At 40.1% G+C, this 57,671-nt stretch carries 44 protein-coding genes (1 of these 44 running past the window's edge); 22 read left to right on the top strand and 22 right to left on the bottom strand.

Annotation, left to right across the window (positions count from 1 at the left end; genetic code table 11):
• From ACRX5O_RS14080 to ACRX5O_RS14065, 4 genes are all read right to left on the bottom strand, one after another.
• Nucleotides 1-651 carry the 5' portion of an SWIM zinc finger family protein gene (locus ACRX5O_RS14080; RefSeq protein WP_433906531.1) on the bottom strand. Its footprint begins 972 nt before the window's first position, so 651 of the gene's 1,623 nt are visible here — the first part of the coding sequence; its start codon is at nt 649-651; the stop codon falls past the left edge of the window.
• Nucleotides 652-1,353: 702 nt separating this feature from the next.
• Entirely contained in the window at nt 1,354-2,649 is a 1,296-nt protein-coding gene (locus tag ACRX5O_RS14075; RefSeq protein ID WP_433906530.1) for an ABC transporter substrate-binding protein, read from the bottom strand.
• An 87-nt stretch (nt 2,650-2,736) separates the two neighbouring features.
• Nucleotides 2,737-3,564, bottom strand: coding sequence for a carbohydrate ABC transporter permease (locus ACRX5O_RS14070; RefSeq protein WP_433906648.1), 828 nt, complete (start codon nt 3,562-3,564; stop codon nt 2,737-2,739).
• Nucleotides 3,564-4,532 carry a carbohydrate ABC transporter permease gene (locus tag ACRX5O_RS14065; RefSeq protein ID WP_433906529.1) on the bottom strand — a complete coding sequence of 323 codons (969 nt, stop codon included), beginning with the start codon at nt 4,530-4,532 and terminating at the stop codon, nt 3,564-3,566. The genes ACRX5O_RS14070 and ACRX5O_RS14065 overlap by 1 nt, the downstream gene beginning before the upstream one ends.
• Before the next feature lie 175 nt (nt 4,533-4,707).
• On the opposite strand from ACRX5O_RS14065, the gene ACRX5O_RS14060 reads away from it, so the two are divergent.
• The 9 genes from ACRX5O_RS14060 to ACRX5O_RS14020 all read left to right on the top strand — a co-directional run bounded on the left by ACRX5O_RS14060 (nt 4,708) and on the right by ACRX5O_RS14020 (nt 18,629).
• On the top strand, nt 4,708-6,501 hold the full coding sequence (locus tag ACRX5O_RS14060; protein ID WP_433906528.1) for a cache domain-containing sensor histidine kinase: 1,794 nt from the start codon (nt 4,708-4,710) through the stop codon (nt 6,499-6,501).
• Nucleotides 6,502-6,503: 2 nt separating this feature from the next.
• Complete coding sequence (locus tag ACRX5O_RS14055; RefSeq protein WP_433906527.1) at nt 6,504-8,096, top strand: response regulator; 1,593 nt, start codon at nt 6,504-6,506, stop codon at nt 8,094-8,096.
• A 340-nt stretch (nt 8,097-8,436) separates the two neighbouring features.
• Nucleotides 8,437-11,649, top strand: a complete 3,213-nt coding sequence (locus ACRX5O_RS14050) for a glucosaminidase domain-containing protein (RefSeq protein WP_433906647.1) — start codon at nt 8,437-8,439, stop codon at nt 11,647-11,649.
• A 655-nt stretch (nt 11,650-12,304) separates the two neighbouring features.
• Nucleotides 12,305-13,030, top strand: a complete 726-nt coding sequence (locus ACRX5O_RS14045) for a ThuA domain-containing protein (protein ID WP_119710205.1) — start codon at nt 12,305-12,307, stop codon at nt 13,028-13,030.
• 1 nt (nt 13,031) lies between these two features.
• Nucleotides 13,032-14,063 carry a Gfo/Idh/MocA family protein gene (locus tag ACRX5O_RS14040; protein WP_433906526.1) on the top strand — a complete coding sequence of 344 codons (1,032 nt, stop codon included), beginning with the start codon at nt 13,032-13,034 and terminating at the stop codon, nt 14,061-14,063.
• A complete protein-coding gene (locus tag ACRX5O_RS14035; protein ID WP_433906525.1) occupies nt 14,063-15,091 on the top strand; it encodes a Gfo/Idh/MocA family protein in 1,029 nt (342 codons plus the stop codon). Before ACRX5O_RS14040 ends, ACRX5O_RS14035 begins: the two co-directional genes overlap by 1 nt.
• The gene (locus ACRX5O_RS14030; RefSeq protein WP_433906524.1) at nt 15,088-16,056 is read left to right on the top strand and encodes a sugar phosphate isomerase/epimerase family protein; all 969 of its coding nucleotides are present in this window, start codon (nt 15,088-15,090) and stop codon (nt 16,054-16,056) included. Before ACRX5O_RS14035 ends, ACRX5O_RS14030 begins: the two co-directional genes overlap by 4 nt.
• A gap of 20 nt (nt 16,057-16,076) precedes the next feature.
• The gene (locus ACRX5O_RS14025; protein WP_433906523.1) at nt 16,077-17,768 is read left to right on the top strand and encodes a glycoside hydrolase family 13 protein; all 1,692 of its coding nucleotides are present in this window, start codon (nt 16,077-16,079) and stop codon (nt 17,766-17,768) included.
• Nucleotides 17,769-18,044: 276 nt separating this feature from the next.
• Nucleotides 18,045-18,629, top strand: coding sequence for a transposase (locus ACRX5O_RS14020; protein WP_433906522.1), 585 nt, complete (start codon nt 18,045-18,047; stop codon nt 18,627-18,629).
• 238 nt (nt 18,630-18,867) lie between these two features.
• Here the strand turns inward: ACRX5O_RS14020 and celB are convergent, their stop codons facing one another.
• Entirely contained in the window at nt 18,868-20,211 is a 1,344-nt protein-coding gene (gene celB, locus ACRX5O_RS14015) for a PTS cellobiose transporter subunit IIC (protein WP_433906521.1), read from the bottom strand.
• Between the two features lie 699 nt (nt 20,212-20,910).
• On the opposite strand from celB, the gene pulA reads away from it, so the two are divergent.
• Nucleotides 20,911-27,348, top strand: a complete 6,438-nt coding sequence (gene pulA / locus ACRX5O_RS14010) for a type I pullulanase (protein ID WP_433906520.1) — start codon at nt 20,911-20,913, stop codon at nt 27,346-27,348.
• 138 nt (nt 27,349-27,486) lie between these two features.
• On the opposite strand, the gene ACRX5O_RS14005 is transcribed toward pulA, so the two are convergent.
• The 6 genes from ACRX5O_RS14005 to ACRX5O_RS13980 form a co-directional block, all read right to left on the bottom strand.
• Entirely contained in the window at nt 27,487-28,098 is a 612-nt protein-coding gene (locus ACRX5O_RS14005; protein ID WP_433906519.1) for a hypothetical protein, read from the bottom strand.
• A gap of 111 nt (nt 28,099-28,209) precedes the next feature.
• A complete protein-coding gene (locus tag ACRX5O_RS14000; RefSeq protein WP_433906518.1) occupies nt 28,210-29,667 on the bottom strand; it encodes a zf-HC2 domain-containing protein in 1,458 nt (485 codons plus the stop codon).
• 2 nt (nt 29,668-29,669) lie between these two features.
• The gene (locus ACRX5O_RS13995) at nt 29,670-30,152 is read right to left on the bottom strand and encodes an RNA polymerase sigma factor (protein ID WP_433906517.1); all 483 of its coding nucleotides are present in this window, start codon (nt 30,150-30,152) and stop codon (nt 29,670-29,672) included.
• A gap of 182 nt (nt 30,153-30,334) precedes the next feature.
• Entirely contained in the window at nt 30,335-30,949 is a 615-nt protein-coding gene (locus ACRX5O_RS13990) for a PH domain-containing protein (protein ID WP_433906516.1), read from the bottom strand.
• Between the two features lie 120 nt (nt 30,950-31,069).
• Nucleotides 31,070-31,264, bottom strand: coding sequence for a hypothetical protein (locus ACRX5O_RS13985; RefSeq protein WP_433906515.1), 195 nt, complete (start codon nt 31,262-31,264; stop codon nt 31,070-31,072).
• A 676-nt stretch (nt 31,265-31,940) separates the two neighbouring features.
• Nucleotides 31,941-32,093 (bottom strand): hypothetical protein, encoded by a 153-nt coding sequence (locus ACRX5O_RS13980; protein WP_433906514.1) that lies wholly within the window; start codon nt 32,091-32,093, stop codon nt 31,941-31,943.
• Between the two features lie 405 nt (nt 32,094-32,498).
• Here ACRX5O_RS13980 and ACRX5O_RS13975 point away from each other — a divergent pair, with 405 nt between their 5' ends.
• The gene (locus ACRX5O_RS13975; RefSeq protein ID WP_433906513.1) at nt 32,499-32,723 is read left to right on the top strand and encodes a hypothetical protein; all 225 of its coding nucleotides are present in this window, start codon (nt 32,499-32,501) and stop codon (nt 32,721-32,723) included.
• 175 nt (nt 32,724-32,898) lie between these two features.
• Here the strand turns inward: ACRX5O_RS13975 and ACRX5O_RS13970 are convergent, their stop codons facing one another.
• Complete coding sequence (locus tag ACRX5O_RS13970) at nt 32,899-35,109, bottom strand: N-acetylmuramoyl-L-alanine amidase (RefSeq protein ID WP_433906512.1); 2,211 nt, start codon at nt 35,107-35,109, stop codon at nt 32,899-32,901.
• A 443-nt stretch (nt 35,110-35,552) separates the two neighbouring features.
• Here ACRX5O_RS13970 and ACRX5O_RS13965 point away from each other — a divergent pair, with 443 nt between their 5' ends.
• Nucleotides 35,553-36,209 (top strand): 5-bromo-4-chloroindolyl phosphate hydrolysis family protein, encoded by a 657-nt coding sequence (locus tag ACRX5O_RS13965; RefSeq protein WP_433906511.1) that lies wholly within the window; start codon nt 35,553-35,555, stop codon nt 36,207-36,209.
• Nucleotides 36,206-37,405, top strand: a complete 1,200-nt coding sequence (locus ACRX5O_RS13960) for a toxic anion resistance protein (protein WP_433906510.1) — start codon at nt 36,206-36,208, stop codon at nt 37,403-37,405. The genes ACRX5O_RS13965 and ACRX5O_RS13960 overlap by 4 nt, the downstream gene beginning before the upstream one ends.
• Before the next feature lie 173 nt (nt 37,406-37,578).
• On the opposite strand, the gene ACRX5O_RS13955 is transcribed toward ACRX5O_RS13960, so the two are convergent.
• Entirely contained in the window at nt 37,579-38,490 is a 912-nt protein-coding gene (locus tag ACRX5O_RS13955; RefSeq protein WP_433906509.1) for a helix-turn-helix domain-containing protein, read from the bottom strand.
• A gap of 167 nt (nt 38,491-38,657) precedes the next feature.
• On the opposite strand from ACRX5O_RS13955, the gene ACRX5O_RS13950 reads away from it, so the two are divergent.
• The gene (locus ACRX5O_RS13950) at nt 38,658-38,780 is read left to right on the top strand and encodes a hypothetical protein (RefSeq protein WP_433906508.1); all 123 of its coding nucleotides are present in this window, start codon (nt 38,658-38,660) and stop codon (nt 38,778-38,780) included.
• 232 nt (nt 38,781-39,012) lie between these two features.
• On the opposite strand, the gene ACRX5O_RS13945 is transcribed toward ACRX5O_RS13950, so the two are convergent.
• Nucleotides 39,013-40,122 carry a glycoside hydrolase family 25 domain-containing protein gene (locus ACRX5O_RS13945; RefSeq protein ID WP_433906507.1) on the bottom strand — a complete coding sequence of 370 codons (1,110 nt, stop codon included), beginning with the start codon at nt 40,120-40,122 and terminating at the stop codon, nt 39,013-39,015.
• A gap of 24 nt (nt 40,123-40,146) precedes the next feature.
• Nucleotides 40,147-40,974 carry a hypothetical protein gene (locus tag ACRX5O_RS13940; protein ID WP_433906506.1) on the bottom strand — a complete coding sequence of 276 codons (828 nt, stop codon included), beginning with the start codon at nt 40,972-40,974 and terminating at the stop codon, nt 40,147-40,149.
• Between the two features lie 437 nt (nt 40,975-41,411).
• Here ACRX5O_RS13940 and ACRX5O_RS13935 point away from each other — a divergent pair, with 437 nt between their 5' ends.
• Together ACRX5O_RS13935 and ACRX5O_RS13930 are read left to right on the top strand one after the other, a co-directional pair.
• A complete protein-coding gene (locus ACRX5O_RS13935) occupies nt 41,412-42,074 on the top strand; it encodes a hypothetical protein (RefSeq protein WP_433906505.1) in 663 nt (220 codons plus the stop codon).
• A 16-nt stretch (nt 42,075-42,090) separates the two neighbouring features.
• Nucleotides 42,091-43,296 (top strand): efflux RND transporter periplasmic adaptor subunit, encoded by a 1,206-nt coding sequence (locus ACRX5O_RS13930; protein ID WP_433906504.1) that lies wholly within the window; start codon nt 42,091-42,093, stop codon nt 43,294-43,296.
• Between the two features lie 30 nt (nt 43,297-43,326).
• Here the strand turns inward: ACRX5O_RS13930 and ACRX5O_RS13925 are convergent, their stop codons facing one another.
• Nucleotides 43,327-43,971 (bottom strand): class D sortase, encoded by a 645-nt coding sequence (locus tag ACRX5O_RS13925; protein ID WP_433906646.1) that lies wholly within the window; start codon nt 43,969-43,971, stop codon nt 43,327-43,329.
• Entirely contained in the window at nt 43,971-45,137 is a 1,167-nt protein-coding gene (locus tag ACRX5O_RS13920) for a processed acidic surface protein (protein WP_433906503.1), read from the bottom strand. The genes ACRX5O_RS13925 and ACRX5O_RS13920 overlap by 1 nt, the downstream gene beginning before the upstream one ends.
• Before the next feature lie 190 nt (nt 45,138-45,327).
• Between ACRX5O_RS13920 and ACRX5O_RS13915 the strand changes: the two genes are divergently transcribed.
• Nucleotides 45,328-47,331: a penicillin-binding transpeptidase domain-containing protein gene (locus tag ACRX5O_RS13915; RefSeq protein ID WP_433906502.1), complete on the top strand. Its 2,004-nt coding sequence runs from the start codon at nt 45,328-45,330 to the stop codon at nt 47,329-47,331.
• Between the two features lie 52 nt (nt 47,332-47,383).
• Entirely contained in the window at nt 47,384-47,770 is a 387-nt protein-coding gene (gloA2, locus tag ACRX5O_RS13910) for an SMU1112c/YaeR family gloxylase I-like metalloprotein (RefSeq protein WP_433906501.1), read from the top strand.
• 71 nt (nt 47,771-47,841) lie between these two features.
• On the opposite strand, the gene ACRX5O_RS13905 is transcribed toward gloA2, so the two are convergent.
• From ACRX5O_RS13905 to ACRX5O_RS13885, 5 genes are all read right to left on the bottom strand, one after another.
• Nucleotides 47,842-49,941: a S8 family serine peptidase gene (locus ACRX5O_RS13905; RefSeq protein ID WP_433906500.1), complete on the bottom strand. Its 2,100-nt coding sequence runs from the start codon at nt 49,939-49,941 to the stop codon at nt 47,842-47,844.
• A gap of 173 nt (nt 49,942-50,114) precedes the next feature.
• The gene (locus ACRX5O_RS13900; protein ID WP_433906499.1) at nt 50,115-50,438 is read right to left on the bottom strand and encodes an 8-amino-7-oxononanoate synthase; all 324 of its coding nucleotides are present in this window, start codon (nt 50,436-50,438) and stop codon (nt 50,115-50,117) included.
• Nucleotides 50,435-51,352: an HD-GYP domain-containing protein gene (locus ACRX5O_RS13895; RefSeq protein WP_433906498.1), complete on the bottom strand. Its 918-nt coding sequence runs from the start codon at nt 51,350-51,352 to the stop codon at nt 50,435-50,437. Before ACRX5O_RS13895 ends, ACRX5O_RS13900 begins: the two co-directional genes overlap by 4 nt.
• Before the next feature lie 241 nt (nt 51,353-51,593).
• Nucleotides 51,594-52,613, bottom strand: a complete 1,020-nt coding sequence (locus ACRX5O_RS13890; protein ID WP_433906497.1) for a C40 family peptidase — start codon at nt 52,611-52,613, stop codon at nt 51,594-51,596.
• Nucleotides 52,614-53,081: 468 nt separating this feature from the next.
• Entirely contained in the window at nt 53,082-54,287 is a 1,206-nt protein-coding gene (locus ACRX5O_RS13885) for an HD-GYP domain-containing protein (protein WP_433906496.1), read from the bottom strand.
• Between the two features lie 160 nt (nt 54,288-54,447).
• On the opposite strand from ACRX5O_RS13885, the gene ACRX5O_RS13880 reads away from it, so the two are divergent.
• The 4 genes from ACRX5O_RS13880 (at nt 54,448) to ACRX5O_RS13865 (ending at nt 57,559) form a co-directional block, all read left to right on the top strand.
• Entirely contained in the window at nt 54,448-55,047 is a 600-nt protein-coding gene (locus tag ACRX5O_RS13880; protein ID WP_433906495.1) for an N-acyl amino acid synthase FeeM domain-containing protein, read from the top strand.
• On the top strand, nt 55,044-55,802 hold the full coding sequence (locus ACRX5O_RS13875; protein ID WP_433906494.1) for a ThiF family adenylyltransferase: 759 nt from the start codon (nt 55,044-55,046) through the stop codon (nt 55,800-55,802). Before ACRX5O_RS13880 ends, ACRX5O_RS13875 begins: the two co-directional genes overlap by 4 nt.
• Nucleotides 55,803-56,014: 212 nt before the next feature.
• Nucleotides 56,015-56,437: a hypothetical protein gene (locus tag ACRX5O_RS13870; protein ID WP_433906493.1), complete on the top strand. Its 423-nt coding sequence runs from the start codon at nt 56,015-56,017 to the stop codon at nt 56,435-56,437.
• Between the two features lie 111 nt (nt 56,438-56,548).
• A complete protein-coding gene (locus ACRX5O_RS13865; RefSeq protein WP_433906492.1) occupies nt 56,549-57,559 on the top strand; it encodes a diguanylate cyclase domain-containing protein in 1,011 nt (336 codons plus the stop codon).
• Nucleotides 57,560-57,671: the final 112 nt, after the last annotated feature.

The raw sequence follows: 57,671 nt of genomic DNA, 5'->3' as shown, positions 1-57,671 counted from the left end.
GCTATGACCGGATTCCTGGCTTAAATTGAGTAACTGGCGGAACGAAAAGATGTTTCCGATCAGCAGGTAGAGCTGCTTCCATTCTTGTTCAACAGGTGCACTTGCACGGAGGCGTCTCGTATATGCCTGGTACAGTTCTGGGATGAGGTAGGGCTTGGGTGTACCTTGGCCCTTCATGATGGATTGGAAGCTGTTTTGAAAGGTTTGAACCCAATGATCGTAATCGGGTTTGATGGAGCCTGATCCTTTCATTAAATCCTTGGCCTTCATGAGTCCGAGCTGTTGCGCAGTTTTCTTCTCATGAAGAGGGGTGCGCCATTCCTCGACCCAGTCAGCCACACTGCCGACTTGGGAAAAAGCATAAAGAAAGGTAGCGACGATATGACGGCAAATTCCATCAGCTGGGCAGGAACAGGAGCTTGTTTGGAAGAAGTTCAACTCCACCTGAACAAACACCGGTGTAACATCCTGAACCGTTGATGTAACCGAGCCATCCTCGTAGCGGACCTTTGTAACGAGTCCTTGCCTATATATAAGAAGTCCCTTTTGCATCAGCTTTGCATCCGGTTCATAACCTGGACTAAGGAGCTTCGAAACATCTGCAGCAGCCGCTTCAATTAATTCTTTGTATACCTCAGGGATATGTGACATCCGTCCAACCCTCCCGTTATCAAAAATAGTCTATCCTCCATTATACCACCGAATGCGGTGACAGACACCCCTCGCGGACAGAATGTGGGAAAGTGTCTTTTTGAGGTGACAGACACCCCTCGTGGACAGAATGGGGGGAAGTGTCTTTTTGTGGTGTCTGTCACCGGTCGTGGACAAATGTAGGGAAAGTGTCTTTTTGCGGTGACAGACACCCTTCGTGGACAAATGTGGGGAAAGTGTCTTTTTATGGTGTCTGTCACCATTCGTGGACAGAAATGCCTCTTTTGTCCGTCTGGGGTGGACGGTTTTGGCTTTTATGAGTTGTTTTATTTGGTTTATGAGCCTTTATACTAATTGGGGTATTGGATTTCAGAGATATGCTAAGGGTTTCTAGCGATATTTAATATATGGAGGTTAATTTACTTGTTTGGTGGGGGTATACAGCTGGATTTTCTTTCTTTTTTTCCCTCTTTACTGCTTTTATGAGTCTGATCCTAATTTTAAGAGCCTGATTGAGATTATATGAGCCATAGGGTGAATATGAGAGCCAAAAAGCAAATATATGGGTCTAATTACCATAAGGGGTACTCCCGACCAATCAACATACACAACAAAACTCAACAACAAAACAAAAAAACTGACCCAACCAGCCGTGTAATATCCTACGGCTGACTCGAGTCAGTTCTAAAATTCCTCATTTAATTATTTCTTAAGCTTTTTCCAAGTGTCGTCGAAAGCTTTCATTGTTTCTTCTTTTGAAGCTTGGCCGCCCACGTATGCTTGAAGAGCTGCACCGAATTCCTGACCAGCACCATCTGGGTATTTCATGAACTGCCAAGAGTATGTTTTGCCTTCTTTAGAGTACTTTAGAAGGTCAGCACCTAGAGGTCCGATGTCGTCAGCAGAAGCGTCGATTGATTTGAAAGCAGGGATGTACTTGAATTCTTTTGTCATAGCTGTTTTACCAGCGTCAGAAGTAACCATCCAGTTTAAGAAGTCCTTCGCTGCTTCTTTTTCTTCATCTGTAGCACCATTGTGAATAACCCAGTTACTTGGAACGTCAACCATTAGCTTATCCGCTTGAGCGGCATCGTCCGTAAGTGGCATTGGAATGAAGCCAACTTCGATTTCAGGGTTGATCTTGTCTAGCATTGGTTGAATCCAGTTCCCTTGTTGCGTCATAGCCACTTCACCAGTCGCAAATAGAGTAACTTGAGTGTTGTAGTCAGTTGTTAATGGATTTTTGTTACCGTACTTGATTGTTAAGTCAATTAGGTCGAAATACTTGCTCACATATTCGTTTCCTTCAATTTTTCCAGAGCCATCATTTAAGCCGTTAAAGAAAGCCTCTGTGTCTTCTTGGTAAGCAAATGGAACGTTTAATCCGTGGTTTGCTAATACCCACCACTCGCCGTATCCGATAGAGAATGGAGTGATTCCAGCGTCTTGAAGCTTCTTAGCAGCCGCTTCTAATTCAGAGAATGTTGTAGGAAGCTCAGTGATTCCTGCTTTTTCAAATAGTGCCTTGTTGTAGGCGAATCCGTATCCTTCCATGTTTAACGGCATTCCGTATACTTTGCCATCGATCGTCATTCCGTCTAATGTACCTTCGAATGCATCGTCAATCCATGGTTGATCAGATAGATCTTCAAACTTATCCTTCCAAACAAGTGCTGCTGCATCTCCGTCGTTCATGAAGATATCAGGAGCTTTATTGGAAGCAAACTTTGCTTTAAGAGCAGCCGCTCCGTCCGCTCCGCCTCCAACGGTTTCAATATTGAATGTTACATCAGGGTTTTCTTTTGTATATTCATCTGTTAACGCTTTCAATTGATCAGCAATTTCAACCTTACCTTGGAAAACATCAATAACAATCTTATCATCCTTGCTTCCACTTTCCTTGTCGCCTGACGCGCTATCACTTGAACATGCTCCTAAAAGAAGTGAGGCAGACAAGACACCTGCTAATACAGAATACTTTTTCAACTTTAAAGCCATTTTTGTTTTCCCCCTTGGAAAAAGATCTTTAAAATTTTTATATTTGATTCCACAGTCTGAGCTTTTCAGACCGTGGAGGTAAAACCCTTACTTAATGGAACCGCTAGTAATCCCTTTAATGATGTGCTTTTGCATCGAGAAGAAGAAAATCAATAATGGGATAATTCCAAGAACCAATGCAGCTAGTGCTAAATCCCACTGCTTCGTATATTGACCGAAGAAGAAGAAGGTTGCAAGTGGAATCGTTCTTAGTTCCGGATCTTGAAGAACAAGAGACGGCAATAAGAAGTCATTCCAAATCCATAAGCTGTTTAAAATCACAATCGTTACGGTAATCGGTTTTAATAATGGAAAAACAATTCTCCAGAAAACCCCGAATCGTGAGCAGCCATCAATAATCGCTGCTTCTTCCAGTTCAACCGGAATTCCTTTAATAAACCCGTGGTACAAAAAGATCGTCATCCCAGATCCGAAGCCTAAGTACATAATCACAAGGCCCCAAATGCTGTTCAGTAATCCGAAGTTTCCAGCTGTTTTAATCAGCGGAATCATGATCGATTGGAACGGAATGATCATTGCGGCAACAAAGCTCATAAAAATCACGTTACTAATCTTCTTTTTTGTACGAACAAGCATATAAGCAGCCATCGAGCAAAAAATGACTAGGACGATATTACTTGAGACGGTGATAATTAAAGAGTTTGTAAATACATTCAAGTAATCTAGTTTCTCAAACGCTTGTACATAATTCTCAAACTGAAACACTTTCGGTAATGCCGAGGTGTTCGTTAAAATCTCGGCGAAAGGCTTCAATGAGTTTGACACAACATAATAGAAAGGGACTAAGAACACGAGTCCGAGTGCGATGGCAAGGATCTCAACAATAAATGTTCTCCCTGTATACTTGTGACCCATCACGATTCAACCTCCCTTTTCTTAGAAATCGTCACTTGCAGCACAGAAATCGCTGCTACAATAAGGAAGAAAATCAATGCCTTAGCTTCACCGATTCCATAACGGTTGTTAACAAAGGCCTCTGTATAGATATTAAGTGCTAACATTTCTGTTGACTTAAAAGGTCCACCATTAGTTAAAGAAAGGTTCGCATCAAAGATCTTAAATGATGATGCAGTTGTTAAGAATAAACAAATTGTTACAGCTGGTGCAACTAACGGCATCGTGATGTGTCGCAGAATCTGCCATCTGTTCGCTCCATCAATTCGAGCTGCTTCAATTAATTCTTGTGGAACGTTTTGCAGTGCTGCGATATAGATGATCATAATGTAACCAGCACCTTGCCACACACTCACAATCACGATTCCCCAGAACGCCGAGCTTGCATCTCCTAGCCAAGCTAGTTCAAAAAGTGGAATTCCTGTGATCTCGCCGATTGAAGCAAATCCTTTTACAAAAATGAACTGCCAAATGAATCCTAGCAATAGACCGCCTAGTAGATTCGGCATGAAGAAGACCGTTCGTAAAATATTACTTGTTTTCAGCATTTGTGTTACGAGAAGCGCTAATCCAAAACCGATTGCGTTTGTTAGCACGATCGCTACCACTGTGTATTTTGTTGTTAAAATAAATGAAGCGTGAAACTGTTTATCTTCAAAAAGTAAATACTTGAAGTTATCAAGGCCCACCCATTGAACCGAACCGGTAACCCCATTCCAATCTGTAAACGCATAATAAATGCCTGTAAAGAAAGGAATCAAGACAATCAAGGTAAATGCCAAGAAAACAGGTCCTACGAATAAGGTAAACAACCCTGCGTTTTCCAGCTTCTTTTTACTTAGGAAAGGTTTGGATTCAGTCTTGTGCTTGGTTGTCTCGCTTACAATCACTGATCCGTCCACTTCTTTTACATTACTTTGGCTATTCATCCCCAGCACCTCCATAGACCTATTTTCAACTATTTTAAGAAACTATGAAACGGCTTACATTGACCAACTGGGTGGAAAATATTGAACCGTTTCTTTTTTTACACCCACTGTTGAAGTCCGAGAAAATTGTGCTACAATGAGTGGGATTTCTACCAAGGAAGGATGAGGAAAAGCGATGAAATGGGGAATTCGAAAAAAGTTAATCATCTTTTTAATGCTAGCAACCATCCTCCCATTTGGTATGGCGATCGGAATTACGTATTACCAGACGACTAACTCCATTAATGATCAGTTTGTTTCCACGAACCACGATCTCATTGCAAAGGGTGAGCAGGAACTCACGGTATATTTGGAGGATATTGCGCAAATGACCACTGTTCTCTATCGATATGATCCATTAATGAGTGTAATGCGAGAAGGAATCTCTGATGATATAGGAAGTAATCAAGGCGAAATAAGAAGAGCGCTTGCGTATTTATTTAATACCCGACCTGAAATTGAACAAATGCATTTATACATTGATAAGGAAAAAGATTCGTTTATAAACTATCATTCTACAATCAGTGGCCGTGGAGAATATGAGGATATTCTTTCGCATCCTTATTATGCTCAGCTGCCAGACCATGACGATTTTTATTTGATTGAACCGCCACATGAAATAACAAGCTATAACAATATGTCCTTTATACCGAAATCACAGAGTACAAAGGTTCTCAGCTTTCACAGTGTCATTCGCGATGTCCCAGCGGAAGATATCTTAGGTTTTCTTTCGATTGATATTAATTTATCGAGAATCGGTGCGGTAGCGGATCGATTATATACGAAGGACGCCGAAGAGCTTTTTATCGTAAATGACCAAGGAATCGTGGTGTATTCCTCAAATGAAGAGGTAATTGGAGAACCGATGACGGAGAGTTGGTACGAGCCAATCAAGCAGCAACCAGCTTCCACGAAGAGCCTCGAGTGGGACGAAGGGGTGATCGTGTTTGACCAATTTTCAGGGCCTGTGGAAAATTGGTATATTGCGAAGCGAATTCCGTATGATGTGTTGTACCAAATCGCTCGTCAGACAGCCTATACCAACATTCTAATCGGTATTGTGACAATGGTGGTCGTTTTAGTTGCCACGATGTTTGTTTCTTTTAAAATTACAGCCCCCATCAAAGTGCTTATCACCAATATGAAAAAGGTAGAAAAAGGGGAGTTCAAGGCTGATTTTGAGTCATTAGGAAACGACGAAATTGGTATGCTAGGAAAACATTTTAAGAGCATGATTGAAAAAATAAATGAACTAATTGAACGCGAATACCGGTTGGATATTGAAAATAAAGCCTCCCAGCTTCGTGTTTTGCGCTCGCAAATTAATCCGCATTTTTTATATAATTCGCTTCAATCGATTGGCACGTTAGCACTCAAAGCAAACGGGACCAAGGTGTATACGCTGTTAACGTCACTTGCTGGAATTATGCGGTATAGCATGAATATGAGAGAAGATGTTGTCCCATTATCACACGAAATTCGACATGTGAAATCGTACTTGCAGCTGCAAAAACAGCGATTCGATGATCAGTTTCAATTTCAGTTGGTGATTGATAAGGAAGCCGAGGGAATTCTTGTTCCGAAGATGATGTTACAGCCGATTGTTGAAAACTGTTTTAAGCATGGCTTTGATCAGCATACAGACAAACAATTGATTACCATTTCTGCTTCTGTCAAAGAGAACCGGATGCTTCAAATCCGTGTGAAGGACAATGGAACTGGTGTGACCGAGGAGCAATTAAGCCTCATTCGTCAGGAATTATATAGTGAAACGGAGAAGTCTTCTGAATCGATCGGACTGAAAAATATTTATGACCGATTAGTGATTTATTATCGAAATCAAGCCAATTTTATTATTTTTAAAAATGGAGAAGTAGGCTTTGGGGTAAGCATTGATATTCCTGTTGAAATGCCGAAGGAGGGGAAATAGCCGTGATCGTTTTAATTGTTGATGATGAAACGCATGTACGTGAAGGAATCAAACTTTTAGGTGAGTGGGAAAAGCACGGAATCACTACGATCTATGAAGCGAGCAATGGGGAAGAAGCAACGAACCTGATTGAAAAACACCGTCCAGAGATTATTTTTTCCGATATGAAAATGCCAAAAATGGACGGCACGAAGCTACTAGAATGGATTAAAGGGAATCACCCCACAAGCAAGGTGATCGTCGTCACTGGTTACGATGACTATCATTATATGAGAAAAGCCATTCACTTCGGAAGCACGGATTATTTGCTGAAGCCTGTGGATCCGGAAATATTAAATCAAACGCTCGAAACGGCAGTGAACGAATGGAAAAAGGAAGAGCAGGAGCGAAAAAAAGAAGAAACTAGCGGACAGTTGATGAATATGATGAAGCCTGTCTACCGTGACCGAAAGTTCACACAGCTCATGAATAGTGATGAAGGTGTAGACGAGGGTCTGTTCGAGGAATTAGGGTTTCAATCATCACGAAGCTACATGGTGGGGATCATTCGGGTGAACCGCAGAACAATTGAGGCATTTGGTGGGGACCGTGATTTAACCTATTTTACGGTGCTAAATGTCGTAAACGAAATTTTAATAGAAAAAGAATGCGGAATTGGCTTTCGATATTTATCCAATAAGGGTGAGGTAGTGATCATCTTTTGGGATCGGTTTGATGAGGTCGGGGACATTCTTGCTGGTATTTATGAATCCTTGAAAGCGGCTATGAATATCGCTTGTCCAATTGCTTTAGGAAAAATGGTCATGGAAAGCTCACAGCTAAAGGAATCGTACCGAGAAGCGAGGAAGGTACTTGTTGGCAGAAATCTGTTGGAGCCGAAAGCCTGCAAGGTGTATGTAGAATATGTGATGCCAGACAAACCGTTAAAGAGCCTTATGGATTACTCCTCAAGCATAGACCTGGCGATTCAAGCAGGGGAAATAGAAGCATTCGACGAGCTCATCGAGCAGGTGCGGACTGATTTTACTGAACAGGAATACTTATCGGTTAGGCAAGTATTGCATTTTGAAAATGAATACTTGCTGTTGAGCAATCGCTCGTATAAAGCCAATAAGCTTGAGGTGAAGGTGTCTGAAGATGTCGAAGGACGAGTGGATTCGTTTTTTGATGAAGACGGGAACTTCATGCTAGATGAATATGTGGGTGCGAAAAGGCGCGAGATCAGTTTGTTTTTGAGAAAGCTGAAGAAACAGGCCAGTAAGAAAACAAGCAATATCATTGAAGATATTGAAGCGTATTTGCAAGCAAATTTCGATCGTGACGTGAAGCTACAAGAGATTTCTGAGCATTTTTACATTAGCAGAGAGTATATTTCACGAAAGTTCAAGCAGGAATTTAACGTGAATATCTCTGACTACATTGTGAACATCCGCATGAAAAAAGCAAAATCTCTGTTAAAAAATAGTCAGCTGAAGATCTATGAGATTGCGAATATGATTGGCTATCAGGATGATAAGTATTTTCGTAAGGTGTTTAAGAAGGTTGTGGGGATTACGCCGAATGAGTATCGGGCGGGTTTGGATGGGAAGAAATGAATGATTACTAGGGAAGCACTCTACTAAGAGTTGCTTCTTTTTATTGATACAAAAATGAAATAAATACTAGTTACTATGCTACTGAATTATAGTACTAATATCCTATAACTAGGAAGAAAATAAGCCTATTTAATTGTACTTATTTTTGTTATCCTAATAAATGTAATAGGAATTTGTTGAATTTTGTCTATGAGCAATAGGAAAGATGTTGATTGTCTATTCTCATAATTTACTATATAAAATTCTAACTTTATGCTTAATTACTATTATATGATTTTATGATTATATAATATGTGATTGAAAAATATTTTTTAGGAGGTATAAAGAAAAGTTGAAGTTCATGCAAAAAATCTTAATATTGCTGATTAGTACTTTACTAGTGAGTCTCTCTATTCTTTCCAATATAAGTATTGGTTATGCATTAGAAAACTCGAAGACAGACAATTTTAGTGAAGGTTCTAGTTACTATTTCATTCATTATAATGGTGAAGAAAAAAAAGTAATAATTAATGAAGAGGTTACGTTGATACTAACTGGATGGACTGATGAAACCAAATCATCTGTTAACGGAACGATCTATCATTCTACTAATCAAGCAATTGATACCGTTTTAACGGTTAGTGAGGGGTTAGATGAACTCAATATTACAGATGAAGAAAGTATTTTTTATCGGTTCACTGTCTCAGATACATTTAGTGCAGAGAAAGTCACTCCTCTTGAGTTGAACGATGAATGGAATGTTGTTGAAAAAAATGATAATGGGACATCCATTGAAGAGAGAACGACAGTTGATGAATATGGTACTTTGATTAAAAATCATGGACTATTCTATTTTTTAACCGAAGAAAATAATCAAAAAACTGAGATTACCGAAGATGAATATTATTCCCTAAATGCTGTAATTGAAACTCCTACTGAGGATAAGACGACTGAAGAAGCAACTGCTGCTGAAGATTCAACTTCTATTGAAGAATCATCAGAAAGCACAGAAACTACTAGTCAAGAAGTGGTCGAAAGTACTCCAACATCCGAGCAGACTGTGTCCGTTAAAGCCGTCACGAATCCATCTGTTGTTTATTCTACGCATGTGCAAGGTTACGGATGGTTGGATCCAGTTTCAAATGGAAAGATGTCAGGAACTTCTGGAGAAGCAAAACGTTTGGAAGCTATTAAGATTTCATTGGAAAATGCTCCATATTCCGGAGATATCACTTACAAGACCCATGTTCAAAGTTATGGCTGGTTAAATGCTGTATCAAATGGTGCGATTTCTGGCACATCAGGGGAAAGCAAACGATTGGAAGCCATTCAAATAAGCTTAACTGGTGAAATGGCAACACACTACGATGTCTACTACCGTGTTCACGCTCAAAGCTATGGCTGGTTGGACTGGGCGAAAAACGGACAATCTGCTGGTACACTTGCGCTTTCAAAAAGGTTGGAAGCAATAGAAATCGTATTAGTAGCAAAGGGTGGAGCTGCACCTGGTTCTACCAATAAACCTTTTGTCATTAATCCATCTGTTTCTTATTCCACCCATGTCCAAAGTTATGGCTGGTTAACTCCCGTTACTAATGGAGTAACGTCGGGGACATCTGGAGAAGCAAAAAGGTTGGAAGCTATTAAGATTTCTTTACAAAACACTCCTTATTCTGGATCTATCACTTACAAAACCTATGTCCAAAGCTATGGCTGGTTAAGTAATGTGTCCAATGGTGCTTTATCTGGTACATCAGGTGAAGGTAAGCGAATGGAAGCGATCCAAATAAGCTTAACAGGTGAAATGGCGGAACAGTATGATATTTACTATCGTGTTCATGCGCAAAGCTATGGTTGGTTAGACTGGGCCAAAAACGGTCAATCCGCTGGTACTCAAGGTCTTTCTAAGCGCTTAGAAGCTATTCAAATTGTGTTAGTTGTAAAAGGTGGGGCTGCTCCAGGGGCTACCAACAAACCATTGGTAGTTGATCCATCTGTTAGTTATTCAACTCATGTGCAAGGGATTGGTTGGTTAGCGCCAGTTTCTGATGGAAAAACGTCTGGAACGTTAGGGCAATCAAGACGCTTGGAAGCGATTAAGATATCCCTTCAAAATAAACCTTACACCGGAGATATTATTTATAAAACCCAAGTCCAAAGCTATGGCTGGTTAAATTATGTATCTAATGGTGCGATATCTGGTACATCTGGAGAAGGTAAGCGACTAGAAGCCATTCAAATTAACCTAACAGGTGAAATGGCTCAACATTACGATATTTATTATCGTGTTCATGCGCAAACCTATGGTTGGTTGGACTGGGCAAAAAATGGACAATCAGCAGGTACCGAAGCATTATCAAAACGTTTAGAAGCAGTAGAAATTGTTTTAGTGAACAAAGGTGGAGCTGCACCTGGTCCAACAAACAAACCTTTTGTGAAACCTAGCGTGATTACTACCTATAATTACTATGATCTTACATTAAGTGATGCTTTAAACATGCAAATGAAAGTTTCGCCACAGACAGATAAATATAGAACTCTGCCTGCTTATGTTAGCAGTCAGTATCTTCAAATGTCAGCTGGAGGTTCAATAACTGGTACTAGTGTGAATTTAAGAACATTGCCAAATACGACGAGTAGTATCGGTGCAACTGTTGGAAAAGATACACTCTTCATACTGTTAGACGGTAATATTATAGGTGAGAGTGTCTCTGGAAATACAAGATGGTATAAAATTGAATATAAAGGTCAAGTCTTGTATGTTCATAGCAGTCTGGCAAGTAATAATTTGCGGGTTGGTAAAGTAACTTCTACTACTCTAAATATTCGTGCAGAAAAGAATAGTACTAGTCATATTTATGGATCTGTGGGTAATGGTAGTTTGCTATTGGTTACAGTGGAAGATAATACTAGCGGCTGGTACACAGTAAGCATTGGAAATTGGCGCAATGCAACATCTTCTGACGTGCAGCAATATTTAGATCCAACAGGATATATCAATGATGAAAAACAAAGACTCCAATTCATGAACCTTAGTAAGCCTAGTGACGTGTCAGTAGGAACATTAAATACGTACCTTACAGGAAAAGGAATTTTAGCAAATCAAGGGCAAGCATTTATCGATGCTGGCAAGAAATATGGTATTAATGAAGTATATTTAATGGCTCATACCCTACTCGAAACAGGAAACGGGACTTCTACTCTTGCAAAAGGTGTAGAATATAATGGGGAAATTGTTTATAACATGTATGGTATAGGTGCATATGATTCTTGTCCACTAGAGTGTGGAGTGAAAAGGGCCTATGATGAGGGTTGGTTTACTCCGTATACAGCAATTGTAGGTGGTGCAGCCTTTATAAGTGATAAATATCTAGGTGGTAATAACCCATACAATATTGTTCAAAATACTATATATGAGATGCGTTGGAATCCTGAGCTAATGTCTACTAAGCTGGCAGCAGGTAACCAGTATGCTACAGATATTGGATGGGCTTATAAACAAGTAAACACTATGTATGAAGTCTATAAGATCCAACCATACAGTATTTATCTTGAAATTCCTAAATATAAGTAATTTTGAATAGAGACTAAGGAGTACAACCATCTTCGGTTGTACTCTTTTTTTGTGTAGTCATAACAGTCCACTTCAGATACTCTAAACCATTACATTAAAAGAGTGTGACCTAGACCTATTTCCCATGAAGGGAGGAAAACTAGTCAAGCGGAAACTGAAAGAGCAGTTGAGTACCCATGAAGGGAGGAAAACTAGTCAAGCGGAAACTGAAAGGGCAGTTGAGTACCCATGAAGGCAGAAAAACTAGGTTAGCGGAAACTGAAAGGGCAGTTGAGTACCCATGATGGCAGAAAAACTAGGTTAGCGGAAACTGAAAGGGCAGTTAGGTTCCCATGAAGGGAGGAAACCGAGTCTAGCGGAAACTGAAAGAGCAGTTGAGTACCCATGAAGGCAGAAAAACTAGCTTAGCGGTAACCAAAAGAGCAGTTAGGTTCCCATGAAGACAATAAAACTAAACTTGTGGTAACTAAAAGGGTTGCTAAGTGCCCATGAAGCGGAATATTTATATTTGATAGTAATCAAGATTTTAAAAAAAATTAATTCCCGCATCCGGTCAGGTCAATATTTTCCACCCTACTCGTCAATGTAAGCAGTTTCATATAATCTGTGATTCTCTAAAATAGGGAGTAAGATAATGTAAAAGGAGTGGTTTGACGTGGTGAAGGTAACAGTATGGAATGAGAATCGACATGAGCAGAAGAATCCAGTGGTAAGGGATATTTATCCGGAGGGTATTCACGGGGCGATTGCGTCGTTTTTAACTTCAGCAGGTTACGAAGCGAAGACAGCGACTCTTGATGAGCCGGAGCATGGGTTAACAGATGAAGTGTTAGCGAATACGGATGTACTTGTTTGGTGGGGGCATCTTGCTCATAACGAAGTGTCAGACACCGTCGTGCAAAAGGTGCAGCAGCGCGTTCTTGATGGAATGGGCTTAATTGTGCTTCATTCTGGCCATTTTTCGAAAATCTTTAAAACATTAATGGGAACGAGCTGTGATCTGAAGTGGCGTGAAGCAGATGAGAAAGAGCGTCTATGGGTTGTGAGCCCGAGTCACCCGATCGCAGAGGGAATTGGTGAATATATCGAGTTACCACAGGAAGAAATGTACGGCGAGCATTTTGATATTCCACAGCCAGACGAGCTTGTTTTTACCAGCTGGTTTGAGGGTGGCGAAGTGTTCCGTAGCGGCTGTACATATACGCGCGGAAACGGAAAAGTGTTCTACTTCCGACCAGGACATGAAACGTACCCGACTTACCATAACGAACAAATTCAAAAGGTAATCACAAACGCAGTCAAATGGGCACAACCAGTGAAGAGAGAGCGTCCTGTATACGGAAACGCGAAACCATTAGAAACGATCAAAGGGGGAAACTAGCATGAAAAAATTACGAGTAGGTGTGATTGGCTGCGGAAGTATCGCACGCCATCGCCATTTACCAGAATATGCAGCAAATCCGAATGTGGAGCTTGTGGCAGTTTGCGACAATAACGCAGAGAGAGCACTAGAAATCGGAGAAAAGTACGGAGTTCCATCGTACACAAGCTTTGTAGAACTTTTAAGAAACGCGGAAGTGGATGCAGTGAGCGTGTGTACGCCGAACTATCTTCATGCACCGATTTCCAATGCAGCACTGCTAGCAGGTGTTCATGTACTTTGTGAAAAGCCAATGGCGACTTCAGAAGAGGAAGCAAAATCAATGATCGAGACAGCGAAAAATAGCGGCAAAAAGCTGATGATCGCGCACAACCAACGTTTTGTGGCGTCCCATCAAAAAGCGCGTCAACTGATTCAAAGTGGAGAAGTTGGAAAGATATATAGCTTCCGTACCGCTTTCGGACACGGTGGACCAGAGGGCTGGAGCGTGGAAGGCAAGGAAGGCTGGTTTTTCCAAAAAGACAAAGCATTCGTTGGTGCGATGGGCGATTTAGGTGTTCATAAAACAGACCTTCTTAGATATATATTAGGAGAAGAAATCGTTGAAGTGGGTGCATTTGTTGAGACGAGTGCGAAGGAATTTGCTACAGTCGATGACACAGCGGTTTGTGTGTTGAAAACGGAAAGCGGTATCATTGGAACGCTTGCGGCGAGCTGGTCGTATGTGAGCAAGGAAGACAATTCAACGATTATTTATGGAGAGAATGCAATTCTTCGTTTAGAGGACGACCCAACCAATTCGTTAGTTGTTCAATACAAGAATGGTGACGTCGTGAATTACCAGCTTGGAAAAATTCAGTCGAATGACGAGGGTGGCCAGTCGAGCTCGCATGTGATTGATCTGTTTGTGGATGCTGTGCTAAATGATAGAGAAGTGGCTGTGAGCGGGGAAGAGGGAATGAAATCTCTTGGAGTAATCTTGGCAGCTCTTGAGTCCAGTGAAACGAAACAGATTGTGAGAGTAAAAGAATAATGGAAAAGCTACGAATCGGGATTATCGGGGTTGGCGGGATTGCACAGGCCCGCCATATCCCGGCTTTTCTTGCTTTAGGCGATAAATGCAAGATTACGGCTGTTAGTGACGTGAATGGTGATCGCGCTCGTGAGGCAGCGGAAAAGTTTAACATCCCACATGTGTTCCAGGACTATAAAGAACTTTTTCAAGAGGTAGATGCGGTTTGCATTTGTACTCCGAATAAATTCCATGCAGAAATTACGATTGCTGCGTTTGAAGCAGGCGTACATGTGCTTTGCGAAAAACCGATGGCGTTAAGTGCGGCAGAGTGTGAGGCCATGATTGAGGCTTCGAAAAAGGCAAACAAGATACTTGCGATCGCGTATCACTACCGTTTTATGAAGGAAGCAATTGCTGCGAAAAAGTCGATGGAAGATGTCGGGGAGGCACTTGTTGTCCGGGTTCAAGCATTGCGACGTCGAAAGGTTCCTGGCTGGGGTGTTTTTACAAACAAAGATCTTCAAGGTGGCGGAAGCTTAATCGATTTTGGCTGTCATCTTCTTGATTTGGCTCTTTGGCTAATGGGCAATCCGAAGCAAACAAGCGTAACGGGTCGCACGTACAACACATTAAGTAAGGTTCCGGGTCAAGTGAACCAATGGGGAGAATTTGACCATCAGACGTTTGAAGTGGATGATCATGTAACGGCTTACATGACGTTTGAGAACGGAGCATCAATGCTATTCGAAACGTCTTGGGCTGCGAATATAAAGGAAGATGTTGCGAACGTGAGCATTTCTGGCGTTGAAGGTGGAATAAACGTATTCCCATTTGAACTATACACAACGAAAAATGGCATGCTTTTTAACACGCAAGCAGATTGGATTCCAGGGGAAGAGGAACCAGATGTACCACAGGCAAGGAATTTTGTCGCGGCTTGTTTGGGTGAGGCGGAGCTTGTGGTAAAACCAGAGCAAGCGCTGCAAGTATCACAGATTATTGACAAGATATATGAGAGCAGTGAAAGGGAGGAAATGTCACGATGAAACTAGGTGTATTTACAGTACTTTTTGCAGAAAAGTCATTTGAGGAAATGCTTGATACGGTGAAAAATGCAGGCTTACACGCAGTCGAAATAGGTACGGGGTGCTATCCAGGGAATAACCATTGTGACCTGGACGGTCTTTTGGCAAGTGAAGAAGCAAGAGCAGAGTATCTTCGCAAAGTGGAAGAGCGCGGCTTGATTATAAGTGCATTTAGCTGTCACGGCAATCCGATTTCCCCGGATAAGGTATTTGCTGAACAGTCCAATGATACATTGTTGAAGACGATCAAGTTGGCGTCACTTTTAAACGTACCAGTGGTGAATTGTTTCTCGGGAACAGCTGGTGATCACGAGGAAGCGAAACAGCCAAACTGGCCGGTGGCACCATGGCCGAATGAGTATGGCGATGTGCTGAAGTGGCAGTGGGAAGAGAAGTTGATTCCTTATTGGCGTGAGGTTGGGCAATTCGCGGAAGATCATAATGTAAAAATTGGCCTTGAGCTACATGGCGGATTTTTGGTTCACACGCCATATACTTTGTTAAAGCTTCGTGAGGAAACTTGTGACGCGATTGGGGCGAATTTGGATCCAAGCCATTTATGGTGGCAGGGAATTGATCCGGTTGCTGCGATTAAAATTTTAGGAAAAGAAAATGCGATTCATCATTTCCATGCGAAGGATACGTATATTGACCAAGACAATGTCAATATGTATGGATTAACCGATATGCAGCCGTACGGTGAGATCAGAACTCGTGCGTGGAATTTCCGCAGTGTGGGTTGTGGACACAGCTTGAAGGAATGGTCCGATATGATGAGCGCGTTACGAACTTACGGCTACGATTATGTCGTGAGCATTGAGCATGAAGATCCGATAATGTCGATTGAAGAAGGCTTCACTCGCGCGGTTGTGAATTTAAAGTCAGTGTTAATTGAAGAGCCTGTTTCACAAATGTGGTGGGTGTAAGCAGAAATAGAGGTGCGAACGTGAACAAGAAGTGGTGGAAGGAAAGCGTCGCTTATCAGGTGTATCCAAGAAGCTTCATGGATAGCAATGGAGACGGGATTGGCGATTTAAAGGGATTAACCTCGAAGCTAGATTATTTAAAGGATTTGGGCATTGATGTGATTTGGCTTTCGCCGATGTATAAATCGCCGAATGACGATAACGGCTATGATATTTCCGATTATCATGACATCATGGCTGAGTTTGGTACGATGGCTGATTTTGATGAGCTATTGGCTGGCGTTCATGAGCGTGGGATGAGGATTATTTTGGACTTGGTGATCAACCATACGAGCGATGAGCATCCGTGGTTTATTGAGTCTCGTTCGAGCAAGGATAATCCGAAGCGCGATTGGTATATTTGGGCCGACGGGAAGGATGGCAAGGAGCCGAATAACTGGGAGTCCATTTTTAGCGGTCCGGCTTGGAAGTATGACGAGGCGACCGACCAGTATTTCATGCATATCTTCTCGACGCGTCAGCCTGATTTAAACTGGGAAAATCCAGAGGTGCGTGAGTCATTGGAGAATATGGTGAACTGGTGGCTCGATAAGGGGATTGACGGGTTCCGCGTGGATGCCATTTCTCATATTAAAAAGAAGCCAGGTTTCCCGGATATGCCGAATCCAGAAGGGCTCGATGTGGTTCCTTGCTTTCCTTACATGATGAATGTGGAGGGAATCGATGAGTGGCTGGCTGACTTTTCACAAAGGACCTTTAAAAAGTACGATGTGATGACGGTCGGGGAAGCAAACGGGGTTCGGATTGCTGACGCGGATCGCTGGGTTGGAGAAGAGAGCGGCTATTTTAATATGATTTTTCAGTTTGAGTTTTTGGACCTTTGGGATAAGAACTCGGATGATAGTCGTGTGGATGTTCGCGCGTTGAAAAAGGCGCTAACGAAGTGGCAGACGGGATTGGAAGGAAGAGGCTGGAATGCGCTCTTCATCGAAAATCACGACCAGCCGCGCCGTGTGTCGAGCTGGGGAAATGACAAGGAGTACTGGAAGGAAAGCGCGAAAATGCTAGCTGCGCTGTACTTCCTGATGAAAGGAACTCCGTTCATTTACCAAGGCCAAGAAATTGGTATGACAAACGTGCAATTCCCGTCGATTGAGGATTACAACGATGTGGGTATGGTGAATTATTACCGTGTGGAACGTGAGAAGGGACGCTCGCATGAGGAGCTTATGAAGCTCATCTGGAAGCAATGCCGAGACAACTCGCGCACGCCGATGCAATGGAATGCTTCATCAGAAACGGCTGGATTCACGAGCGGAGATTTAACATGGCTTGGGGTGAACCCGAATTATGTGGATATCAATGTCGAGGCACAGCTGGGAGATCCGGATTCGATCTTGAGCTTTTATAAGCAGTTGATCCGGTTGAGAAAGGACCAGCCTGTGTTCGTGTACGGTACGTATGAGTTAATGCTGGCGAATCATCCGAAACTGTTTGCGTATACACGCAAATGGGGGAAAAAGGTGGCGCTTGTGGTGAATAACTTTAGCGAAGTCGTGACGAGATTCAGAGTGCCGGGAAGTTCTGTAGTTAGTGTGGGTGGAAAACTAGGAGACTTTGAGCTTGTGTTGGCAAACTATGAAGTGCTAGATGTGAAGCTCCGCAAAGAATTCACCCTCCAACCATACGAAACAAGAGTCTACTTACGGTGACAGACACCCTCGGTGGACAAATAAGGCCAATCTGTCTTTTTAGGGTGTCTGTCACCCTTCGTGGACAGATTTGGCCTTTTTGTGTTTCTGGGGTGGACAGTGAGGTTACCATGCTTATTATGATTTGTATGAGGTAAACTGCTGACTCTATTTATTCGTGGCTGAGAGAGTAGTATAATACAAGAAACCCCACCTTCCCCGTTTTGCAAAAGCTACAAATCTCTTTCTCAACAAACTCAACACTTCATTAAAATTCTAATTAAAGGAGGCTCACGCATGGCAAGACGTGCACGTACTTGGTTTCCGGGTGCGAAGTATCATCTCACAAGTAGAGGAATCAGGAAGGAACCCTTGTTTTATGATGTTCCAGATCGAAGGAAATACTTAAATATAATGTTAGAAGCGAAGGAAAGATATGAATTCAAAATTCACGCATACTGCCTTATGTCCAATCATATTCATCTTCAGATTGAAACCTCGAAAACCCCGCCTGGTCCTATCATCAAGTACCTTCACAGCAAATATGCCAGATACTTTAACCTCAAATATGACTTCTCCGGGCATGTATTCGAAAAGAGATATTTCCACGACATAATCGATTCCCCTGAACATGAACTAGACCTTAGCCGTTATATTCACAGAAATCCCTTAACTGCAGGACTTGTGAAATCCCTAGAAACCTACCCATGGAGCAGTTACCGCGCTTACATGTTCAATGAACCCAATCCCCTTTTAACAAAAGAACAAATCCTCTCTTATTTTCCCGAACCAAAGCAAGAACACTATCTTCAGTTTTTAATGCAAAAAGAGAATTATGGTTCAAAAGAAATGGAGCGGTTGTATGGCCTCGATTGTTTATAGTTTTGCGTGGCTGGGGATTGATGGGCAGGTGGTTGAGTAAAAATTAGTTAAAGTAAATTAATAATGACATGCAAAAAGGATTGGCTACTTGATAGCCAATCCTTTTTTATTGGAAGTGTCCACTCTACGCGTACAAAATGGGTGAAACTGTCCACAAAGGGTGACAGACACCGCTCGTGGACAAAATAAGCCAATTTGTCTTTTTAGGGTGTCTGTCACCACAACACCCCCCAGCAAACTACATATTCACGGTGTTATCTGTAGATGAAGTATTCGTAGCAGCACCTTTCTCTTCTGCAAGCTTCTGCGTGTCCCACATTTTAAAGAATGGGAAGTAGATGAAGAATGACACAACGATGATAGCCAATTGAAGAATGGCACCTGAGATACTGCCTGTGATGATATAACCGTTTAGGATAGGAGGCATGGTAAATGGAGTTACGACACCGATTGGTTTTGCTACCAATCCTAAATCCATAGAAACAAACGTCATAATAACCGCAGCAACAGGAGCTAAGATAAATGGAATCATCATAATTGGATTCAGAACGATTGGCATACCAAAGGTAACAGGTTCATTAATATTAAAGATTCCTGGCCCAATTCCAAGGCGCCCTAACTGCTTCATCTGCTGGCTTCTGGCGAAAAAGACCATGGCCAGTACTAAAGAGAGAGTTGTACCGGATCCACCGATAAAGACAATATCATTAAACTCGTTTGTAACAATATTTTTTACAGGTTCGCCAGCTTCAAATGACATCGCATTTTCTTGTGTCAAAGTTAACCAAACCGGTAAGATAACTGCGTTAACGATGTTTGCTCCGTGTAAACCTAAGCACCATAACATTTGAATGAGTATAAATACAATAATTGTTCCAACCAAGCTTGTGCCAAGGCTGGTTAGTGGCTGCTGCAAGAGGACGGATACAACATTGTGTATACTGCCAAAGTCACCGATGTTTTCTACAAGCAAGCGTAATCCCCATGCTACAACAACGGCTACAAACGCTGGTATTAATGCAGAGAAGGATCTTGAAACAGCAGGAGGTACTCCATCTGGTAACTTAATGACAATATTCATTTGAGTGATTTTTCGATATATTTCGGTTGATAGGATAGCAATGATCATTCCAACGAATAAGCCTTTACTTGTAAAAAGTCCGGTATTATAAGCATTTTCCAAGATGTCTGCACCAGTATTAGGATCCTGCCCAATCACATAGCTAGTAAAAGGGGATACAACAAAGTAAGCAGCAAGTGAAATGGCCGCCCCAGCTAGGGCATCGAGCTTATAGCTTTCAGATAAACGGTATGCCACTCCAAATGTAGCGACGAGCCCCATGATCTCGAAGGTCCCGCGGTATGGATATAAGAGGCTAGTTTTAATGGTAGGGTGTTCTGCTAGATAGTTAGTCCATGCGGTAATCGGGAAGTTGGCAATGATTAAGAAAAGAGAACCAATAATAATCAGTGGCATGGCTAGGATAATCCCGTCTCGTAGTGCACCAAGATGTCGCTGGGCAGCCAATTTACCTGCTACAGGCATTACTTTTGTTTCTAAGAAGCTATTAAATTTACTCATCCTCTTTCCCCCTATGTTCGTCTTTAACTCACGTCCTAAGATCGATCTAAAAATATTTAATAGGTGAAAACTCTTCTGTTTTTCTGGATGCGAAAAATAATTACCTCATATGTTCGAATTGTATGTCCCCGGATAGCTAAATAACTGAAGATTCAGAAATTCAGGTATGTAGGTGTTGGTGAAAGCTGACAAGTACTTGTAAGCAATATTGTAATCGCTTACACAAAGGCGGTAAATAAACAAAGTATATCTAGAGATTTTTACCATCCGTTGTAATTTATTCCTTCCCCGAAACACTGTGTATTTTTTTGTTTTCCTTGATGAATACCGTAGTTAAGGTGTCAAAATGCACTGTCCACTCCACGCGGACAAAATCACCAAAACTGTCCACGAAGGGTGACAGACACCGCTCGTGGACAAATTGTACGATTTTGTCTTTTTGTGGTGACAGACACCCTAGGGGGGTGATATTATTAGGGTAGTAGTTTGTGAAAGCGCTTGCGCAACTTGTTGCACAGGGATTCAACTAAACTATTTTCTCTTTTTTCACCATTTGTGCAATCGATTGCGCAAATTCCAGCACCCCCAGGCAACAAGAAGCTACATAAAGTACCAAGTTAGTACCACATTTTTCAACAAACATCACCAAGGTTCACAGCTAGTCAGCACCACCCGTAAACAGAATAGGAGGAGAAGCGATTGAGTAGGAAGAACATGAGGGCGTTCTCGATAGTGATGGTTATTGCTCTTCTACTTCAGCTAGTTTCAGGAAGTGGATTGTATACAAGAGCAAATGCCGAAACCACTCCAGCGAGCCCGATCATCCATGAAGACAACAGCGTTACCTTTAACTATGTAAGCAAAGGGGAAACAGCTGCCTATGTCATTGGTACCCACAACAACTGGACGCTAGATACAGCGACCCCAATGACACTCGAAAACGGTGTGTTTACCGCAACACTACCAACCCTAGCGGAAGGAAACTATGAATATAAGTTTCTACTAAACAACAAAAGCTGGGATCAAAGTACAGCGGATCCATTGAACACAAACCCGAAAGCGGGGGATAATTCGACATTCCGTATCGGTCCGCCACCAGCGACAGCAACAAGCCCGGTCATCAACGATGATGGCACGGTCACTTTCCAGTACTTAGGTGAGGCTGACCGCGTGCGTGTGGCAGGCAGCTTTACGAGCTGGGCTGATGGCGCAAAAGAAATGACGAAAAACGCTGAAGGTGTGTGGCAACTCACTACAGAGCTAGCTCCAGGAACATACGAGTACAAATTTATTCTAGGTGAAAGTAACTGGATTACCGACCCAAGCAACCCGACCCAAGCGAACGGAAACTCCGTCGTTCATGCACCAGGCCTAATTATCAACGCTCCAGCCACAACGAAAAAAGGTCAAACGGTCACTCTCTCTGCGAAAGCACTTAACGAAAAGGGAGAACAGTCTGATGTGACTCCACAATGGATCCTGAAGGATGGTAGAGACGGAATCACGTTATCTAACAACAGCTTAACGATCGCTGACACGTACTCCGTTCAACCGAACGACAGCATTACCGTCCAAGCATCACTCGACGGAAAAACGGCAGAAAAAACAATTCAAATCCTAAGCACTACTTATTCTTATACCATCAATTACTACCGTTTTGACGGTGCCCAAAATAATTGGGATATGTGGATTTGGGAGGATGGCAAAGACGGAGCGGCATATCCATTCACCACAACACAAGACGGATTTGCTCAAGCAACATACGAATTCTCCTCAAGCTCCATCAACATCATCACCCGACCAGGAAACTGGACGACACAGGATGTTACCCGAAAAATCGAAATCAAAGAGGGTGACTCTGTTGAAGTTTGGCTCACTCAAGACCAAACCGAAGTGAGCTACACCAAGCCAGACTTAACGGCGGCTGTTCAAGCGGCATTAATGGATGCAAAAAACAGCATCACCGTTTCTGTTAACAAAAAGCTGGCCGACGACACAACGTTCACACTAACAGATGTTGAAGCCAACAAAGAAATTCCAACCACCACAACAAAGCTTAGCGACACAAAAGTGAAGGTAACGATCACAGACCCTTCACAAATTGACGTGCGAAAGCTTTACCAAGTGAACGCAACCGGTTACCAACCAGCAAAAGTAACAATGCGTAACGTCCTTAACGATGACCAATTTTATTATGATGGAAAAGATCTAGGGTACACGTACTCACCATCACAAACAACGTTCAAACTTTGGGCACCAACGGCTCAAAAAGTAAGCGTTGCCATCTACGGTGACCAAGGCACTTACGAAGGGGCGTTCGTCACCGATAACACAAACGGCACCGAAATGGCCATGACTCGTGCTGCAAACGGCGTGTGGTCCCTCACCCTAAACGGTGATCAAAACGGAAAATATTATATGTACAAAGTCGAGTTTGCTGACGGAATGACCAACTATGCGGTTGACCCGTATGCCCGATCCACTTCGCCGAACGGTCAACGGACAGCGATTATCAACTTGGATGATACGAATCCAACCGGTTTTAATCCTGAAGCAAAACCAGCGTTTGTGTCGCCAACCGATGCGATTCTATACGAGCTGCACGTGCGCGATTTTTCCATAGATGAAAATTCAGGTATGACCAATAAAGGGAAGTACAAGGCATTCACCGAGTCGAACACCACGGGGCCAAATGGCGTCAAGACTGGCTTAGACTCACTGAAGGAATTGGGAGTGACTCACGTTCACTTGCTACCGGTCTATGACTTCGGTTCCGTGAACGAACGAACGGTCAATGATCCATCTTCAACTGATCCAAAATTCAACTGGGGTTATGACCCGATCCACTTCAACGTACCAGAAGGATCGTACGCAACCGACCCAGCCGATCCAACTTCACGCGTGACCGAGTTCAAGGAAATGGTTCAAGCGATGCACGACAAAGGCATTCGTGTCGTGATGGACGTGGTGTACAACCACACGTATATTCCTGAAGTGACCCAGCTTTCTGGCGGTTCACCGTTTGATAAAATCGTTCCGGGTTACTACTACCGTACGGACGATGCGGGGAAAATTACAAACGGATCGGGCACAGGAAACGAAGTCGCGTCCGAAAGACCGATGGTTCGTAAGTATATCAAGGACTCCGTGAAGTATTGGGCAACCGAATACGGAGTGGACGGCTTCCGCTTTGACTTGATGGGACTAATCGACCGTCAAACGATGAGCGAGTTAACGAAGGAGCTGAAAGAAGAGGTTGATCCGAGCATTCTGATTTATGGCGAGCCATGGACAGGTGGATCAACAAGCTTAGATGCGTCTCTTCAAAACTTCAAAGGAACGCAAAAAGACCAAGGCTACGCGGTATTTAACGACAATATCCGTGGCGCGATTAAGGGCGGAAGCGATGACGCATCCACTGGTTTCGCAACAGGCGCAACCGGGAAGGAAGCAGACATTGCAAAAGGTGTCATCGGTTCGATCACCGACTTTACGAACCGTCCATCTGAAAGCATCAACTACGTGACGGCTCATGACAATTTGAATCTGTGGGATAAAATGATGAAGGTCGCGCACCAGGATATCACAACGGATCCGCATGCGATCATCACAGAGGACAATGCGCTTCAAAACGAATGGGTCAAACGCAGCCTACTAGCAAACGGCATCGTGCTTACATCACAAGGGATTCCTTTTATCCATGCAGGGGAAGAAATGCTGAGAAGTAAATACGGTAACCACAATAGCTATAAGAGTCCAGACAGCATCAACCAGATTCGTTGGGAGCTGAAGGACCAATACAAGCCAGTGTTCGATTATTACCAAGGCTTGATAGAGCTGCGTAAAGCTCACCCAGCGTTTAAAATGAACACAAAAGCAGCGATTGAGCAAAATCTTCAAGTATACAAAACCGACGACAATATTGTCGCGTTCCAGTTGAAAAACTATGCGAACAATGATTCATGGAAAAACATCGTCGTCATTTACAATGCGAACAATGCAGCGAAGGAAGTTAGCCTCCCATCCAGCGCGTCATGGAATGTGGTAGTCGACGACCAAGCAGCGGGTGTAGAAACGCTTCGCACAATTACAGGTGCTCAAGCAACGGTCGCTCCATTATCAATGATGGTGCTGTACGATGAGGAGGAAGGTGAATACACACCAGCGGTCACAAGCATCGAAACGAGCACAACGAGCTTTGCGATCAACCCAGGTACAACGAAAACAATTACGGCTTACGTGAAGGACCAAAAAGGCCGCATCATGCTCGACCAGAACATCAAATGGACGTCCTCCAATCCAGAAGTAGCAACAGTGGATGGCGGGAAAGTTTCTGCTGTGAAAAATGGGTCAGCAACGATTGTTGCCGCAGTTGGTGATGTGAAGGCGGAAATTGAAGTAACGGTAGCAACGCTCGTACCAAAGACGATCACGATTTCTGGAGATAACTCCGTCTATGAAACGTACACCGCTCAGCTATCTGCACTAGTTCGTGACCAATTCAACCAAGAAATGCTTGGCTCAAAGGTCACATGGACATCATCTGATGAAAGCATTGCGATCGTGGACGGAACGGGCAAAGTATCGGGCTTAAAGCCAGGAACCGCAACGATCAAAGCAAAAGCAGGTGACGCAGAAGCCATACTTGCATTAACCGTAAAGAAAAACGTGAAACGCTATGTTCGCGTGAAATACGTAAGACCAGATAAAGACTTCACGGACTGGAATATCTGGGTATGGAATACAGGCGTGAAGAACGACCAAATCGACTTTACGGAAATCAATGGCGACACAGCGATTGCGAATATTGAAATCGCACCAACAACCGAATCCATAGGCTTCTTAATCCGAAAAGGAACGGACTGGGCAACAGCGAAAATTTCACCGGACAGTGACGACCATGTCGTGAAAATTGACCGCGATGAAGTGATTACAAAGGTAACGGTGGTCACAGGTGTGGCAGGTCAAACCGTTGTACCAGCAGTCAAAGGACCAGTGTTAGAAGATGGAAATGTGACGTTCTACTATCGTGATGAAGAGTTGTATCAAAACGACGCGATGCACACGATTGAGGGCGTGAAGGTAAAGGTGGGAGCTCAAGAATACGCGATGACGTATGACGAGAAGAATGAGTACTTCTACTACACATTACAAAATCTCGACCCAGGCACGTACGAGTACAGTTTCCTTGTCACAAAGGATGGAGAAACAAACGAGGTGACTGACCCGAAAAATACGGTTGATGGCAAATCGGTCATTGTGTATACCGTGCCAAAGGTGACCATAGAAGGTCAAGTGTCGCCAGGGAAAATTACGTATAACGAGAATGCCGTATTAAAGATCCATGTGACAACAGAAGAAGCGGTCAATTTTAAAGAAATGTACGTCGATTTGACGCCACTTGGTGGAAAATCCAAGCTCATGATTGACCCGCAGCTTCAAGCGGTCACAATCGGAGTAAAGGATTCTGTTGCCGCAGGAATCAAGAACCTGACGGTAACAGCAGTGGACGAATTTGGAAACCGACACAATCAAACGATACCGGTGGAAGTTGCACCACGCACGTACCAAGGAGATCTTGACTTTGATTGGGATGAAGCACGAATTTATTTCATGCTCACAGATCGTTTCAAGGATGGAGACACAAGCAACAATCCAATTGGATATGATCCAGGCCACAGTGAAGCGTACCATGGTGGGGACTTCCGAGGAATCATTAATAACCTCGATTACTTGGATAATCTCGGAATCAACACGATTTGGATCTCGCCAATTGTGGATAATATCGACTTTAATAAAGGTGTCGATTTTAATACGAGCCCTGGCTTAGAAGCCAAGCAATACGCGTACCATGGCTACTGGGCGAAGGACTTCACGTCTTTAGATGAAAGCCTTGGAGACATGGAAACGTTCAAAGAGCTTATTGAAAAAGCTCATGACAAAGGCATCAAAATCATGGTCGATGTTGTATTGAACCATGCGGGTTACGGAATGGACGGGATTGAACCGAACTGGCAGGGCGAAGCAGGCATACCAACGGCTGAAGAGCAAGCGGTGTTAAAGGATATGCTTCGTACCGACATGGAAGACCCAACCGTTCGCGGTGAGCTAGACGGACTTCCGGACCTCAGAACCGAAGACCCTGCCGTTCGTGCAAAAATCATTGAATGGCAAACCGCTTGGTTAGAAAAAGCAAGAACGGATAGCGGAGAAACGATTGACTACTTCCGTGTGGATACTGTGAAGCACGTGGAAGAAACGACGTGGATGGCGTTCAAAAACGCACTAACCGAAGTCAGCCCGAGCTTCAAAATGATCGGTGAGTATTGGGGAGCAAACGTCACCAATGACGGTGGCTATCTGCGTTCCGGTCAAATGGACTCGTTGCTTGACTTTGATTTTAAAGAAAAAGCGAAGAACTTTGTGAATGGTGATATTAGCGGGGTGGAGTCATATTTAGTAGAACGCGACGCTCGCATCGATAACACAGCAACGCTCGGACAATTCTTAAGCTCACATGACCAGGATGGATTCTTGTCCGAGTATGTGGGAGGCGATGTTGGTAAGCTGATGGTGGCTGCCGCCCTTCAAATTACGTCCAAAGGTCAGCCAGTGATTTACTACGGAGAAGAGCTAGGCAACTCAGGCAAATCAAGCTGGGAATCTAGCAATGGTGTCGTATCAGCGTTCGGCCAAAACCGTGATTCTATGCCATGGGAAAAGCTTGAAAGCGGAGACGAAACCACAGTGAAGCTACACGACCACTATGCGAAGCTATTAAACATTCGTGGCGATTACTCGAAGATTTTCTCGAAGGGTACACGTATGATGGTGGATGGTGGAAATGAAGAGAAGTACTCCATTACGAAGCGTGAGTACCTTGGAAAGAAAGTGTATGTTGGATTAAACACAGCCACAGAGGCGCAGAAGGTTACGTTTGCGGTGGACTTTGAGCCAGGCTCGGTGCTTGTGGATGAGTATAGTGGTGTGAGCTACACAGTTAATGGTAAGAAGAAGGTGACTGTGAAACTTGCATCTCGCAATAACGGTGGAACGTTTATTTTAGCTAAGTCAACATCGACGGGTAGACCGGAGAATCCTGGGAAACCAGAGAAACCGGGGAAATCTGATAAATAAAATGTAAAATAGGAATCTCTCGTTGAGAGATTCCTATTTTATTAGATAAAAAGTAAAAGGTCAGTCTTTAAAAACATCCAACCTTTTATGTATTTGCTTAAATAGGGTTTAGGTTTATATAAGAAAACAAATTTATTTTTATTTAATTATTACAAAGGAAGTTCCCGTGAAAACAGATCCACCGTTGTAATCAAAGTCAACAGTTTCAATGGCACCGATTTTACCAGAAACTGTAACATTGTAGTAGTCTTTATACGTGGCTCTTGCAAGCTGTAGATATTCATCGAATCCTATCTCAATGTTTTTATCAACCGTTTTATGGTAGGAATAATCTCCAGAGTTAAATGACCATGTAAGATTGATAGATTCATCACCTACAGGAGTTTCAACTGGGTATTCAGCTTTAGTTTTCTTATCATATACCCATTCCACTTTATTTAGAGTTACTGTATTGCTTACCGAAACTGTACCTTTTTTAGTGTCAAAAACAACACTGGATTTTGGAATTATAGCTTGACCATAATAATATTCATCTGTTTGAAAATTGTATTTTTCCAAATATAAAATATATTGGTCCTTGTTTTCATAGTCAGTAGCAAGATTTACGAAGGTGTCGGTTGTCCCATCTCCACCGTAAAACATTGCACCGTTAATTGAAGCCTTTTGTACAGGAGAATTACTTTGAGCCATTGCTGGTACAGCTATTAACATGAATAAAATTGTAAATAGTAAGACTTTAAACTTTTTCAATGAGTGCACCTCCAGATTTTGGAAACCTAAACCTGTATTCAATTGTACTTTATTTGGGACAAGATGTACGTAATAAAGGTTCGACAATTTTCTGCAAAAACTATAGTCATATTAATAGATAGGTAAATAAGGCCTTTCAACAACGCCAGTCTCTGCATTAATATAAATCCAATTTTCTTTCCCTTCAAATACATAGACAAGAACGTAATCGGCAGTTACGGCCGAATATATGATGCCTTTTTCCATCTGTTTTCCTTTTTTACCTGAAATCTGTTCAGCCTTGTTTTCAATATCTTCTTGAGAAAGCTTTTCCTCATAACTCTTTGTGAAAAATTCTTTCGTCAATAAGGATGTCTTTGCTGATAACATGAAAAATTGACCTGTCTCTGCATCAAATTCAATCACAAATGGATTTGATATGGGAAAATACATTTTATATTCTCCTGCAATAGGAGTGAACCAAAATTGGTTATTAGGTGACTGACCGTCATTTACAGGCTTTATATCAAAATTGGAAGTTTCCCCATATATAGACTTAAGCATTTTATTAGCCTTTTCTATTAATTCTTCGGTACTCTTTGGCTTTTGATCAATTAATTGATTTGTGTTATTTGTTGCAAAAGAAATAGCCCCTGAATATCCGTTAATTACTCCACTTATTTCAGTCTTTCCATCCTCTAGGTTAAAATTATAATCACTTTCATTCTCATTTAGATTTCTCTCCAACTTAATTTTGCTATCGTGGGCATTGAATGCTGATGTTATGATCTCCTTTAGTTCTTTCTCATTTAACAGCTCCATCTCAGAAGGAAGCTTGTGGTATTTATTATAAAAATAAGCTAGTTCTTCTATCTGGCTAATTGGGGTAGCAATTCCTTCAACATCCAATATTTCAAAATAGGAACTATAGCCATGGTGAAAATCCGTATATTCCTCTTGGACATGTTCAAAAAGAGTATTTGTATACTTTTGTAAGAGTTCAACTGCACCACGGTCTGTTTCATCCTCTAGTCCCTGGTTTTTTCGCTCCCTAAGGTTTGCGGCCATTTCATCTAACGCCTGAGTATTCACAATAAAATGGTAGGAACTATCCGAAAATCGGATGCGTTCTAACCAACCCAATTCGTTACCTAAATCAATGATATCGTCCATTTGATAAGAAAGAAGCTCTCTGTTCGTGTCGATCTCGTATGGATTTTTAGCGATTATATTTAGTGATTCACTGTATACATACATCCCGTTCATTAATGTAGCTATTTTCTCTCGGTTAGCAGCATACTGGTTAATACCAGTCACAATAATGACCGCTGCAAGAAGACCGGCAACTAATTTCATTCGTCGTAATCGAAAACTTAACCGAATGCGGTCATCCAAATCCTTACTTGGTGTTTCTTCATTTTCTTCGTAGAAAGGAGATAACTCAGAAAACCCCATTCCTTCTTGATACAAGTTATTGCAGTTACTGCAATAACTTAAATGTTCTTCTATTGCACGACGGTTCTCCTGCTTTAACTCATTTACTTCATATAACGGATACAAATCCTCTACAAGACTACAATCAAATTTCATCGTCATTCCTCCTCGCCTTCCAGATAATATTCCTTGAACTTCTTTTTCGCACGATAGATTCCTACCTTGATGTTCCCTTCAGTTTGATTTAAGATATCAGCCATTTCACTTATGAAAAAACCTTGTTCTCTAAGAGCCAATAGAGATCGTTCTTTTTCAGTAAGTCTCTGAAATGTTTGCCTAACGATTATTCCTACGTCCATATTATGAGTTGTACCACTTGCTTGAGGTTCACACTCTGAATAGGGCATCTCATTCTGTCTTGATAATTTCATAGCTTCATTTATATATGTATTTCTAGCAATCTTAAAAAGCCATGTTTTAAGGGAGGACTCACCACGAAACCGTCCATATCCCTTGAAAGCCTTAATGAATGTATCGTGTGTTAGTTCTTCAGCAATGGAGCGACTCCGACACATATTGTGAAGGTAGCGGAAAATGGGTTCTTTGTATGCTTGATACATCTCTTCAAGCGGATCTGTCATGGTTCTCTCTCCTCCCAATGGTAATGACAAACGAAAAAGGAAAAGGTTACAAAAAATTTAATAATCTTTCTTTTATTTCGGATACAATTAGAAATAAGTTAGTTTTAAAAATTTAAATATAAAAAAGAACCACACAAAAGTGTGGTTGCAAGCAATTTGTTACATTGTAATATTACATGATTTTAATTATTAATATACTTCTCAAACACATCACCAAAGTCTTTTTCATGGTACTGCTCACGAATAGACGTTAGCCAGTTGAATCCAAACTCAGTTAGTTCTTTATATTGTTCAGAGAGCTTTAATTCCTCTGTGCGAGAGTTTTGAAGAATAGCAACAGCTTTCTCCAGGCTTTCGTTCGCCAGACTAGTCACAACTGAATTTTCATAAGTAGTCTCAGAGATTCGTAGCAAGGCCTTATACAGATCCTTCAGCTTCTCAATTTGATCCTTTTGAACATCAATATCAAATTGAACATCCCCCAAACGGAATTTAATCTCCACATCCATGTCAAGCTTTCCGGCCGTTTCCAATGTTACATTTGAAATCTTATGCTGTGAATATGGATAACGATACAGAGTACGTTTAGAGGACGCAGCACTTTGTCCATCCACATGAATCAATGCCAAATTCGTAAAGCAATATTCATCTGCCTTTGTTTTAATTAAAAAGTAAATTTTTTCATTGTCTTCATGCATCACATAATCGTCAGCGTCAGTCTTATCAAAGTCTCGTGGTTCAATAATTTTCCCAATATCCGATAACCCTAAAGCATCAGCAGCAATTTTTTTAAACAACTCCATCATCCTCCTGAAAATTATGTACTATTCCATTTTAATTCCAAATGGAGGAATTATGAATACTTTTTAATGAAATTATCAATAGTAAAGCCAGACTCTAAGAGTCTGGCTTAATAATTAATATTTCTTTTTCCCAGCCAGGAACATAAGGCCATGATAGATAAGAGCTAAAGCAAAAATGAGGACAGTTAAAACTCCAATGCCATCGATTAGTGGATTAAGTGGCGATAAGAAACCGCTTACAGGAACGCGTAATAGTCCAAAACCAGCAAGCATAGCAGCTAAGAATAATAAAGGATAACTATTCAACATAAATCCCTCCTTTCAATATTATGTATATTCATGTAGTGGGACATATGTTAAAGAAGTTCACAAAATTTTGCTGAAAAGGTGGAATATATACAGGCTAACTGGCATAGTGGGTCAATCCTAAAGGGTTCATTATTCTGAGGTATGACTTGAAGACATTGCTTGTGACCGAAAGCTAATGGCTTTTAAAATAAAGATCTTGTCTTGAGCAGTGAGCATCTTCCAGCTTTTGACCTTAATCTTCACAAGACCACTCCTTTGTATTTGTCACTTCAACCTAGGTTTCAAGTACTGTTTATTTACCACCCGCGAATTCTAAATAAACAACCAAAACTTCTACAAAGTTTGACAATTGGCAAAAAAACAAGCATCAGTCAGTAAAAGACCGATACTTGTTTAGGCACTATTCACAAATCTCAAATGTCTTCAAAACAGCTTCTCCTAGTTCAGTATCAGTTGCTTTTACGTCTAATCGTATAGATTTGGGGATGGCAGTATATCCACGACCATCCTTGCTCCTAGTTTTTGCTTCAAATTCATACCCATTTTCTTTATTAAAGAAGACCCGTTGAAAGGAATGATTAGTAATAATTTTTCTCACCGGTTACAAGTTCAGTAACGATCACATACATATCTTCAGTTGTATATTGATTGTTCACTGTAATGTTAAAACACTGTCTTAATTTTTCGCCAATAGTGCTGTATCGTAGGGCTCAGTTAACACCACGGGTTTATTAATGTTACAGCGAATCCCATGCTCATTAAAACCATTAGGTACTAAAATATGGGTGTTTTCGTTGATATTTTTGTAGAGCCCCACACTGTAGTCCATATTTTTCCTCCATTATTAATCGATTATACTAAACTAGTATAATATAATTTTTGGTATATTATACCTATAAATGGTATAGAAACTTTGGACTAAGAGGAGGATTTTAATGTCAGTTAATTTTTTTCAGATTCATATTCAGACAAATGAGCTTGAGGAAGTGAAGAATTTTCTACCCAAAATTGGTTAACCAATATTAGTGGTAAAGTAGCACTAGTTGAAGAAAATTCTCAGGGTGAATTTCTATCTTTTTTTAATAGCAAAATTCCCACCTCATTTGCAGTTAGTTCCATACATGAAAACTGGATAACGATATTACATGATTCCTATGAACCTCCTTTAGACTTGTGTAATGAGTTATCAAAAGAATGTAACAGTATGGTCATACAGGCTATGGGACAAAGTACGGTGGATACTTATTATTTGAGTGCCCATAAGGAAGGAAAAATAGTTAGAAAAATTAATTGTGGGGAAGACACTTTAGGAGTAATACAAGAAGGGGTACCATTCCATTTCGAAAAGGAGCTAGATCAAGATTTGTTTGATTACGATGATATGGATGAGTTCTGCATGGGTTTTGGAATTGATTTATTTGAAATAGAAGAAAGGTCAATAATTATAAAGATCCATTAGATTTATTAAGTGATGGAATTGAAAAGCACTTACATGGCGTTTTTTTTGTTGTGCGACGGGGTCATTTTGCAGTAAAACTGCACTAATTGGTTATACAAGCTATCAATGGCTTTGATATATGAAAAAAGACTAGAAACCTTTTGTTTCTAGTCCAGACACATGAATATTTATATACTTAGTATATTCTAAAATACTCAACTACTCCATCAGAGATAGCCTTTGCTAATTTTTGTTGATAAGAACTTGTCACTAATTTTTGACGTTCGTTTGTATTGTTAATGAATCCAAGTTCAATCAACGTGGCTGGCATAGCGGCTTCACGAATAACTGAGAACGCACTGCCATCTGTTCCACGATCATTTGCACCGGTATATTGAATCATATTATCTTGAATCAAATTAGTAAGAGTCACACTCTTTTTAATCCTGTCACTGTTATTATGCATATCCTCATTAATCTTTGAAGGATAATCAGAATTGTATTCATAAAAGTAAGATTCAATACCATTAGCAGTTGTAGTTCCAGATCCAGTAGAGTTTACATGAATACTAATAAATAGATCTGCTTTCAGATCATTTGCCATTTGTGAGCGATCTAATAAAGATACATAAGTATCGTCAGAACGTGACATGTAAACTTTATATCCTTGAGCAACTAGTAAAGCTTTAGCTTTTTTTGCAACAGCTAGATTTATGTCTGCTTCATGATATCCACCAGCTACTGCACCAGGGTCATTGCCACCGTGTCCAGGGTCTAAAAATACCTTCAATGGTTCTTTAAACGCTTGTGTAGTAGATACTGGAACACCTTGACCTTTAGGTACCAATTTAATTTCAATTGCTTCTAATCTTTTTGCAAGACCTTCTGTTCCAGCTTTCATTCCATTTTTAGCCCAGCCTAACCAACCGAAAGTCTGGGAGTGGACACGATAATAAACATCATAATACTTTGCTATATCGCCTGTTAAATTAATCTTAATAGCTTCCAATCGCTTTGCTTGCCCAGAGGTTCCAGAAACTTGACCATTAGACACTTCACTTACCCATCCATAAGATTGTACATGGGTTGAATAAGTAATACCGCCACTGTAAGGGAGATTTTCTAATTTAATTTTTATGGCTTCAAGTCGTTTAGCCTGTCCTGACGTTCCACTCATTGCTCCATCTTTGACAGGTTGTAACCATCCGTATGTTTGAACATGGGTAGTATAAACTACTGAAGTTGGTGTTATATATCGTTTTTCGGAGGTACCAGGTGCTTGCTCTCCCTTTTTAACTAGCACGATTTCTATGGCTTCTAGTCGCTTAGCAAGGCCAGAGGTACCTGATGATTCCCCATTTTTAGCCCAACCTAACCAACCAAAGGTTTGTGCATGAACACGATAATACACATCATAATGGATTGCCATTTCTCCTGTTAATTTTATTTGAATAGCCTCAACCCGTTTGCCTTCTCCAGTTGTGCCACTAATACTACCTGCAGGTACATTAGACATCCAACCATACTTTTGTACATGGGTTCTGTAGGTTAGTCCTCCAGGATAAGGTGTATTTTCTAAGGAAATTCTAATTGCTTCTAACCGTTTTGCTTCGCCTTCAGTACCAGAAAGAGCACCATCTCTTACAGCTTCTTGCCACCCAATTTTTTGTATATGGGTTGAATATTTTATAGATGGTACTTTGTTTGCTACAGCTGTGGAAGTAGTCGAGGTACTAGATGTACTAAATCTTGTAAGTGGCTGAACTTCCTTTATAGTAGTTGTGGTTGAAGTAGCTTCTTCCTCACTAACTGCATTAGATTCTATAGTTGTTGGATCTTTAGCAGCATTTAAAGAATCATATTTTTCCTTTGTAATAACAAGCTTTTCACCACTTTGGCCGGTTGAGTAATAGATAAGACCTTTATTCTCAATGACAGTATCATATTCATCAACCGTTTTAACTTCTTCGATGGAAGTTCCGTTGTTGTTTTGTACGACGGTAGTGGCTGAGTCCGTTAATTCTTTAGCGGTTACTATCTCGGATTTAAATACATCAGCAACAGTTATTCGATAGTTGATAATCTCTGTCTCATTTAAAGCCAACTCATTAAGTTCTTCGTTTACTTTCAGTGTGATGTCTTCTGTGGAATTTGAAGAATCAGCATAGGAAATTTCCCCATTAGCTGTTGTCTTAGAATCATCTGCCCAACCAGTCAATTTCAAGGTAATATTCCCATTTACTAATACTTCTTTTTCTTCTCCATTATATTGAATGAAAAAGTAACTCGAATCCTTTTGATAATTACCTGTATTGGAACTTTCAAGAGCATAAACAAGGGTTCCATTTGTGGAGAATATGAAACCTATTAAAAGTGTCCAAAATAAAAATAAAGCTTTTCCCTTCATATCCATCTCCCCGGCAGAATTTTAACAGTTTAACTATGTTAGTCTAGCATAAAAAGAGAGAAAAAAGACTAATATTTCGCTATATTTATACAAAAAATAACAAATTCCGCAGAATTACATGTCTACTATTGAATAGCTAAGAGAATCCTACAAAGAAGTGTCCACCCCACAAGGACAAAACCCATAGATTTGTCCACGAGCGGTGACAGACACCCTAAAAAGACAAAATACCGAAAAGTGTCCACGGAAGGTGTCTGTCACCCATCCCTCTCAGTCTTGAGACCTAGATGCAAATACAAAGGAAGTCCATTTTGAACCTGGTCAATTTCGGGTATATTGGTTATAAAGAACCTACACCTAGATTCACCTAAACATGAAACCTTTTTAACAATTACTTCGTATTACTTAACATAGAAATCCCGAGAGGTCAGGAGTCGATTACAATGAACTTCTTTATTGCGTTGCTTATCCTATTATTTATTTCTATACCTGCTACCGTGTTAACATGGCTGATTAGCTTTTTTACATTTAACAATGGATTCCTAACAGCTTCTGGAATCTCCATTGCAGCAGGTGTCGTAGCTTATTTGATCGTCAACGGCATCGTAAAGGTGAGAACATTCAAAAAATACAACATCTCCCGTAAAGAGTATGTATACATTCGTAAAAATTTAAAGGAAGCAAAACCAAAGCTTCAGCGGTTAAGAAAGGCCTTTTTCCAAGTGAGGGACGTGGCAGCCTTTAAACAACAGTTAGATACAATCCGTGTAGCTAATAAAATCTATTCCATCACAAAAAAGGAACCAAAGCGTTTCTACCAGGCTGAGTCTTTTTACTATTCACATTTAGATTCAATCGTCGAGCTAGCAGAAAAATACGCATTCTTATCTAGCCAGCCGAAGAAAAATTCAGAATTACTCATATCACTTCAGGACACAAAAGATGCTCTTCGCGACCTTTCTCGCGTCATTGAAGAGGATTTAAACCAAGTGCTATCGAATGATATAGATAAGCTGAACTTCGAGCTTGATGTGGTAAAGAAGATTACCCTCAAACCGAAGAATCTAGACCCGAACGAAGAAAGTAGGAGAATTAAATGACAGATCGTAATACAGAGCCACAATTGCAACGAGCATCATCAAGTAGTGACATGTTAGACGATTTGCTCGTAAATCCATTTGCTGATCCGATATCAGTTCAAGACCAACCAATCCTATCTACTCAACAAACAGATAAGCAAGTTAAATTAATTGATGTGATCCCACCAGAAAATAGGGAAAAGGCATATCAATTGGCACAACAAATCGACCCGAAAAATCACCAAGCCATCATCACGTACGGAACCCAAGCACAATCCAAGCTGATGAATTTTTCGAATTCCATGATTGAGCATGTGAAAAAAGAGGACATTGGGGAAGTAGGGGAGATTCTTTCTGACCTCATGAAAAAATTCAATGAGGTCAATCCAGACGAGCTAAAGCCTGAAAAACGCTCGATGTTCTCTAGAATGTTTGGGAAAATCCAAAACTCGGTCCAGGAAGTCATGTCTAAATATCAAAAAACAGGGGTACAAATTGAGCGAATTAGCGTAAAGCTGGAACGCTCGAAAAATACGCTTATGAGTGATGTGGTCTTCCTTGAAAAGCTGTACGAACATAATAAAGAGTACTTTCATGCGCTAAATGTGTATATTGCAGCAGGGGAGTTAAAGCTCGAGGAACTGAACCAATCGATTATTCCCAAGCTCAAGCAGAAAGCGGAGCAATCTCAAGATCAAATGGCGTTCCAGGAAGTAAACGACATGATGCAGTTTGCCGATCGTTTAGACAAACGTATTTATGACCTGAAGCTGAGCCGTGAAATCACCGTTCAAAGTGCACCACAAATTCGCTTAATTCAAAATACAAACCAAGCTCTAATTGAAAAAATTCAATCTTCTATTATGACAGCTATTCCTCTATGGAAAAACCAAGTGGCAATAGCTCTAACGCTCATCCGTCAACGAAATGCGGTAGAAGCACAAAAACAAGTATCAAAAACAACAAACGAACTGTTACTGAAAAACGCAGAAATGCTAAAAACAAACACGATCGAATCAGCAAAAGAAAACGAGCGAGGTATAGTCGATATTGAGACGCTCAAGAAAACACAAGAAAACCTTATCCAAACACTTGAGGAAACGATTCGCATCCAACAGGAAGGCCGTATGAAACGCCGCCAAGCCGAGCACGAACTCGCTCAAATGGAGGATGAACTAAAACAAAAGCTCCTCGATTGGGGAACCAACCCACGATAATCGGTGACAGACACCCGAAAAAGACAAGACTGCCCAATCTGTCCATGAAGGGTGTCTGTCACCCTCCGTGGACAAAAATATTGTATTTGTCCGTGTGGAGTGGACACTAAGGAGCAAAACACAAATAATACCCAGGGGAAGGTGTCTGACACCTTCCCCTGGGTATTCGACCTTTACTTCCTCACACTCAACCCATCAATCTTCTTCTCTATAAACGTTAAGAATCGTTTATCCCCCTGCAGATCAAAAACCAAGCATGCTTTCTTCATGTAATGCAACGCTTGCTTCAAATCGCCTCCAAGCTCGGCGTTATACCCAAACTGGTAATGCAGTTCCCCAAGTAAGTACAAGCTTGCCTTATCGATACACCAATCAATTCCTTCAGTACAATAATCCTTCGATTGTTCCAACCGACCCATGCAAGTCAATGCACGCGCCACATTATAGTACAACCGAGTCTGAATCGTAATATCATTCAAAGACGGCAGTTGTTTAATATACTTTAATGCCTGCTCATATACAACGAGAGCGTTCTCAAAATTATCCTCTTCAAAATACACGACACCTATGCTCAGCATTAGCTCCAACTCGCGCTCCGAGTAAAACTTCTCAGTGGACTGGGTCAATGCAATAGCCTCCTGCAAAATCGAAATCGCCTTCTCCGAATTCTTGTTCATCGCCTGCTCATAAATTCCTTTATGCCAGAGCAGCAGCTGATAATTCCGCTTGTTTTGAGAAAACAAAGGGTTTTTCACCTCAGTATCAACAATCTGCTTCATCTCCGAATAATTCATTGACCTCCGAGCCTGCTTTAACTGCTTCACCACCTCTAAAACATAGTCTAGCCGGGGTGTACTTCCTATATCAAAAAAGTAATTCACATCGACCCCAAGTCGCTCTGAGATTAAATACAACGTCGATGCGAAAGGATACACATCACCTTTTTCAATCTTACTAATCTGAGCCTGCGTACAAATCCCGTTTGCTAGCTCCCCCTGTGACATACCCACCTGTTTTCTAAGCTCGCGAATTTTCTTCCCCACTGCAGAAAAATCCAACCTGCTCACCTCTATTAAAATATGCATAGAGTTATATTTTTTTGGAAAAATAAGAGAATTCGACTAAATCCTCTTTAAAATCTCTATGTAACCGTCTCTTACCGCGAATCTACCAAATATAAACCTATGTTTTAATAGATTTATCACATTCTATGATTTACTCTACCATAAAAATTCGACAGGAGGGAAATGCAATGAAAAGACGTTTTGTCCTCTTCGTAGTAGCTGCACTTGTGATCGTGGCAAACCTTAGCCCGATTGTGGCAAAAGGTCAAGAGAAGGATGTTGTAGCAACTCAGCTTCCTTCAGAGTACTAAGTCATAGTAGTTTCCAACAACTTAACTGGCCCGTACCCCTCGGACCAATTTATTCTGCAGTTAAGCATCATCCTAATACTCAAACAACACCCAACTTTAAGACACCGACTAGTCATCGGTGTCTCTTTTTTCATACGCCCAAACCATTAATGAACGCCTTAGAAATATAAATAAAAAAGGAGAACCCCACCAAGGGTCCTCCATTTCTTACTTTCTATGCAGATGATATTGGTTACGGAAGTTTCCAAGCTACATTATAGTCATCGTATCCACCATAGTACTGCCAAATTTCTGCTTTTTCGTTTGTCCCAGGGAAATTGAGCCAATCTGGATTGCTTGTTGTCAAATCTGTTGGGATTTCACTTGGGTAATAAGCAACCCAATAAGCCCCTGGAGTGCTTGGTGAAAAGTCACCCATCGTACGTTCCCAGTTTCCTGGTGACGAATAGGTGCCAGGTTTTACACCTTGACCATATTGATTTAAATAGTTCACAAATGCAGTATAAATCGATCGATTATTTGCATAGTCATAGTCTTTCATACCGGTTAAAGCCAATTCCACATCAATAAAGATGACAGGTCTAACTTTCGAACCATATACACTTTTCATAGCTTCATAGGTTTCTAGTGCTAGTTTGGCCTGATGGACTCCCCACTCACTTGGAGAAGTTCCAGTTGGTGCCTTTTGTATACCGGTTAAAAACCAATAACCGTAGACGTAAGTAGCATTCTGTGCTCTCTCACTACTGAAATAAATTCCACTACCGGAGCTTACATCAAATTGTACAGTGTTCCCATAACCTAACTTCCCTAGGTAAAAATCTTCCCCATTCGTGTTCGCTGATGTAGCAGAATCTGATCCGAATAAATATTCCGTTGCAGCATCCGTTGTATTCAATTCTGTCGATGTTGTTTCGGAAAAAATCACTGAGTTTAGAGAAGCATTCGCTTTTGCTGTTTCGCTAGCATGTACACTTCCTTGCGATTTTATCATTCTATCTTCTTTGCTTTGTTGAATCTCATCTTTTCGTTCTACCTTAGTAGGAGCAGGGACCTCCGGCTTTGTTTGACTTGAAGGAGTTCCTTTTACGCTAGCATGTAAACTTCCCTGCGACTTTACTAATTTTTCTTCTTTCTTTTGTTGTATTTCAGCTTTTAATTCTGCATTAGAATGAGTAGGTTCCTCCAGCTCGGGGGAACTTTGTGCTTGAACCATGTTATCAGGTCCCACTTTAGGTCCAGCTGCTGCAGCAAAATGGCCACCTGAAATAACACCAAAAGACAGTACAGTGGTTGCAACAAAAGATTTTACAAGTTTCATTGTTTTAAAGTAATTTTTCATTCAAATTGCTCCTTTTCATTATCGTTAATTATACGTTAAGTAAAAAGGAGCTCCTTTGGGCGGTGGTGAAGGCGGAGCATTGATCCATTGATGACGGTACTTCACTTGGCGGGAAGGATTGATGTGACCAAGGTTCGAATCAAAATATTTATCCCAGTTAAACCAATTTGTAACAAAGCTTAACAGACTGGTCCCCGCACTGAACGGCTCTTTTAATTGCCCTCTAGAAGATTGCGTTCGTGGAGAAGCGTTTTTCACCACTTCAATCTCTCTAGGATTCTTCCTATTGTTAGGCTGAGTCTTGTTTTCTTCCTCTTTATGCAACAAGGTATGAGAACTAATCTCTTTTTTTGATCCTGTGGATTCAGTATCCGGTATAGTTCTTGGACTTAAATTTGGAGAGGGACTACTAGTTTCCTCCTCAGTTTGATGTAAGGAAAGCGACTTAGATACCTCTTGCACCTTATCATTACCTACATTTGTCTTTGTTCGTCCGGATTGTTCTGTATCTTTAACTTTTGCAGTGGGTTCTTCAGACTCCCTAGTATTTTCTCTAGAAGGCAATACTTTTTGCTTTTTATCGTTCTTGTCTGGAGATTTGGAAACAGTTTTCTTTTGTACAGTAGTCTGGGTACTAGGCTCTCCGCCTTGGCTTGAATGTGCATGATCTGGTGTAACGGGGACTGATTTGTCCAAAACTAATGGTTTTTCAGTTTTTACTGAAACGGGAGTATGTACTGTAGAGTTTTGAGTTTTATCTATAGCTCCGTTTTTCTCTGCCAATGTATGATTTGGCAAAAAAGCAGTCGCCCCTGTTACTAGAACCAGTAGAATAACATTCCGGATGTACATTATTTCACCCCCTTTCAAAAAGCAGAGTATCATTACTTTCTCGAACAATATTCGACATGGTTTTTAACTATTTGTCGGTTTTGAGAAAGAAAGAGTGCTTTTAACCTAAGCTGGAACGAAAAGGTAGGTTGAATTTCCTTGATTGTGGTACTATCAATTAAATATATGCCTAGAGTTATATTACTAAAGATAAAGAGAAACGTAAGAAATAAAAGTAATCCCCGTTAAAGACAAAGAAACTTACAAAAAATTATGTTTAAATAATAAATAGTAATTTCACAATGATTATTCATTTGAGCAATGATCAAATCTTCATTTCTAGCCATTTCCACGTCGGAAGTGGTCTTTTTTTGTCGATTCCGTTTCCAAAAAATATCATATCTAGTAAAATATTTTGTAAGATTATCAAAATATGTGCCAAATAATGGAGGATATACATGATCTATCGTGTACAGTTGTTCCGCGGATTAAAAGACCCATACACCATTGGACACCAGTTGACAAAAGCTGAGAAAATCGAAGGAACCTGGAAGTATACGTTGATCCTCACCTTCACAAGCTTCCTACTGTATTCCATTAATGCATATCTAGGAATAGGAAGTGAAATACTATCAAAGCAAATCTATCAGTTAACCACCTCAGAATTTGAAGCAACCAAACTACTCTTTTCTATTGGTCAGATACTAGCAGGAGTGCTAGGAACAATCCTTTTCATCTTTTTTCCGGCACTTATTTTTTGGCTCTTTTCAGACACAGAATATATCAAATTCATAAACATCCAACTGATCATCACGACGATTATCCTCATAGAAAAGGCAGTCACTATACCATTTCATTACTATCTTGGTCTTGATCCAATATCACTACCGTACTCATTAGGAGTCATTGCGCAATACCTAACAGATTACCGATATATCATCCTATTCTTAGCCGAGATTACGTTTTTTCAAATATGGGTTATGGTCCTTCAATATACATATATAAAAAAACTAATCGATCGAAGTAAAAGCATCGTACTTGCCATCGTGATTACAACGAATGTAGTGATCTGGCTCGTACTTGCACTATTCTCATACATCGATTTCGAAAAGATACTGTAAAGGAGCTGCTAGATTAATGAACTGGAAAAAGTGGACAGTTATCCTTGTTGGTACTCTATTCATGGTCGGCAATTTTTATCTTATTTTTAAAAAGGATAGTGAAATAAAGAGAATTAGTTTTGTAGAAAAGTGGGCAGCGATTAAGGAACAAAAGCTAGTAGAATCGAAAACAGATGAAGGGTTAATTACTCCGTTAGAAGAAGAATATATCTACTATGAGGAAAATACAGGTGACTTCCATTCTTTCCTTGTAAAAGAAGGGGACGAAGTGGAAGAGAACACTCCAATTCTTGAACTCTCATCAGTAAATACAGACGCAGCCATTGCTCAAAAAGAGCTTGAGATCTCCAAGCTTGAGGATGAAATCGATGCGTTAGAGGACAATATAGACAGCTTAGATGACCTGTTGAGTGATATTGAAAGGTCGACAACCGAGGAAAATGAGTCAACCAACACCATTATGGCCAACTCTTTAGAAATTGAAATCTATGAAAAGGAACTCCAGCTTAGTAGATTGGAATCAGAGCTTGCTCAGGAGGAAGACCAATTAGATAGCATCAATGATAGCTTATCTAGCTTAACCATTAATAGTACAATCGCTGGGATTGTCAAAGAAGTTCGACAAGATTTAAATAACCCGGTAGTCACGATTGCATCCAATGAACTACAGGTGGAGGCGACGCTCTCAGAAAAGGAAGTCCCCACCCTTGAAGTGGGAATGAAGGTATTTGTCACATCTCACCTTCAAAAAGATGAGATTGAAGGCACTATATCAAGCATCTCAATCCTGCCAAAGACTGAACCAAAGGAAAAAAAGGAAACACAATATACCTACAAGATTCAACTTAACGACCAACCCAATTCCATACCTATTGGTTCACATGTCAATTTAAAAATCATTACGAATGAAGTACAAAACGCTTTAACCGTATCAACCAATGCAATAAAGGAAAAAGGAGCTAAGACTTACATTTATGTCATGATGCCAAACGGTACGATTGAACGTCGCCAAGTAGAAACGGGGCTACATCTTAATCACGTTAAGGAAATCGTATCAAGTGCTATAAAAGATGAGAAGGTCGTCATAAGCTCGAATACTCTAAGAAATAACACAAAATTCTACACATCCCTGCAGCCGAAAAGGCTAGAAAAGAAGGCATTTCAAGAGCTTGGAAAGAAAGAGTCTCTCAAACTAGCCTTAAAAGGTTTTGTAACACAATAAAAGGCAAACCGAATTTGGTTTGCCTTTTTCCTACTCTTTCGAAACAAGTGAAGCCACAAGAATATATCGTTGGGGAGCATCCCCAATATAATCAAATGGGTAACAAGTAGAAACGGTTAAGGTCGCTTTTGGTTTGGGGACAATGACTGTTCGGTCGTCAGCATCGACAATTCGCACTCGATTGACTCGATATGTAAATTCACCTGCTGAGGTAGTGACGACAAGTAAGTCTCCTTTACCGACTTCACCAAGTCTCCGAAATACCGTATCACGATGGCCGGAAAGAACAGAGTTATCCGATTCACCAGGAAGGACACTTCCAGCGAAATGTCCAACCCCTTTTTCCAGCTCATCTTCTGCAGTACCATGAAAAATTGGGAGTGTTGCTTCAATTTTTGGAATAACCAATTCTCCGATATTCTCACCAATTTCCGGTTGCTTAGAGTAAAGGGAACTTTTTTGAACAGAAGAGGCTTCCACCTTTTCCACAGTTGATTCCGTTTTTTTCTCTGCTATTTCTAGCTGACCCACTTTATAAAGTAGGTAACCCTTCAAAAACTTATAGCTATTTGTTCCACTAAAAAAGATACCGAAAGAAATAAGTAAAATAGAAAGGACTAGAAGAAGGGGTGTTTTTCTCTTCTTCTTTCTATTTTTTTCTTTCCTACTGATCATCATCTAACCATTTCCCTTTTTCTATGGCGTAAAAACAGAAATGCACCAACTAATACAAACCCAAATCCTATCAAAGTGTTATCCACATAATTGGAGTCAGTGTTAGGCAGTTTTCCACCTTTAACGGTTTTAGCAACCGTTTTAGCAGCAACTGTTTTATTATTTGTGATGATTTCTTCCGCTTTTTGAATATCTTTTCCTGTCTCAGCAATAACCTCTGATCCCAACATGTCGGCCGTGAATAATACATCTAGTAGGAAATCACCGTTAGTACTATAAATCTCTATTAACAAATCGTATCCCTCTGAAGAGGTCATCTTCATGAGAGACTCCATTGAAATATCCGTTTTTACTCCATCCTTAACGAGGTAGTATTTCGTTTGGATTTGAAAAATGTTTTGTAAATCATTAAAAATATCTAGAAGCTCAGCAATTTGTTCCGCTGTTAGCTCTTCCACATTTTCAAACTCTTCTAATCCAATCATTCTTTCGCTTAGTTCAAGAAGGGCAGCTTCGTCAAAATCGATCGCTTCAATGTGAAGGAAGAGCTTTTCGATTTCTTCTTCTGTTAGTCCGATCGAATCAAATAGCTCCTGAATTTCCTCTAATGCCTCATCATCGGTTTGATAGATATCTAATGCAATCTCTAAATCTTCAATGTACTCATAGTTCTCAATCGAATCATCAAACGTATTTAAGTACGCTTCTAATTCTTCCTTAGAACCAAATCCGTACGCTTCTAAAAGATCATGAAGATTATTTTCGTCAATCGGGGTTCCTACCCACTCATTTAGATAATAGTCTACATATTCACTTAGTTCTTCATTAAAAATTAGATAAGTGCCATCAAGAACATCCTGACCTTCTTCAATGTCTCCATATTCTACGAGTAACTCATTTAATTCCTCACGAGTTAAGTCAAAATCTACAAGTACTTGTTGAATCCCCTCTTCTGAAAGTGGAGTACCTAACTCATCAACAGAATCAAAGTATTCTAAACCCCATTCCTTGCTCTCAAGGTAATCAATGTAATCTTGCTTTTCCCAGCCGATTTCCTCTAGAAACACATCTAATTCAGGGTCGTCTGGCTCAAGGGCAAAAGCCTTACTTGGGATGAAGCTAAAACCAATTACTAGAATAGAAAGTACCGCTAAAAAGTGCCTCATAATTTCCTCCTATATGGAAAAAGTATAGTACTAGAATAGTATAGTTTGAAAACGGTTATTTTGCTATCAGATTTTATCAATATTTGTAAAAAAGTATAGAAACAAATCGAAACGTGTATGCAACGAAAAGATGTAAGCTCATAATTTAAATATGGTAAAATAAAGGAAGAAAGATGCGAGGAGGAGAAGCATGAAAAAGTTCGTATGGCTCCTAATGTTTAGCATTTTATTTATCCTAACAAGCTGTAACAAGGAGCCGGTACCTGAGGAGCAATTTTCAACGTACGTAAATCTTTGGAATGATCAAAAGTTTGAAGAAATGTACGACTATCTTTCTAAAGAAGCAAAGGAAAGTATTAAAAAGGAAGAGTTTGTCGAACGCTACAAAAAAATATACAGTGATCTCGGAATCACCGATCTTAAAGTCTCTTACGAAAAACCAAAGGAAGAAAAGGAACGAGATAAAAAAGTCACAGAGGTTAGTCTACCTTTTTCCGTTAGTATGAACAGTATTGCGGGTGAAATTACTTTTGAACAGGATGCACGGTTAACGAAGGAAGAACGTGAAGAAAGTACAAACTGGTATCTAAATTGGAACACTACATATATTTTCCCTGAGTTAAAAGAAGGAGACAAGGTGGGGATCAACACGGTCAGGCCAACGCGTGGAGATATTTTAGATCGCAATGGATTAGAGCTTGCCACTACTGGAACCGCTCTAGAAATGGGGTTAGTTCCAAAGGACATTGAAGGAAAGGAAGCGGCAGTCATTGAACAGCTTTCCACTGTCTTAGGAATGACGAAAGAAAGTATTGAAAAAGCCTTGAATGCTAGCTGGGTTCAACCGGACTATTTTGTCCCAATTAAGACCATCTCCGAATCCGATTCAGAGCTTCGAGCAAAGCTAGCTCAAATCCCAGGTGTACAAAGAAAAACAGTGGAAGCCCGAGTATATCCATTTGGGGAGGCAGCCGCTCACTTAATCGGTTATGTAGGAGCCATTACAGCAGAGGAGTTAGAAGAGCAAGAGCCTGGAACCTACTCCGCTAATGATGTAATCGGAAAAAGGGGACTCGAGCAGGTTCTTGAAAAACGTCTAAAGGGAGAACAAGGAGTGCAAATCCTTATTCAAAAAGAGGACGGAACAGAAACGGTGCTGGTAGAAAAGCCAGTGAAGAATGGAGAGAATATTAAGCTTACAATTGATGGAGCGGTCCAAAAGGACATGTACACTCAAATACAAGGCGAGGCAGGAACCGGTGCGGCTATCCATCCAACAACGGGAGAAACTCTTGCACTTGTAAGCAGCCCAAGCTTTGATCCTAATAAGCTGACTCTTGGAGCAACAGCCGCTGATTGGAAAGTTCTAGAGGACGATCCAAAACAGCCACTTTTAAATCGCTTCAAGGCAAACTTTTCTCCAGGCTCGGTGATCAAGCCAGTAACAGCTGCGATTGCTCTTCAAGCAGAAACGACGGACTGGCAGCAAACGATACAGTTGAGCGGGAAGAAGTGGCAAAAGGATTCCTCATGGGGGAGCTATTATGTAACAAGAGTAACGGACCTGAATATGCCTGTTGCCATGGATGATGCTCTCCTTTACTCAGATAATGTCTACTTCGCACAAACCGCACTAGATCTTGGAAGAGAGAAGTTTGAACTAGGTCTCAAGAACTTTGGGTTCGAGGAGGAATTCGACTTCCTATTTCCTTTAGAAACGTCTACTTATGGAAATATGAATTCAGACATTCTCGTGGCTGATTCGGGTTATGGTCAAGGTCAGCTGGAAATGAATGTCCTTCACCTAGCAAGCACCTATACGATGCTCGTGAATAATGGAAACATGCTTAAACCCACACTTCTCTTAGATGATGAGAAAAGCCAGGTATGGAAATCCTCCTTATTAAGTGAGGAACACATCACCAAGCTAAACCAAGCCTTAACACAAGTAGTTGAAAACCCGAGGGGTACTGCTCATGCAGCAAAAATAGAAGGCTACCCATTAGCGGGAAAAACGGGAACAGCTGAATTTAAGGAAAAGCAAACCGAAACTGGAAAAGAAAATGGTTGGTTTGTTGCCTACAACACGAATAATCCAAGTCTCCTTATCGCCATGATGATTGAACATGTCGAGGGGAGAGGTGGATCGAAGGTTGTTGTTGAAAAGGTAAAGAAAGTGTTCAAACCAGAATAATAAAGAACCCCTCCTACCATGGAGGGGTTTATAAATGAAGGGGAGATTGGTAATGAAACTAAACAAGATTCATCATATCGCAATTATTTGCTCGAACTATGAGGTATCAAAGAAGTTCTATGTGGACACTCTCGGTTTAACACCAAAAGCAGAAATATATAGAAAAGAAAGAGATTCGTATAAGCTAGACCTTGAAGTAAATGGTCAGTATCAAATCGAATTGTTTTCTTTCCCAAATCCACCGAAAAGACCTAGTTATCCGGAAGCTTCAGGGTTAAGACATCTTGCCTTTGAGGTAGAGGAATTAGAGGAAGCGGTTGCGGTGTTAAAGGATAAAGGAATTGAGATTGAACCCATTCGTATAGATGAGTTTACCGATAAAAAGTTTACTTTCTTCTCTGATCCAGATGGGTTGCCAATTGAATTGTATGAGAGATAAAAGCTCTTTAGGATACTTTTAAAAATTAAAAAAGCTTGTAGAGAAAACCTAATCTCTACAAGCTGAGTAATCTACCGATTGATAAATGGTGCTGATGTGGACCCAGGGGCTTTGCCACCCTTTGAGACCAGGATGATTTCAATAGCTTCCAACCGTTTGGATAACCCTGCAGTCCCTGAAACTTGTCCGTTTCTTGCCCATCCTAACCAGCCATAGCTTTGAGCATGGACACGATAGTATACATCATAGTTTTTAGCCATTTCACCAGTTAGTTGGATTTTAATGGCTTCCATTCGCTTGCCTTGCCCTAATGTACCGGATATGGTTCCATTGGAGACATTATTTAGCCACCCTATACCTTGAACATGAGTCGAATAGATAATAGAACCACTATAAGGGGTATTTTGCAAATGAACCTTTATGGCTTCTAATCGTTTGGATTGTCCCACCGTTCCACTCAATGCTCCATTTTTAACATTCTCAAGCCAGCCGTAAGTCTGGACATGTGTGGTGTAACTTATTATAGGTTTAGTCACAAAAGCTCTATCAGTGGACCCAGGTGCTTGTCCACCTTTTTTAACTAATACAATCTCAATGGCTTCCAATCGCTTGGATAACCCTTCAGTCCCTGCGGCTTGGCCATTTTTCGCCCATCCTAACCAACCGAAGCTTTGTGCATGAACACGATAGTACACGTCATAATAATTGGCAATCTCACCAGATAGCTGAAGTTTGATGGCTTCCATTCGTTTGCTTTGGCCTAATGTACCAGACATCGCTCCATTAGAAACATTACTTAACCAGCCAATGCCTTGAATATGAGTGGAATAGGTAATAGAACCACTAAAAGGATTGTCCTTTGGTAAGCTAACTTTGATGGCTTCCATTCGTTTCGCTTGACCTATTGTTCCGCTTAATTCACCATTAGAAACGAAATCCATCCAGCCATAAGTCTGAACATGTGTAGAATAGCTAACAGCTGGGCTTGTTACTGGGCTTAAATTTGATTGATAATATATCATTCCATAACCATAATAAGGGTCTTTTCCTGTAACACCTAAATCTTTGGTATGATTCCTAAGTAACGTTTTTAATTCACTATTTGTTACAGTAGGGTATTTCTCCTTTAAAAGGGCCAACATTCCTGTAACGTGGGGCGTTGCTTGTGATGTACCACTTTCAATTGTATAATCGCCATCTTTATAAGTACTAATAATATTTTCACCAGGGGCTGAGAACTCTACTTCGTTACCAGTGGAAGAGAAGTTGCTTATATTTAATGATTGATTGACGGATGAAACTCCAATGGTATTAGTAAATTTTGCAGGATAATTTACTGAATTCTGTAACCCATCATTCCCGCTAGCTGCTACAATAATAATCCCGCTATTATATGCTTTGTTAATCATTTGTTCAAATAGTTGACTATATTCAGAAGTACCTATACTCAGATTTACAATATCCATTCCATTTGAAATAGACCAGTCCAGCCCCTCCAAAATATCTTGGAGGTTTCCGGCACCCGCTTTATCCAATACTTTAACAGCAAAAAGGTTAACATCTGGTGCGACCCCAGTAATATCTAACCCATTTACACTCGCTATATTAGGCTGGGCTGCAATAATACCTGAAACATGTGTCCCGTGTCCATTGTCATCTTGCCATGAATTTGTGTAATCCACTGTAGAAACTCCTCCAGCAATAGCTAACTCGTTATGGCTGGCGATCCCTGTATCGAGGACGGCCACGTTGACTCCATCGCCCGTATAACCTTCATTCCAGGATAATTGAGCATTGGTTTGGTGTATATTCCATTGAGTTCCACCTGTAGATGAAGCCATCGCTGATTGTAGTACTCTTATCGATTCAGTTTCTGTAATGCTAAATAAGATGTTTTCTTCTATATAATCAATATTAGGGTTAGATTCTAACTTCTGTATTTCATCTTCTGTTACAGATACTGATATTGCTGGAACTGTTTGAAACTCGTAGTCTACTTTTTCAGTTTCTTCTATTATGTCTTCTTTCCCGTCTTCATTTTTATAAACAATAATAACTTCTTTTTCCTTGTTTTCAATTTCATCTGCCTTTACTAAGGAAGGGGTATAGCCAGAAAAAAACGTGATGAGAAAGGAAAGGAAAGTTAGTAGATATGGTTTAAGTGTTTTCAATTACAATTTCCCTCCATTACATATTAAATTTCTAGAAATAAGTCTAAATTCTATTAATAAAATGATCTTCAAGGTGAAAAACTAAGTACAAAGAATAGAATATAGGCATTAAAAAAGCCTGTAAAGAAATAAAAATTTCCTCTACAAGCTGAATGAACAAAAAAGCCAGTTTATTAAAGCATAACAATTGGAGGATCAATTCCTAATACAGGTTCTCCATTAATGGTTAACCAAATATAATAGTGATCGATCTCAGTCTTTAGAATGGTCTCTAACTTTGCAATGAATGCTTCTTGTATTTCAAAAGACATTTGGGCAGTTTCTTCACCAAGTGGAATATTCTTCAATCCAAGTAAATCTGCAGCCGCACGAGCTTGCTCAGGGGTTACTTCAATGTATCTATCATACTCTGATAAATAAGCTGCTTTTGCAGGTGCAACGGAAATGCTTATTGCAAAGATTAAAACTGCTACGAAAGATAATACTACTTTTTTCACTGTTCTTTCACTCCTAATATAGTATCTTTTAATTCTATAAACTTATCAACAACGTCGGGGTGGTACATGGTTCCACGACATCGTAATAACTCATTAAACGCATAATCTGGTGATCTTCTATCTTGATATACTCGATCTGTCGTCATGGCATCATATGAATCTACAACAGAAATAATAGAAGCTTCTATAGTGATCTCGTCACCTGCTAATCCCTTCGGATAACCTTTTCCATCATATCGTTCATGATGCTGTTCAACAACAATCCCTGCCGATCCAACAATAGGTATAGAGGATTCCTCTAGTAACTTTCGTCCGTAGGTAGGATGTTTTTTCATGATTTCCCATTCTTCAGGCGTTAGCTTTCCAGGTTTCTTAAGAATTTCATCAGGTATCTTAATCTTACCAATATCATGAAAAAAAGATCCTAGATTTAATCTTAGTATCTGCTCTGGCTCAAGGTCAAAAGATTCTCCAAGAATCATGGAGAGCTTCGTAATCCTCGTACAGTGATTCATGGTATACCCATCTTTAGCCTCAATTGCTCGAACCATCTCATGTAATTCCGTCACAGTTCTACTATATTGATAGAAAATAGGTTGTGAGGAAACATATAAAAACTCTGTGGTACCGACAGCTTGAAAGGTATAGTGAGCCTTAACTGGATATCTATGAAAGGAATCGCCAGGTTTTAGAGATTTTAAGCCACTATCTTCAGGAAAAGTCTTCAATTCCCCGTTAAGGACAATAAAATACTCCAATGCATTCCAGCCTTCTTCAGGCCCTAGTGCCCAGTTAGCTCCATGCTCTAGCTTGTGATGTATAATTTCTGTTGTATTGCTAGAGGCTACCAATGATACCTGCAATCCTTTTAGTTGGACTGTCTCTATAAAATCCTTTTCATTTATATTAATCACTGAGAATCCTCATTTCTAGTAAAAAATAAGTATGCTTATTACATCGGAGAAGATTCCTGTTTTTTAAGTAAAACTTTAAAAAAATTCCAATCTACTAGGAAAAAACAATCATAAATCCATTATATAGAAAATGTCTAATAGAAGAAAGTAGAAAAGTATTTCCTGTTTGATTAATTTGTGAATATTCATATAATTTTTTGTATAAAAAACACCTCCAAGTAAATTGGAGGTAGATGGTTAACTAATAAAATCTTTTAAACCCGTCAAATCGCTCTTTATAATACGAGTTATTTAAGTTAGTAATAATAACCCCTTTGGCATCAGCATGAATAAACTCATTATTACCTAAATAGATTCCCATATGAGAGATTCCCGCTTTATATGTATTTTCAAAGAATAGTAGGTCTCCAACTTGTGGTTGGTCCACATAATAGGAGCGGCTATAGTATCCTTCTGCAGAGTAACGGCCTATTTTTGTTCCAGCTTGGTTAAAGACATAATGAATGAAACCACTACAGTCAAATCCCGCAGGAGTGTTTCCTCCCCATACATACGGAATTCCAAGAAGTGTTTTCGCAGTCTCTACGACAGGTACGACATTTGTAGTCGGGCTAGTTGCTGTTGTAGGAGGAGTTGCCGTTTTACTAACTTTTAACTTTTGTCCTACATAGATCATATCTGATTGTAATCCGTTTAACGTTTTTAACTCCTGCACACTAAGTTTGTACTGAGTAGCAATCTTTCCAAGATAGTCTCCACTTTTAACAACATACTCGGTGACCGTATTTTCCGTAACCGGAGTACTAGGTGCTGATGTAGACGGGGCAGGTGTTACAACTACAGGTGCACTTGATGAATTACTAGGATCTGAAACAATAAATTTCTGTCCTGGATAAATTAGATCACTATTTTGATTGTTCCATTTTCGAAGATCGATCAAAGAAATTTTATACGTGCTTGCAATTTTACTAAGGCTATCTCCAGAAGCAACTGTGTGAGTCTTCACCTGAGTAACTGTTGGAGCTTGTACAGGTTGAGTTAGTGTGGTACTTTGATCCACCTTAAGAACTTGATTGATATAAATCATATTGGAGGATAGATTATTTAAAGATTTAATAGCAGGGACAGTTGTTTTGTATTTAGTAGCAATACGAGTAAGAGTGTCGCCTTTTTGTACGGTATATGTACTAGCTAGTGCATTGGTAGCGAAAGTAGAGGTTAATAGAACGGCAGAAGTAAGAGATACGACTTTTTTCTTCATTTTTTGACAAATCCTCCTAAATCTCCTAAGTGATATACTCCTATACTACCATAAGAATGATTAGAAAAAGCTTTTTAATATAAAAAAGAGGAAATATTTCCTATGAAAAAATATTTACGAATTTAATAGGAGGGATCAAAAATATTATCCTAATATATACAGTTGAGCAGGGGGATTTCATTTTTTTGCAAAAAAAATCCTGCAAAAAACTACTTTGCAGGATCGATCGATATATTATTTGCTAATGAATTGAGAAAGAAGGAAGTCTGCCCACACACGATGTCCTTCTTTCTCATCTTTGATTAAATAGTCAAGAATCTCCTCTGAATGAGGTATCAGGCCAATTAGACCAATGGTCAAGATAGTGTATTTGATTTTCCTCCGATAATTCCTTTAGTGCCTGAACTTGTACAGAATAATATCTCGGTTGATAAAAAGGATTCGGTGGTTGTAGCAGGGCACCGTATTTCAAAATAAATCTGTCAATCTTTCAAATTCTTCAAATGGATTTTGGGATTCAGAGTGAATCCTTGAGAATTCGGGTTTAGCCTCTTCAATGGCTTGAGCCAGGCTAGGGTCGAACTGTGTTCCTATCCCATTTTCTAATCTTTGAAAAGCCTCTTCGATAGAAAGTTCATTTCGATAGGATCTCGTAGATGTCATGGCATCGAAAGCGTCAGCAATAGCTAATATACGAGCTTCTAATGGAATCTCTTTTCCCTTTGCTCCAGTCGGATATCCTGTTCCATCCCATCTTTCATGATGATATAATACACCATTTTTTAGTCCTTCTAATCCTTCTACTTTTTCAACCATTTTTGATCCAAAAGTAGTATGCGTTTTAATAATTTCATATTCTTTTTCAGTTAAAGAGGTCGGCTTCGTTAAAATATGTTCAGGAATATTGATTTTACCAATATCGTGAAGCAGTCCGCTTAACCGTAAATGTTTGAGTTTTTGTTCATCTTGATATTCTGGAAGTTTTTTAGCTAATGCAACCGCATACTGACTGACTCTGTCACTGTGCCCAAAAGTGTATTGATCTTTTGCTTCAACAGCAACAATAAAGCTTTTGACAACTTGTTCAATTGTTGCTTCCATTGAATGAATGACATTATTGACTTGCCTATCGTAAAGTGCATACAGCTTTGTTAATAACAAGTAGCTGAATGTGGCAACGATCATATATAGTAAAATACGGTTTGAAATATCGATAGAGTCTATGTCATCAATAGGAAAATAAATACTAACAGCACCTAAACCGAATATCCCTAAAATGGAATACAAAATTGATACCAATCGTTTGCCATATAAGCTATTAACAATGGGTATAAGTAGGAAGTAACCCCATGCCTCTGTATAGCCTGAACCAAAATACAAACAAATGATTACAAATAATACAAATAATAAGACCAAATGTTTCATTAGGCGGTAGGGGATTTTAGTGAATTGGTAGAATAGGAAGAGAATTAAGCATAAGGATAAGCAGAGTAATAATATGTTTAGGTTTGCTCTAGAAAATGGGAGATTAAACCGTTGGAAGATATAATTCCAAATGATACTCATCAAAAAATAGATGAAGCAGATGGTTAAGATTTGATTATTTAAATTTTGACTATGCTCTTTAAGTAGTTTATCTAGTAATTTTTCCTTTTCATTTACTCTAGCATTCATGTTGTTTAATCATCCTATCTGCTAAATTCACTAAAATTTTATCACTTTTCTGTCAAACTAACTAGAGTTTTATCAGATATTGTCAGAAAACGCTTTTCATTCTCCTTAGACTTACCTTTAATAGAAAATGTAGGATAATTTTACTAAGGAGAGTGTTAAAATGAAAGAATATTTTTTTGGAAGTGTAGATGGGATTCTTCGTAAAGAGGCAATTGCATTACACCACCAGCGCTACCAGGAAGTAGGTTTTTTTAAAGAAAATGAGGACGATCCATATGAAGGATCTTCTACTTATTTTGTCGCACAAACAGCTGAGTTAAAGGAAATCGTAGGCGTTACTCGACTTATTTTCATGAAAATAGATGACCTTCCTACCATCAGACACTTCAATATATATGATATTGAAAAGTTGAAGTTATCCCGGCTTGAAAAAAATAAATACGCTGAAATTAGTGCATTTACAAAGATGCCCAAACATGATGTGGGACTAGGATTAATAAAGTCAGTTTTGCAATATTCAGTAGGAAATGGTATTTCACATTGGGTTTGTTGTATTGATGAAAGAGTTTATAAGTATATGCACCGTATGTTTAAATTTCCTTTTGAAGTAATAGGTGAACCTAATGTTTATCTCGGGTCAAAAACGATTCCATGTGCATTGGATTTAACTGAATGCTTAGAAACATTAAAAGAAAAACGAGGCAAATTATACGAATATTTTATAGAAAATGAAGAAAATGTAATGGAGGTAGTGAAATGATTAAGGAACAATTTATTCGAAATATAGGAATTATGTCAGAAGACGAGGTTCAAAAACTTCATGATACAACAATTGCTATAGCTGGCTGTGGTTGCATTGGTGGGTTTTCGGCTGAATTACTTACTCGAATGGGAATTGGTAAATTAATTTTGGCAGATCCTGATGTGTTTGATGTGTCAAATATTAATAGACAATGTGCAGCCACACATCACACGGTTGGACAGCGGAAAGTAGAAGCGTTAAAAAATCATTTACTTTCGATAAATCCCGAGCTTATCGTTGAGTGTTATACGGAAGGGGTGACTGAAGAAAATGCACCATCTATTGTGGATGGAGTAGATTATGTAATAGATGCAATTGATTATTTTGCATTCGCTGAGTCCGTTGCTCTCCATCGAGCAGCACGTAAGAAAAGCTTATTTGTTACTACTTCAGTTGCTCTTGGGTTTGGTACGTCTGTTTTAACATTTTCTCCATTTGGAATGAAGCTTGAAGAGTATATTGGTATTCCAGAAGATATTTCAATTACTAAACTACAAGGTCAAACCTTCCCTCCATCTGGTTACAGTCAAGCCCTTCCTGACTATGCAACAGAAGAAAAGATACATTCATGGATTAGAAATCGTACGATACCAACGATAAGTGTTGGTCAAGCACTAGGGCCAGGTGCACTTGTTTCCCAACTAGTTTTACATCTGTTGGATCGAAAAGAACCGCCAATTGTTCCAGAAAGTTTTCAGTTACATTTTGAATAGAAGGGGAAAGCACGGGGACGGTTCCTGTGCTTCTCTTTGTTTTCCTCTTAGTACAGGGGATGGCATTGGATTAGGAGAAGGAGCCTGACAGCGACTACTGACAATTGCCATAAAAGATTCACGTTTTTATTGAATAGAACTAACCTTTTTCTTCATTCATCTATATATGAACTATGATAGGGGATTTTTATAGATGAAAGGATGAGGTTTACTTGTCAAAATACAGAACGGTGCGTGTTGATTTTTGGAACCATCCGAATGTACTTAAGAAGATGACTCCGGAGGATAAGTATTTCTATTTATATCTTCTTACTAATCCACAAACTACTCAGATTGGAATCTATAAAATTACGAAAAAACAAATGGCTTTTGATTTGGGCTATTCGATTGAAAGTGTTCATTCATTAATGGATCGATTCACGGATCATCACAAGCTAGTACGATACAATCCTGAAACGAGAGAACTAGCCATTAAAAGCTGGTGGGAATTTAACCTTCACAAAGGTGGAAAAACAGTGATGGACTGTGTTCTTACCGAATTACTAGAGGTGCAGGATTACTCTCTGATTCACTATGTGGCAGTGTCTATTAAAAAACAGGAAATACTAAGTTTATATGAGTCTTTTTATAATTAGGTAGGGGACAGGTCCCCTGTCCCCATGAACTCGCATATGTTATAATTTTACAAAAGAGTGGGGGTTCTGACGAAATCTATTCTAATTACCCCAAGAACAGGAATGACATGTATGATAGGTAATGAATTATTCCATCGTCGAAACATAATATTATTCACCTTAATGGTTGCATTTTTCTCAATACAAGTAACAATTAATATTGTTATTGAAGGGATAGCCAATGTATTTCCACTAGGTTTTTTATTCATCACTGTGGGGATTCTTTTGTTAATGATGAACCTTAAGAAAGTAAACCCAAGATTGATCATGTATGTAATGATCACCTGTACATATATCTATTTTTACTTTCTCTTGACTGATTCTCCGTACCTAGTCAATTACTTATTTATGTGGTTGGGGCTTCCTCTAAGTGCTATCTATCAAAGCTATCGAGTGGTGTTTCTAGCTCTTACCGGCTCGATGATATTAAACTATTACTCTTTCTTTTACTTACATGAGGAAATATTTCCGAATGTCGTAAAGGGGGATTTTGTATATCTCGTTTTGTTTGGGGTATTTTCTACGGCTTTTCTTTTAACGTACATTCATATGACTCTCCGCCAATGGAAGGAAACAAAAGAGGCGAATGAGAAACTTCAGGTAATTGCCTATCATGATCCATTGACTGGGGCAGCTAATCGACTATTGCTTAAGAAGAAGTTTGACCAACTAAAGGAGTCAAAAGTCGATTCTATTGCGCTATTATTCATGGATATGAATAAGTTTAAATACATAAATGACACATATGGTCATGATGTAGGGGATCAATTACTCGCGAAGGTTGTATCAAGGGTAAGAGGAGAGCTGAAGGAGTTGGATTTACTCTGTCGATTGGGTGGAGATGAGTTTGTGATCTTATTATCTAATATAAAATACAAAGAGTTAGTAGGGCTATCGACACGGATTCGATCCTCAATGGAGCAACCGCTGAGTATCAATAATCATACGATACAAGTTTCTGCAAGTATTGGATTGTCCTACACAACAGAAGTTTCCCATGTCGATCTAGATACTCTGATTAAAGAAGCGGATGGAAATATGTACATGGAAAAGAGGAAGGGGACGCGGGGACAGGCACTGTGACCCAATCAGTTTAGAGAGGAGGGACAGTGTACCTGTGAACTATAACCCGAATAATGGACACCTTTTAAAAAGGGACGTTATTCGGGTTTTTCTATGTCTTATAAAAAGAGAC

The sequence above is a fragment of the Robertmurraya mesotrionivorans genome (assembly GCF_050971805.1).
GTDB lineage: Bacteria > Bacillota > Bacilli > Bacillales > Cytobacillaceae > Robertmurraya_A.
This window is presented reverse-complemented; position numbering and strand designations above follow the sequence as displayed.

Bases quoted from the DNA above. Each gene is read 5' to 3' on its own strand.
- ACRX5O_RS14075 (WP_433906530.1), bottom strand. From the start codon at position 2,649: ATGGCTTTAAAGTTGAAAAAGTATTCTGTATTAGCAGGTGTCTTGTCT.
- ACRX5O_RS14070 (WP_433906648.1), bottom strand. From the start codon at position 3,564: ATGGGTCACAAGTATACAGGGAGAACATTTATTGTTGAGATCCTTGCC.
- ACRX5O_RS14065 (WP_433906529.1), bottom strand. From the start codon at position 4,532: ATGAATAGCCAAAGTAATGTAAAAGAAGTGGACGGATCAGTGATTGTA.
- ACRX5O_RS14060 (WP_433906528.1), top strand. From the start codon at position 4,708: ATGAAATGGGGAATTCGAAAAAAGTTAATCATCTTTTTAATGCTAGCA.
- ACRX5O_RS14050 (WP_433906647.1), top strand. From the start codon at position 8,437: ATGCAAAAAATCTTAATATTGCTGATTAGTACTTTACTAGTGAGTCTC.
- ACRX5O_RS14040 (WP_433906526.1), top strand. From the start codon at position 13,032: ATGAAAAAATTACGAGTAGGTGTGATTGGCTGCGGAAGTATCGCACGC.
- ACRX5O_RS14035 (WP_433906525.1), top strand. From the start codon at position 14,063: ATGGAAAAGCTACGAATCGGGATTATCGGGGTTGGCGGGATTGCACAG.
- ACRX5O_RS14030 (WP_433906524.1), top strand. From the start codon at position 15,088: ATGAAACTAGGTGTATTTACAGTACTTTTTGCAGAAAAGTCATTTGAG.
- ACRX5O_RS14020 (WP_433906522.1), top strand. From the start codon at position 18,045: ATGGCAAGACGTGCACGTACTTGGTTTCCGGGTGCGAAGTATCATCTC.
- celB (WP_433906521.1), bottom strand. From the start codon at position 20,211: ATGAGTAAATTTAATAGCTTCTTAGAAACAAAAGTAATGCCTGTAGCA.
- ACRX5O_RS14000 (WP_433906518.1), bottom strand. From the start codon at position 29,667: ATGAAATTTGATTGTAGTCTTGTAGAGGATTTGTATCCGTTATATGAA.
- ACRX5O_RS13995 (WP_433906517.1), bottom strand. From the start codon at position 30,152: ATGACAGATCCGCTTGAAGAGATGTATCAAGCATACAAAGAACCCATT.
- ACRX5O_RS13985 (WP_433906515.1), bottom strand. From the start codon at position 31,264: ATGTTGAATAGTTATCCTTTATTATTCTTAGCTGCTATGCTTGCTGGT.
- ACRX5O_RS13980 (WP_433906514.1), bottom strand. From the start codon at position 32,093: ATGGACTACAGTGTGGGGCTCTACAAAAATATCAACGAAAACACCCAT.
- ACRX5O_RS13970 (WP_433906512.1), bottom strand. From the start codon at position 35,109: ATGAAGGGAAAAGCTTTATTTTTATTTTGGACACTTTTAATAGGTTTC.
- ACRX5O_RS13965 (WP_433906511.1), top strand. From the start codon at position 35,553: ATGAACTTCTTTATTGCGTTGCTTATCCTATTATTTATTTCTATACCT.
- ACRX5O_RS13960 (WP_433906510.1), top strand. From the start codon at position 36,206: ATGACAGATCGTAATACAGAGCCACAATTGCAACGAGCATCATCAAGT.
- ACRX5O_RS13955 (WP_433906509.1), bottom strand. From the start codon at position 38,490: ATGCATATTTTAATAGAGGTGAGCAGGTTGGATTTTTCTGCAGTGGGG.
- ACRX5O_RS13950 (WP_433906508.1), top strand. From the start codon at position 38,658: ATGAAAAGACGTTTTGTCCTCTTCGTAGTAGCTGCACTTGTGATCGTG.
- ACRX5O_RS13945 (WP_433906507.1), bottom strand. From the start codon at position 40,122: ATGAAAAATTACTTTAAAACAATGAAACTTGTAAAATCTTTTGTTGCA.
- ACRX5O_RS13940 (WP_433906506.1), bottom strand. From the start codon at position 40,974: ATGTACATCCGGAATGTTATTCTACTGGTTCTAGTAACAGGGGCGACT.
- ACRX5O_RS13935 (WP_433906505.1), top strand. From the start codon at position 41,412: ATGATCTATCGTGTACAGTTGTTCCGCGGATTAAAAGACCCATACACC.
- ACRX5O_RS13930 (WP_433906504.1), top strand. From the start codon at position 42,091: ATGAACTGGAAAAAGTGGACAGTTATCCTTGTTGGTACTCTATTCATG.
- ACRX5O_RS13925 (WP_433906646.1), bottom strand. From the start codon at position 43,971: ATGATCAGTAGGAAAGAAAAAAATAGAAAGAAGAAGAGAAAAACACCC.
- ACRX5O_RS13920 (WP_433906503.1), bottom strand. From the start codon at position 45,137: ATGAGGCACTTTTTAGCGGTACTTTCTATTCTAGTAATTGGTTTTAGC.
- ACRX5O_RS13915 (WP_433906502.1), top strand. From the start codon at position 45,328: ATGAAAAAGTTCGTATGGCTCCTAATGTTTAGCATTTTATTTATCCTA.
- gloA2 (WP_433906501.1), top strand. From the start codon at position 47,384: ATGAAACTAAACAAGATTCATCATATCGCAATTATTTGCTCGAACTAT.
- ACRX5O_RS13890 (WP_433906497.1), bottom strand. From the start codon at position 52,613: ATGAAGAAAAAAGTCGTATCTCTTACTTCTGCCGTTCTATTAACCTCT.
- ACRX5O_RS13885 (WP_433906496.1), bottom strand. From the start codon at position 54,287: ATGAATGCTAGAGTAAATGAAAAGGAAAAATTACTAGATAAACTACTT.
- ACRX5O_RS13880 (WP_433906495.1), top strand. From the start codon at position 54,448: ATGAAAGAATATTTTTTTGGAAGTGTAGATGGGATTCTTCGTAAAGAG.
- ACRX5O_RS13875 (WP_433906494.1), top strand. From the start codon at position 55,044: ATGATTAAGGAACAATTTATTCGAAATATAGGAATTATGTCAGAAGAC.
- ACRX5O_RS13865 (WP_433906492.1), top strand. From the start codon at position 56,549: ATGATAGGTAATGAATTATTCCATCGTCGAAACATAATATTATTCACC.